Origin of the sequence: Telluria sp. B2 (assembly GCF_051789535.1) — a bacterium.
In the GTDB taxonomy this organism is placed as follows: domain Bacteria; phylum Pseudomonadota; class Gammaproteobacteria; order Burkholderiales; family Burkholderiaceae_D; genus Telluria.
Window position 1 is genome coordinate 5,388,644 of sequence record NZ_CP196525.1, and the last position, 57,671, is coordinate 5,446,314.

General features: G+C 63.8%; 43 protein-coding genes, 2 tRNA genes, 7 rRNA genes and 1 riboswitch (1 of these 53 cut by a window edge). Of the genes, 26 read left to right on the top strand and 26 right to left on the bottom strand.

Annotated features, from left to right (window positions below; genetic code table 11):
* Together ACSUZJ_RS23760 and ACSUZJ_RS23765 are read right to left on the bottom strand one after the other, a co-directional pair.
* On the bottom strand, positions 1-158 hold the start of the coding sequence (locus ACSUZJ_RS23760; protein WP_499412124.1) for a DUF3482 domain-containing protein. It extends 1,351 nt beyond the left edge of the window; only the first 158 of its 1,509 coding nucleotides appear in the window; it begins with the start codon at positions 156-158; the stop codon falls past the left edge of the window.
* A 26-nt stretch (positions 159-184) separates the two neighbouring features.
* Positions 185-1,735 carry a DUF2868 domain-containing protein gene (locus ACSUZJ_RS23765; RefSeq protein WP_499412125.1) on the bottom strand — a complete coding sequence of 517 codons (1,551 nt, stop codon included), beginning with the start codon at positions 1,733-1,735 and terminating at the stop codon, positions 185-187.
* 483 nt (positions 1,736-2,218) lie between these two features.
* Here ACSUZJ_RS23765 and ACSUZJ_RS23770 point away from each other — a divergent pair, with 483 nt between their 5' ends.
* The 3 genes from ACSUZJ_RS23770 to ACSUZJ_RS23780 are packed head-to-tail and all read left to right on the top strand — an operon-like array spanning position 2,219 to position 5,856.
* Positions 2,219-4,225, top strand: coding sequence for a sigma-54-dependent Fis family transcriptional regulator (locus tag ACSUZJ_RS23770; protein ID WP_499412126.1), 2,007 nt, complete (start codon positions 2,219-2,221; stop codon positions 4,223-4,225).
* A 27-nt stretch (positions 4,226-4,252) separates the two neighbouring features.
* A complete protein-coding gene (locus ACSUZJ_RS23775) occupies positions 4,253-4,840 on the top strand; it encodes a cytochrome b (protein WP_499412128.1) in 588 nt (195 codons plus the stop codon).
* A 53-nt stretch (positions 4,841-4,893) separates the two neighbouring features.
* A complete protein-coding gene (locus ACSUZJ_RS23780; protein WP_499412129.1) occupies positions 4,894-5,856 on the top strand; it encodes a beta-propeller fold lactonase family protein in 963 nt (320 codons plus the stop codon).
* On the opposite strand, the gene ACSUZJ_RS23785 is transcribed toward ACSUZJ_RS23780, so the two are convergent.
* From ACSUZJ_RS23785 to ACSUZJ_RS23820, 8 genes are all read right to left on the bottom strand, one after another.
* The gene (locus ACSUZJ_RS23785) at positions 5,849-6,853 is read right to left on the bottom strand and encodes an ATP-grasp domain-containing protein (RefSeq protein WP_499412130.1); all 1,005 of its coding nucleotides are present in this window, start codon (positions 6,851-6,853) and stop codon (positions 5,849-5,851) included. The two genes, ACSUZJ_RS23780 and ACSUZJ_RS23785, sit on opposite strands and share 8 nt — an antisense overlap.
* A 44-nt stretch (positions 6,854-6,897) precedes the next feature.
* Positions 6,898-7,704 carry a hypothetical protein gene (locus ACSUZJ_RS23790; protein ID WP_499412131.1) on the bottom strand — a complete coding sequence of 269 codons (807 nt, stop codon included), beginning with the start codon at positions 7,702-7,704 and terminating at the stop codon, positions 6,898-6,900.
* A complete protein-coding gene (locus ACSUZJ_RS23795) occupies positions 7,701-8,588 on the bottom strand; it encodes a quinoprotein dehydrogenase-associated putative ABC transporter substrate-binding protein (RefSeq protein WP_499412133.1) in 888 nt (295 codons plus the stop codon). The genes ACSUZJ_RS23790 and ACSUZJ_RS23795 overlap by 4 nt, the downstream gene beginning before the upstream one ends.
* Positions 8,585-9,004 carry a c-type cytochrome gene (locus ACSUZJ_RS23800; RefSeq protein ID WP_499412134.1) on the bottom strand — a complete coding sequence of 140 codons (420 nt, stop codon included), beginning with the start codon at positions 9,002-9,004 and terminating at the stop codon, positions 8,585-8,587. Before ACSUZJ_RS23800 ends, ACSUZJ_RS23795 begins: the two co-directional genes overlap by 4 nt.
* 92 nt (positions 9,005-9,096) lie before the next feature.
* The gene (locus ACSUZJ_RS23805) at positions 9,097-10,839 is read right to left on the bottom strand and encodes a methanol/ethanol family PQQ-dependent dehydrogenase (protein WP_499416655.1); all 1,743 of its coding nucleotides are present in this window, start codon (positions 10,837-10,839) and stop codon (positions 9,097-9,099) included.
* A 291-nt stretch (positions 10,840-11,130) separates the two neighbouring features.
* Complete coding sequence (locus tag ACSUZJ_RS23810; protein WP_499412135.1) at positions 11,131-11,487, bottom strand: hypothetical protein; 357 nt, start codon at positions 11,485-11,487, stop codon at positions 11,131-11,133.
* Between the two features lie 92 nt (positions 11,488-11,579).
* Complete coding sequence (gene gfa / locus ACSUZJ_RS23815) at positions 11,580-12,164, bottom strand: S-(hydroxymethyl)glutathione synthase (RefSeq protein ID WP_499412137.1); 585 nt, start codon at positions 12,162-12,164, stop codon at positions 11,580-11,582.
* Between the two features lie 41 nt (positions 12,165-12,205).
* Positions 12,206-13,312, bottom strand: coding sequence for an S-(hydroxymethyl)glutathione dehydrogenase/class III alcohol dehydrogenase (locus tag ACSUZJ_RS23820; RefSeq protein ID WP_499412138.1), 1,107 nt, complete (start codon positions 13,310-13,312; stop codon positions 12,206-12,208).
* A gap of 301 nt (positions 13,313-13,613) precedes the next feature.
* Between ACSUZJ_RS23820 and ACSUZJ_RS23825 the strand changes: the two genes are divergently transcribed.
* On the top strand, positions 13,614-15,755 hold the full coding sequence (locus ACSUZJ_RS23825; RefSeq protein ID WP_499412139.1) for a TonB-dependent receptor family protein: 2,142 nt from the start codon (positions 13,614-13,616) through the stop codon (positions 15,753-15,755).
* 12 nt (positions 15,756-15,767) lie between these two features.
* Here ACSUZJ_RS23825 and ACSUZJ_RS23830 read toward each other — a convergent pair whose 3' ends face one another.
* The 4 genes from ACSUZJ_RS23830 to ACSUZJ_RS23845 form a co-directional block, all read right to left on the bottom strand.
* Positions 15,768-18,044 carry a TonB-dependent receptor gene (locus ACSUZJ_RS23830; RefSeq protein WP_499412140.1) on the bottom strand — a complete coding sequence of 759 codons (2,277 nt, stop codon included), beginning with the start codon at positions 18,042-18,044 and terminating at the stop codon, positions 15,768-15,770.
* A gap of 415 nt (positions 18,045-18,459) precedes the next feature.
* Positions 18,460-18,572, bottom strand: a 5S ribosomal RNA gene (gene rrf / locus ACSUZJ_RS23835).
* A 119-nt stretch (positions 18,573-18,691) separates the two neighbouring features.
* A 23S ribosomal RNA gene (locus ACSUZJ_RS23840) occupies positions 18,692-21,567 on the bottom strand.
* 274 nt (positions 21,568-21,841) lie between these two features.
* Positions 21,842-23,372 (bottom strand): 16S ribosomal RNA (locus ACSUZJ_RS23845).
* Together the 16S, 23S and 5S rRNA genes form the textbook arrangement of a ribosomal RNA operon.
* A gap of 458 nt (positions 23,373-23,830) precedes the next feature.
* On the opposite strand from ACSUZJ_RS23845, the gene cobT reads away from it, so the two are divergent.
* From cobT to ACSUZJ_RS23910, 13 genes are all read left to right on the top strand, one after another.
* Positions 23,831-24,865, top strand: coding sequence for a nicotinate-nucleotide--dimethylbenzimidazole phosphoribosyltransferase (cobT, locus tag ACSUZJ_RS23850; RefSeq protein ID WP_499412142.1), 1,035 nt, complete (start codon positions 23,831-23,833; stop codon positions 24,863-24,865).
* 1 nt (position 24,866) lies between these two features.
* Positions 24,867-25,646, top strand: coding sequence for an adenosylcobinamide-GDP ribazoletransferase (locus tag ACSUZJ_RS23855; protein WP_499412143.1), 780 nt, complete (start codon positions 24,867-24,869; stop codon positions 25,644-25,646).
* Positions 25,643-26,194 carry a histidine phosphatase family protein gene (locus ACSUZJ_RS23860; protein ID WP_499412144.1) on the top strand — a complete coding sequence of 184 codons (552 nt, stop codon included), beginning with the start codon at positions 25,643-25,645 and terminating at the stop codon, positions 26,192-26,194. The genes ACSUZJ_RS23855 and ACSUZJ_RS23860 overlap by 4 nt, the downstream gene beginning before the upstream one ends.
* A 31-nt stretch (positions 26,195-26,225) precedes the next feature.
* Positions 26,226-26,443, top strand: a riboswitch (cobalamin riboswitch).
* Between the two features lie 67 nt (positions 26,444-26,510).
* The gene (locus ACSUZJ_RS23865; RefSeq protein WP_499412146.1) at positions 26,511-28,382 is read left to right on the top strand and encodes a TonB-dependent receptor domain-containing protein; all 1,872 of its coding nucleotides are present in this window, start codon (positions 26,511-26,513) and stop codon (positions 28,380-28,382) included.
* 10 nt (positions 28,383-28,392) lie between these two features.
* Positions 28,393-29,421 (top strand): FecCD family ABC transporter permease, encoded by a 1,029-nt coding sequence (locus ACSUZJ_RS23870; RefSeq protein WP_499412147.1) that lies wholly within the window; start codon positions 28,393-28,395, stop codon positions 29,419-29,421.
* Between the two features lie 33 nt (positions 29,422-29,454).
* Entirely contained in the window at positions 29,455-30,078 is a 624-nt protein-coding gene (gene cobO / locus ACSUZJ_RS23875) for a cob(I)yrinic acid a,c-diamide adenosyltransferase (RefSeq protein ID WP_499412148.1), read from the top strand.
* A 20-nt stretch (positions 30,079-30,098) separates the two neighbouring features.
* The gene (locus tag ACSUZJ_RS23880) at positions 30,099-31,376 is read left to right on the top strand and encodes a cobyrinic acid a,c-diamide synthase CobB (RefSeq protein WP_499412149.1); all 1,278 of its coding nucleotides are present in this window, start codon (positions 30,099-30,101) and stop codon (positions 31,374-31,376) included.
* The gene (gene cobU / locus ACSUZJ_RS23885) at positions 31,373-31,933 is read left to right on the top strand and encodes a bifunctional adenosylcobinamide kinase/adenosylcobinamide-phosphate guanylyltransferase (protein WP_499412151.1); all 561 of its coding nucleotides are present in this window, start codon (positions 31,373-31,375) and stop codon (positions 31,931-31,933) included. The genes ACSUZJ_RS23880 and cobU overlap by 4 nt, the downstream gene beginning before the upstream one ends.
* Positions 31,927-32,871: a CobD/CbiB family cobalamin biosynthesis protein gene (locus ACSUZJ_RS23890; protein ID WP_499412152.1), complete on the top strand. Its 945-nt coding sequence runs from the start codon at positions 31,927-31,929 to the stop codon at positions 32,869-32,871. Before cobU ends, ACSUZJ_RS23890 begins: the two co-directional genes overlap by 7 nt.
* Positions 32,864-33,844 (top strand): threonine-phosphate decarboxylase CobD, encoded by a 981-nt coding sequence (gene cobD, locus ACSUZJ_RS23895; protein WP_499412154.1) that lies wholly within the window; start codon positions 32,864-32,866, stop codon positions 33,842-33,844. The genes ACSUZJ_RS23890 and cobD overlap by 8 nt, the downstream gene beginning before the upstream one ends.
* On the top strand, positions 33,841-34,719 hold the full coding sequence (locus tag ACSUZJ_RS23900) for a cobalamin-binding protein (RefSeq protein ID WP_499412155.1): 879 nt from the start codon (positions 33,841-33,843) through the stop codon (positions 34,717-34,719). The genes cobD and ACSUZJ_RS23900 overlap by 4 nt, the downstream gene beginning before the upstream one ends.
* Positions 34,716-36,176 (top strand): cobyric acid synthase, encoded by a 1,461-nt coding sequence (locus ACSUZJ_RS23905; protein WP_499412156.1) that lies wholly within the window; start codon positions 34,716-34,718, stop codon positions 36,174-36,176. The genes ACSUZJ_RS23900 and ACSUZJ_RS23905 overlap by 4 nt, the downstream gene beginning before the upstream one ends.
* 94 nt (positions 36,177-36,270) lie before the next feature.
* Entirely contained in the window at positions 36,271-36,687 is a 417-nt protein-coding gene (locus ACSUZJ_RS23910; protein WP_499412157.1) for a DUF2061 domain-containing protein, read from the top strand.
* A 108-nt stretch (positions 36,688-36,795) separates the two neighbouring features.
* On the opposite strand, the gene ACSUZJ_RS23915 is transcribed toward ACSUZJ_RS23910, so the two are convergent.
* The 12 genes from ACSUZJ_RS23915 to rrf (ACSUZJ_RS23970) all read right to left on the bottom strand — a co-directional run bounded on the left by ACSUZJ_RS23915 (position 36,796) and on the right by rrf (ACSUZJ_RS23970) (position 48,746).
* Positions 36,796-37,104, bottom strand: coding sequence for a hypothetical protein (locus ACSUZJ_RS23915; protein WP_499412159.1), 309 nt, complete (start codon positions 37,102-37,104; stop codon positions 36,796-36,798).
* A 71-nt stretch (positions 37,105-37,175) separates the two neighbouring features.
* Positions 37,176-38,207, bottom strand: a complete 1,032-nt coding sequence (locus tag ACSUZJ_RS23920) for a chemotaxis protein CheB (RefSeq protein WP_499412160.1) — start codon at positions 38,205-38,207, stop codon at positions 37,176-37,178.
* A 289-nt stretch (positions 38,208-38,496) separates the two neighbouring features.
* Positions 38,497-38,609, bottom strand: a 5S ribosomal RNA gene (gene rrf / locus ACSUZJ_RS23925).
* 117 nt (positions 38,610-38,726) lie between these two features.
* Positions 38,727-41,618: ribosomal RNA gene (locus ACSUZJ_RS23930) — 23S ribosomal RNA — on the bottom strand.
* Between the two features lie 243 nt (positions 41,619-41,861).
* Positions 41,862-41,937, bottom strand: a tRNA-Ala gene (locus tag ACSUZJ_RS23935).
* Positions 41,938-41,941: 4 nt separating this feature from the next.
* Positions 41,942-42,018, bottom strand: a tRNA-Ile gene (locus tag ACSUZJ_RS23940).
* Positions 42,019-42,098: 80 nt separating this feature from the next.
* Positions 42,099-43,629 (bottom strand): 16S ribosomal RNA (locus tag ACSUZJ_RS23945).
* Positions 43,630-44,237: 608 nt separating this feature from the next.
* Positions 44,238-46,652, bottom strand: a complete 2,415-nt coding sequence (locus ACSUZJ_RS23950; RefSeq protein WP_499412162.1) for a penicillin acylase family protein — start codon at positions 46,650-46,652, stop codon at positions 44,238-44,240.
* 174 nt (positions 46,653-46,826) lie between these two features.
* Positions 46,827-47,666, bottom strand: a complete 840-nt coding sequence (locus ACSUZJ_RS23955; protein ID WP_499412163.1) for a M48 family metallopeptidase — start codon at positions 47,664-47,666, stop codon at positions 46,827-46,829.
* Positions 47,663-48,139: a YbjQ family protein gene (locus ACSUZJ_RS23960; RefSeq protein WP_499412165.1), complete on the bottom strand. Its 477-nt coding sequence runs from the start codon at positions 48,137-48,139 to the stop codon at positions 47,663-47,665. The genes ACSUZJ_RS23955 and ACSUZJ_RS23960 overlap by 4 nt, the downstream gene beginning before the upstream one ends.
* Position 48,140: 1 nt before the next feature.
* Positions 48,141-48,455 (bottom strand): YbjQ family protein, encoded by a 315-nt coding sequence (locus tag ACSUZJ_RS23965; protein WP_499412166.1) that lies wholly within the window; start codon positions 48,453-48,455, stop codon positions 48,141-48,143.
* Between the two features lie 178 nt (positions 48,456-48,633).
* Positions 48,634-48,746: ribosomal RNA gene (gene rrf / locus ACSUZJ_RS23970) — 5S ribosomal RNA — on the bottom strand.
* Between the two features lie 146 nt (positions 48,747-48,892).
* Between rrf (ACSUZJ_RS23970) and ACSUZJ_RS23975 the strand changes: the two genes are divergently transcribed.
* The 9 genes from ACSUZJ_RS23975 to ACSUZJ_RS24015 all read left to right on the top strand — a co-directional run bounded on the left by ACSUZJ_RS23975 (position 48,893) and on the right by ACSUZJ_RS24015 (position 57,503).
* Entirely contained in the window at positions 48,893-50,383 is a 1,491-nt protein-coding gene (locus ACSUZJ_RS23975) for a B12-binding domain-containing radical SAM protein (protein WP_499412167.1), read from the top strand.
* Between the two features lie 122 nt (positions 50,384-50,505).
* Entirely contained in the window at positions 50,506-51,573 is a 1,068-nt protein-coding gene (locus tag ACSUZJ_RS23980; RefSeq protein WP_499412169.1) for an MlaE family ABC transporter permease, read from the top strand.
* Between the two features lie 29 nt (positions 51,574-51,602).
* Positions 51,603-52,457: an ABC transporter ATP-binding protein gene (locus ACSUZJ_RS23985; RefSeq protein ID WP_499412170.1), complete on the top strand. Its 855-nt coding sequence runs from the start codon at positions 51,603-51,605 to the stop codon at positions 52,455-52,457.
* A gap of 1 nt (position 52,458) precedes the next feature.
* Entirely contained in the window at positions 52,459-53,406 is a 948-nt protein-coding gene (locus ACSUZJ_RS23990) for an MlaD family protein (protein ID WP_499412171.1), read from the top strand.
* Positions 53,407-53,420: 14 nt separating this feature from the next.
* The gene (locus tag ACSUZJ_RS23995; protein ID WP_499412172.1) at positions 53,421-54,032 is read left to right on the top strand and encodes an ABC-type transport auxiliary lipoprotein family protein; all 612 of its coding nucleotides are present in this window, start codon (positions 53,421-53,423) and stop codon (positions 54,030-54,032) included.
* Complete coding sequence (locus ACSUZJ_RS24000; RefSeq protein WP_499412174.1) at positions 54,029-55,198, top strand: VanZ family protein; 1,170 nt, start codon at positions 54,029-54,031, stop codon at positions 55,196-55,198. The genes ACSUZJ_RS23995 and ACSUZJ_RS24000 overlap by 4 nt, the downstream gene beginning before the upstream one ends.
* Before the next feature lie 51 nt (positions 55,199-55,249).
* Entirely contained in the window at positions 55,250-55,576 is a 327-nt protein-coding gene (locus ACSUZJ_RS24005; protein WP_499412175.1) for a (2Fe-2S) ferredoxin domain-containing protein, read from the top strand.
* A 12-nt stretch (positions 55,577-55,588) separates the two neighbouring features.
* Positions 55,589-56,218: an alpha/beta hydrolase gene (locus ACSUZJ_RS24010; RefSeq protein WP_499412176.1), complete on the top strand. Its 630-nt coding sequence runs from the start codon at positions 55,589-55,591 to the stop codon at positions 56,216-56,218.
* A 139-nt stretch (positions 56,219-56,357) separates the two neighbouring features.
* On the top strand, positions 56,358-57,503 hold the full coding sequence (locus ACSUZJ_RS24015) for a D-alanyl-D-alanine carboxypeptidase family protein (protein WP_499412177.1): 1,146 nt from the start codon (positions 56,358-56,360) through the stop codon (positions 57,501-57,503).
* The last annotated feature ends 168 nt before the right edge of the window (positions 57,504-57,671 follow it).

Sequence of the window (57,671 nt, forward strand, 5' to 3'; positions counted from 1 at the left end):
CTGGTTTGCAGCGGATGGGCTTCCGCGAACGTCGTCACGTGGGCGGCGTCGCGCACTTCTCCCACGTCCACGCCGACCAGGGTGCGGGCCAGCGTGGTCTTGCCGTTGTTCGTGTGCGAGACCAGCGCGAACTGGATTTTCACGGGCGCGTCATTCATCGTAGACATCGTCATCGCAGTCATCGTCATCGCAGCTCCGGCAGGGCCAGGCCGGCGCCGAGCTCGATCGGGCGGCGCTCGGGCTGGAGCAGGTTGACCACCGTGGCGGCGGTGCCGTGGAAGCTGCAGAACTGGCGCCACAGGGCGATGCGCTCATTCACGCGCACATCGAGACCGGCCTGGCCGGCTCCGCGTTCGAGCATGCTTGACTCGTCGAGCAGCACGGCTACGCCGCGCTTGCTGTTGCGGCTGAGGTAGTCGAGGAAGGCGCCGTGGTTTTCCTTTTCCGGCGTAGCAGCCAGGTTGAACAGGGCTGCCGTCACCGTGACGCCGGCCTCGTCGAAGCCGGTCTCGCGCAATGCCTCCTTCGGCTCTTCGCCATACGGCACGGTGGGGCGCAGCAGCACGCGCGCCTGGGCGCCCAGGGCCATTGCCGCCACCGTCCACAGGCCGCGGTCGCGCGCTTCGTCGAGCGTGAAGCTGTAGGGCAGCACGCGCAGCACGGCCGGGGTGCCGGCGCCGATGCTGTCGGCGAGCTTGCGGAAATAGGGATGTTCGAGGTCGAGCGGGAAACGCCGCGCCAGGCGGCCCGCGCGCAGCGCGGCGAACAGGGCCAGCGCCAGCCGCGGCAGGATCACCAGCAGCAGGATCGTCGCGCCGTACAGGTGCACCCAGCGTTCGCCGGCGCCAGCCGCCACCGTACCGGATACCGCACCCGATAAGGTGCTCATGGCCGGAGCAGCCATCGTTCCCGCAGTCGTCGCGGCGCCGGCGCCGAAGCGCAGCGCTTCGATATCGGCCAGGGTAAAGCCCTGCAGGAAGGGGAAGACGGTCAACGCCGGCGTGAACAGCCAGGACAGCAGGGTGTGCACCTGGCGGGCATCGAGGAAAGTGCTTTCCCAGCCGGCGCCATATTGCGTCAGCAGGCCGCGCGCATACAGCGAAAGCACGGCGCCGAGCGCGAAGGCGGCGGCCGACAGGTGGACCGTGCGCGAGAGCCGCGCGCGCGTCAGCGGTTCGCTCAGTTGCGCCCACTCGGCCAGGAAACTGCCCAGGCCTGAGGCCAGCGGCGCCGGCAGCTTGCGCGGCGCGACCGCCTTGCCGACGCTCAGGCGGCGCAACAGGCCCTGCCCGGCCCAGCCGCCTTTGCGTCCCGGGAGCAGGGCCCATACCAGCAGCACGACGTACATGAGCAGGTTCCAGCCGACGATGAACAGGAGCGGCGCCGACAGCAGGTCGACGCGGTGCGGATCGGCGATGCGGTCGAGCAGCGCGCCGGCGAACAGCGCCAGCACGGGCAGCGCCGCCCAGAAACCGGGCAGGCCGAGGCCGCGCTTCTGGAAGGCGCCAAAGGCCGGCGTGCGTTCGGCCAGGCGCTTGAGGATCTGTTCCGAGCGCTGCTGCAGGAAAAGGTCTTGCGTCACCGCGCTCTTGCTGTCGGAGGCCTGCCAGGCCGCCAGTTCACGCGCGCTACGGCTGGCGTACTTGCGGTCGTCCTCGCTCAGCACCTGGTGGCCGGCATCGGCCGTTTCGATCGCGCGCACCAGCACGACGCGCCTTGCACCCTGTTCGTTCATGCGTCTCCCGGTTTACTTGATTGGCAACACCACACCTGCATTGTGCCGCAGATTGGCGCCGGGCCCCAGCACTGGCCACACGAGGCGGGTCGACGGTATAAAACTACGGCACACAATTGACTTCATACAAGCTCGGACCAAATGATCGCCACATGATCGCCAGGTAAGCGGTTTCCTGCATCACTACGGCAAACGTTCATGCGGCGTGCATGAACGCGTTCTCCTCTTCCAGCCGACACGGCGACGACTGCCGACTGCGTCCCAAGTTCCCGTTAATGACAGGCCTGCTGATCCCGGTCGCTAGTCCATCGCCTCAGGCCAGTTCTGCCCGATTGGGTGTTCAAAAAATTCACAAACCATTCGACAATTTGCGGACGGAAGGGTGTATTCTCCACAGCAGATGAGGTGTCACTCACATAAAAAGTCCAGAGAGCGACAGCGGCCGGCACCAGCACGACCCTAGTCGCGGACGTAGGAGACAACATGTCGAAGTTTGCCGTGGAGCACGTCAAGCGCGTCCATTCGGTCGTCCATGGCCGGATCGGAGACAACATCGGAACCGGAAACCGGATCACCCGATCCTGGATCCGCTGCCTCAACGAATACCAGCTCGACCCCGGCACCTGCGCCGAACCCGAAGTGGTGGCGCCCGCCGAACTGCAGGAGCGCCAGGAGCGCCTCGCCGACGTCCAGGCCGTCGCCAAGGTCGAGATGGCGAACCTCTACCAGCAACTGGCCGGTTCCGGCTACGCGATCATGCTGACCGACCGCGAGGGCGTGCTGCTGAACTACTTCGGCGACCCCGCCTTCACCCATGCCGCATCCCGGACCGGGCTGATGCAGGGCGCCGTCTGGAGCGAGCGCGTGCAGGGCACCAACGGCATGGGCACCTGCCTGGTCGAGCGCCGTCCGCTCACCGTCCACCAGGACGAACACTACCTGTCGCGCAATATCGGCCTGTCCTGCGCGGCGGCGCCGATCTTCGACCATGACGGCGAACTGGTCGGCGTGCTCGACGCCTCCGGCGAATCGCGCCTGGCCCAGCAGCACACACTGGCCCTGGTCAGCATGTCGGTCCAGATGATCGAGAACCGGGTATTCCTGCACCAGTTCCGCCACGATTTCATCCTGCGCTTCCACAACCGGCCCGAGTTCGTCGGGACCCTGAGCGAAGGCGCGATCGCGCTGAGCGTCACCGGCACGGTACTGGCGGCCAGTCGCGCGGCCCTGTCCCTGCTCGGCTACCGCAGTCCGTCCGAGATCGTCGGCCGCGATATCTCCGAGCTGTTCAACCTCACCTTCTCCGGGCTTGTGGACAGCAGCATGCGACGCGCCTACCACCCGGTGCCGATCTTCGAGGTGCGCAGCAACGCGCGTTTCTTCGCCGTGATGTACCAGCCGGTCGCGGCCAGCGCGGCGCGCCGTCCCCAGCGCGGCGCGGGGGCATTGCCGGCGCCGCAGCCGGCCAGCGCACTCGACGCATTGCACTTCGGCGACCCGGCGATGAGCGACATCGTCGCGACCGCCAAGCGGGTCATGGAGCGCAACGTGGCGATCGTGCTGCTGGGTGAAACCGGCACCGGCAAGGAGCGCCTGGCGCGGGCGATCCACGCCTCCGGCAGCCGCGCCAACAAGCCTTTCGTGGCGATCAATTGCGCCTCGATACCCGAATCGCTGGTCGAGAGCGAACTGTTCGGCTATCGCTCGGGCGCGTTCACCGGCGCCAGCAAGGACGGCCAGCGCGGCAAGCTGCTGCAGGCGAACGGCGGCACCCTGTTCCTCGACGAGATCGGCGACATGCCGGTGGCCCTGCAGGCCAGGCTGCTGCGCGTGCTCGAGGAACGCGAGGTGGTGCCCCTCGGCGGCGAAGCCCCCGTCAAGCTCGACATCCGCCTGATCAGCGCCACCCACTGCGACCTGCCGGCAAAAATCGAGCGCGGGGAGTTTCGCGAGGATTTGTACTATCGGCTGCAGGGCGTCACGCTCAGCCTGCCGCCGCTGCGCCAGCGCGAAGACCGCCGCGCGCTGATCCTCCACCTGGTGGCCGAGGAAAGCGAGGGCGAGCCGTCGGTCGAGCTCGACGACGGCCTGCTCGAGCTGCTCGAGCGGCAGCGCTGGCCTGGCAATATCCGCCAGCTGCGCCACCTGCTGCGCACCATGATCGCCCTGCGCGAAGCGGACCGCCTGACCCTGCGCGACCTGCCGCCCGAGTACCGGCATGGCCTGGTGCTGGTGACGGCGTCCGCTCCGACGCCCGCTGCGGCATCGCAGACCGCCGCGGCCGAGGCGGACGATGGCGCCCCCGCGGGCGCGATCGAGGGCTTGAGCGCGCTCGAGAGCGCCGAACGCGAGGTCCTGCAGCAGACGCTCAAGCGCCACCAATGGAACATGAGCGGCGTCGCGCGCGAGCTCAACATCAGCCGCAATACGCTGTACCGCAAACTGCAGCGCCTGAATATCCAGCATCCCGAGAAGTCGCTGTTCCACTAGGCGCCGAGCGCGAGAAAAGGAAAGCGGATGGCCACGCCAGCACACTACACCGGCACCGCGATCGCCCTGCACTGGTTCATCGCGCTGCTGCTGCTCGGCCAGTTCGCCTTCGGACTGGCGCTGGAGGATATCCCGCGCGGCACGCCGGAACGCGGCTATTACGTCAATCTGCACAAGAGCATTGGCATCCTGATCGGGCTCCTGATCCTGCTGCGCCTGGCCTGGCGCCTCACCCACAAGCCGCCGCCGCTGCCCGACACCATGGCGCCCTGGCAGCGCCGCGCCGCCTGGTTCAGCCACGCAGCCCTGTACGCCTGCATGCTGGCGCTGCCGCTGTCGGGCTACCTCGCCTCCAACTTCAGCCGGCACGGCATCAAGTTCTTCAACACGGTCCGCTGGGCGCCCTGGGGGCCGGACGACAAGACCCTGTACGCCATCTTCAACGGCGCGCACCATCTGGCAGCCCTGCTGCTGGCCATCTTCGTCGCCGTGCACGTACTCGCCGTCGCCAAGCACATGCTGATTGATCGCGACCGCCTGCTGCTGCGGATGTGGCCGCGGCGCGGCGCGCCAGCCGACCAACCCCGTTCCAACTTGCCTGTGGAGACCCGATGACCGTCCTGCCTGTCCGCTTATCTGCCCGCTTACCTGTCCGCCTGGTTAACCGCTTGGTTGCCCGTTCATTTGCCCGCTCATTTGCCTGCGCCACCGTGGCGCTCGCCGCTGCATTACCCTCGGCCCTGCTTGCCGCGCCCTTCGCCTACGTGCCGAACGAAGGCTCGGGCACGATCTCGGTGATCGACACGGCGACCGACGAGGTCGTTGGCGAGATGCCCGGCGGCTCCAAGCCGCGCGGCCTGGCGGTGGGCAGCGACGGGCGCTGGCTGTATGTCAGCGACCAGCCGAACAACCGCCTGCAGCTGGTCGACCTCAAGGCACGCAAGGCTGGCGCCACCGTGGCGCTGGGCGAGTCGCCCGAAGGGGTGTCGATCTCCCCGGACGGTCGCTGGGTGGTCGCGGCCCTGGAGGGCAAGAACGAGATCGCGGTGATCGATACGCGCACCAATGCACTGGCGTTCGCCATCACCGTGCACGGCAAGAATCCCGAGCACGCCGTGTTCAGCCCGAACGGCCGCCTGCTGTTCGTCAGCGCCGAGGAAGGCGACGCCGTCGACATCATCGATTTTGCCAGCCGCAAGCAGGTGGCCCAGGTCGCGGTCGGCGCTCGTCCACGCGGCATCGGCTTCCTGCCGGACAGCAGCCGCGCCTATGTCGCCACCGAGCACGCGAACGAAGTCTTCGTGATCGACACCACAAGTTTTTCCATCGTCGCGCGCATCAAGGCCGGACTGCGCGCCAACGGCATCGCCGTCCACCCGAACGGCAAGCAGGTCTACGTGTCGAACGGCGGCGACGCCAACGTGTCGGTGATCGACACCGCCAGCAACAAGGTAGTGGCGACCGTGCCGGTCGGACAGCGTCCCTGGAACATGGCGCTCACGCCGGACGGCAAGAAGCTTTACGTCGCCAACGGCCGCTCCGGCAACGTGAGCGTGATCGACACGGCAAACCACACCAAGCTGCGCGACGTCGCCGTCGGCAAGCTGCCCTGGGGCGTGGTGGTCAAGTAGCCGCGCCCGGATCGAATCCGGCAACGTCGACGCTGACCGCACGGCGCCGCGTCGCCGGCGCCGGCATTGCGGCCGGGCTCCGAAGCAGGTCGATGACCATGCCGGCCGGATTGCAGCCGATCGAGGCGTGCAGGCCGGCGTAGGCCGCGGTCAGGCGCGGATTGACCTCGAGTACCACGGGGCCGCGCTCGGTCAGGATGATGTCCACGCCGACATAGCCCCACAAGGTAGGCAGCGCGGCCGCGACCCGCTGCGCCAGGCGCTCGAGTGCGCCGTCCGTGTCGTCCAGTCCGTTCACGGTGCAGCCGAGGAAGTGGAAGCGGTTGTCGTGGACCGCCATCCGCTCCAGGTTGCGGGCCAGTACCCGGGTCGCGCCATCGCAGCAGATCAGCGACAGGCTGCCCAGCTTGCCGGCAACGAAAGGCTGCAGCACATAGCCTTGCACCGCGCTGGTCCTGAGCCACGCCAGCGCCGCCGCACGGTCGCTGAACAGGCGCGCGTCGAGGCATCCGGCGCCGTCGTCCGGCTTGACGACCCAGGCGCCCTGCCCGTCCGGCAGGGAAGCGTGGGGCCGGTAAGTGGGGACGACCGGCACACCGCTGTCGGCCAGCGCGCGCGCCACCTTGAACTTGCTGGACGCGACGCGCACCGCTCCGGGGGCGCTGCCCAGTAAAATGCGCTTGCCGCGCAGGACGTGGCGCGACAGGCTTTCCAGCAGCCCCCCGGACTCCGGCGCCAGCGGCCATACTGCATCGGCCGCGCGCACACAGGCCGCGAAGCGCTCGCCGAAGGGCTGCGCCTCCAGCGCGGCGTCGAACCCTGATGCACCCGCCAGGCTCGCCATCGTGCACACGTCGACGCCGGGAACGGCGCCCAGGTCGGCCACCAGGGCATCCATCAGCATGGCGCCCTGCTGCCTGAACGTGCCTGGCAGGGCGCGCGCCATCGGCCCGCCGTCATTGGTGTAATCGAACGCAAACACTTTCAACGGCGCCATGTATGCCTCCGGCTGTTCCATATGCAGGCGTCGCGGCGCCGAGCTCAGCGCTTCGGATCGGCGACCTTGATCAGGGTGAGCGTTTCGTCGATGACGGGCAGCGCCGCGCCGGGCTTGCTCGTGCCGGGTGGCGCTGCCCCCTGTGCCGCCTGGGCCTGCGTGGCCGCCGCGGAAGCTGCGGTTCGCGCAACGACCGCCCCCGGCCGGCTCGCATTCGCCAGCGAGCTGCTCAGCTGGTACACGCCGCCCGGCACCCCCTCGCTGATCACGAAGGTATAGGTCTTGCGCACATAGTTCTCGAAACGCGCATGCAGGGGATCGTCGAGATAAGGCTGGATGCGCACCGCCTTGGCGTCGAGCGCCTTGCCCTGGTAGGTGATGCGCTGCGGCGTGACCTGCGCGCCTTGGGCCAGCGCCATCCGGATGCGCTTGCGGAAATACCCAGCCGAGCCACCGGTCAGGCGTTTCATCTCGGCGATGTCGCGTTCGAGGAAGCCGAGCAGTACCGGGTTGCCGTGCACGTCGTCGATCGCCGGCAGGTCGCGTTTGCGCTCGCCGGTGAGGAAATGCAGTTCCGCGTGGAGTTGCCCCTTGTCGCGCGAAACGTCGAGCTGGACATTGTCTGTGAACGCGGGCTCCACGTTGCTGACCTTGCGGAACTCGTAGACCAGGGTGGCCGGCGCCTTGATGCGCGCCAGGTGATCGGTCTCGAACAAGAGGACTTCGGCCGGCGAGACCGGCTGGGCACGGGCTGGGCCGAGCGCCAGCGCGGCGAGGACGGTCGCCCCGACGCACAGGCCGCGCGCACGCCGTGCCGGCGCCGGGCCGACAAGCACTGGAAAAAGCTTCATGGTTTCCTTTCCGCCTGGGGAGCCTGCGCCACGGTCCCCTGCAGTTCGAGCAGCGGCACGCCATACTGCGCGAGGATTGCGTGGATTTTCGCCTGGTTGGCTGCAATCAGGCCGTCGATACGCTGCCGGAACTGTTTATCGCTATGGCGCACCGCCATCGCGATCTCGAAATCGAGCTTCATGCCGGGCCGGGAGGCAAGCGGGATGGCGGCGATCGGCGCCGTGCGCGTATTCCTGGCGAAGTAACCGGCGATCGGTCCCCAGGCGAAGGCGACGTCGATCTTGCCGCTGGCCAGGTCCTTCTCGACCACCTGGCCGGGATACTGCTCGGCGTCGCCGGTCTGGCTCTGGTACCACTCGACCTGCTCCATCAGGCCGTTCTGCAGCAGCCATTCGGTGACCGGCGAACCGGTGAACACGCCGAAGCGCAGCTTCTTGCGGCGGGCGGGTTCCAGCGCCAGCAGGTCGTCCAGCGTGCGCACCTGGTCCAGGCCTTTTCCCTTCACATAAGCCATGGCATAGGTGGAGTGATAATAGGGCCGCGTGGTCGCCCCCAGCTCGAAGCCCTTGGGTACGCCGGTGACCAGGTCGCACTTGTAACGGTCCGTGTTTTCTTCCTTGGCGCGCAGGGTGTTACGGATGAAACCTATGCGCTGCGGGAACCAGGTGTGTTCCAGCTTCCAGCCCAGCTCCTGCGCCAGCAGCGCGGCGATCCTGTTCTCGAAGCCGGCTTCGGCGCGGTTCGACAGCGGCATGTTGTTCGGGTCCTGGCAGACCCGCAGCACCTTGTCGTCTCCGGGTGCGGGCGCGCCGTCCTGGGCCAGCGCCGGGCTGCCCAGGCAGGACAGGACGCAGGCGCCCGCCGCCAGCTGGCGCCATCTCATTTGCCGATCTCCTGCAGGCGGCCCGGCTCGATGGCGCCGTCGGAGCGGCCCTTCAGGTAGGCGTACAGGCTGTCGATGTTTTCGTTCACCATCTTGCTGGTATCGAAATTCGGCATGCCCTTCTCGATGCGTCCCTTCAGTACGGCCGCCTTGAATTCGTCCTTGCTGAGTACTTTCAGGCTGTTCACCAGCGAGGGACCGACCATGCCTTCCTGGGCGGCGCCATGGCAGCGCTCGCAGGCCATGGCGCGCCAGGTCTTCCAGCCGCTCAGGGTCTGGGCATCGACCTTGTTGCCGTCGACGACCTTGTAGGGGGGCGTATCCGCCGCGGCGGAGGGTACGGCCAGCAATCCGGGCAGCGCGGCCAGGGCCCAGCAGGCGGCCGCGATCCCTGCGTTCTTCGTGAGTCTGTTCATGATCATTCCTGACAATGCGGGAGGCGGCGCCGGCGCCCTGCCGGCGACCGTCTCCGGTTCACTTCATCCCAATGGTGTTGGCGGGTTGCGGATCAACGATCCGGCAGCGCGAACACGGTGAGTACGCCGCCCAGCTCGGTGTACTTGGCCAGGTCCTTGTAGCCGCCCACCGCACCCAGGCCCTCGGTGCCCTTGGTCAGGCCTGCCGCCAAGCCGATACCGGCCCAGCCGCCAATGCCGGACAGCACACCGATGTACTGCTTGCCCTTGTATTCCCAGGTATGGACATTGCCGATGATCCCCGACGGGGTCTTGAACTTCCACAGTTCCTTGCCGTTGTGGTCGACCGCCTTGATAAAGCCTTCCAGGGTGCCGTAGAACACGACATCGCCGGCAGTGGACAGGGCGCCGCTCCATACCGAGAACTTCTCGGGCTTGGACCAGACGATCTTGCCGGTGCCGGCATCCCAGGCGATGAAGTTGCCCAGGCCGCCGTGGCTGTTCGGGGCCGCATACATCGACAGCGTCGAGCCGACATAGGGCTGGCCGGCGGTGTACTCGATCTGGAACGGCTCGTAGTCCATGCAGACGTGGTTGGTCGGCACATAGAACAGGCCGGTCTTGCGCGAGTAGGTCGCTGGCTGCTGGTCCTTGGTGCCCAGCGCCGACGGGCAGATGCCCTTGGTATTGAAGTCGGGACCGTTCTTGTCGGTGCTGTAGGCGGCCACGACCTGCGGGCGGCCGCTCTTCATGTCGACGTGGGTGGCCCAGTTCACTTTCGGATCGAATTTTTCGGCGACCAGGAGTTCGCCGCTGACGCGGTCGAGCGTGTAGGCGAAGCCGTTGCGGTCGAAGTGCACCAGGGCCTTGCGCGGCTGGCCCTTGACCTTGATGTCGGCCAGGATCATCTCGTTCACGCCGTCATAGTCCCACTCGTCGTGCGGGGTCATCTGATAGACCCATTTCGCCATGCCGGTGTCGAGGTCGCGGGCGAAGATGGTCATCGACCACTTGTTGTCGCCCGGACGCTGGCGCGGGTTCCAGGTGCTCGGGTTGCCGGTGCCGTAGTAGACCAGGTTGGTTTCCGGGTCGTAGCTGTACCAGCCCCAGGTGGTGCCGCCGCCCAGCTTCCACTGGTCGCCCTGCCAGCTCTTGAGCGAGGAGTCCGGGCCGATCGGCGCCATCTTGCCGTCGGTCCAGGTCATGGTCTTGTTGGGGTCGACAATCAGCTCGTTGTCGGGGCCTGTGCTGTAGGCCTTCCACAAGATCTTGCCGGTGTTGATGTCGTGGGCGGTGACGCGTCCGCGCACGCCGAATTCGCCGCCGCTGATGCCGGTCAGGACTTTGTCCTTGAACACGTGTGGGGTATTGGTGGTGGTTTCGCCGATCTTCGGATCGCCGACCTTGTTCTTCCACAGTTCGGCGCCGGTCTTGGCGTCGAGCGCCACCAGGGTGGTGTCGTTCTGCTGCAGGAAGATCTTGCCGTTGGCATAGGCCACGCCGCGGTTGACCGTGTCGCAGCACATCACCGGGATCACGGTCGGGTCCTGCTTCGGCTCGTACTTCCAGCGGATGCTCTGGTCTTCCAGCGAGATCGCGAACACCTTGTTCGGGAAGGGGCTGTGGATGTACATGGTGTCGCCGATCACCAGCGGGCCGCCTTCATGGCCGCGCAGCACGCCGGTGGAGAAGGTCCAGGCCACCTGCAGGTTCTTGGCGTTCTTGCTGTTGATCTGCTTGAGTTCGCTGTAACGGTGGTTGGCGAAGTTCCCGGACTGCATCGCCCAGTTTTTCGGGTCCTTGGTCAGTTTTTCGACATCGGAGTCGGCGGCCATCGCCGGTGCGGCAGCCAGTGCCAGGCACGGCCACCAGCGGATGAGTCTCGTTAGCAATAACATGATGAAGTCTCCTATGGTTTTTTTGCGGTGCGACTGGTTGGCCCTGCCTCATCTCAGCGGGGATGCCCCACTTCTGTACAGCACTTAACGTGCCAGTAGCCGAATCGGGCGTATGCATGGCGGAACCGCACCGTGTACCCGTCCTCGCCACGTGACACATGTTCAGTTTCGTGACACTACCCACCCGCTCTGTGTCATCCGTGGCGCAGCCTGCGGCCGCGCCCGGCATTAACGTTGCGGCACACGACAGGCCTTGCTGGCGCTGGCCTGGACTTCCTTGTACTTGTTGGCCATCTCCTTGACCGGGACCGGATCGCGGAACAGCGCGCCGCGCTCGCCCGCGAGCGTCTGGTTGCGCAGCGCGGTGGACATCGTGACGTAGTCCTCGTAGGGCATGGCCTTGGCGATTTCGTCGATGACGCAGGAGCACTTGTAGAGGTATTCGTACTTGCCGTCGTGCTTTTGCATGCACTCCAGTACGTACTCCACCCGTCCGCTGGTCGGGAAATCATGGGCTTGCGCTGCCAGCGGGGCAGCCAGGGCTGCCGTCAGCAGCAAGTGCGGCAGCAAGTGCGTTTGCTTCATCTCTTCGTCTCCATTCACTTTTCACCGGGCGGCCGGTAACCGCGGCCTACGCGGTTACCGGCAATACCGGTCACGCTTCCTTCATGCTTCCTTCACGCTTCCTGCAGCACGCCGCGCGCCTTGGCCACGTGGGTCGAGATGGCGTCCATCAGGGCCGGCGACAGCGCGTCATAGGGCGGCAGGCCGAGCTCGACCAAGCGCGCGCGCACCGCCCCCATGTTTTTCGGATCGGCGCCGGACTCGATGATCGAAGACACGAAGGCGGCGAACTCGGGCGGCGCCCAGCCGTCCTCGTGCGACAGCTCGGTGTGCACGAAGTCCAGGCCATAGAAGGGGTGGGCGGTGTTCTCGATCCGGCCGAACATGTGCACGCCGCAGTCGCGGCAGGCGTAGCGCTGGATGGTGGCGGAGGAGTCGACCACGGCGAGCTTGTCGGCGTTGGCGGTCACCTTCAGGTTCTCGCGCGGGACCACCGCAACCTGGGAAAACAGCGCGCCGGCCGGCTTCCAGCACTTGGTGCAGCCGCATACGTGGTTGTGCGCGACCTGCCCCTTGATCTCCACCGTCACCGGATTGGTGCTGCACTGGCAGGTCAGTGTGCCGCCAGAAAAATTCGGCGCGGCCGGCTTGATGCCGTGATCGACGGCGGGATGGATATGGATTTCTTCGTTCATCATCGGTCTCCGTTTTGGATTGGTCTACACGTACAAAGGCTGGGTCAGTACAGCACCACCGAGCGGATCGACTGTCCGCTCTTCATCAGGTCAAACCCTTCGTTGATGCGCTCGAGCGGCAGGGTGTGGGTGATCAGGTCGTCGATGTTGATCTTGTTGTCCATGTACCAGTCGACGATCTTCGGCACGTCGGTGCGCCCGCGTGCGCCCCCGAAAGCCGAACCCTTCCACTCGCGGCCCGTCACCAGCTGGAACGGACGGGTCGAGATCTCTGCGCCGGCCTCGGCCACGCCGATGATGATCGACTGGCCCCAGCCCTTGTGGCAGCACTCCAGCGCCTGGCGCATGGTCTTGACGTTGCCGATGCACTCGAAGGAGTAGTCGGCGCCGCCGTCGGTGAGCTGGACGATGGCGTCGACCACGTTCTCAACCTGGCTCGGATTGACGAAGTGGGTCATGCCGAACCTGCGTGCCATCTCCTCGCGCGCCGGGTTCAGGTCGACACCGATGATCTTGTCGGCGCCGACCATCTTGGCCGCCTGGATCACGTTCAGGCCGATGCCACCCAGGCCGAACACGACGACGTTCGCGCCCGCCTCGACCTTGGCGGTGAACACGACCGCGCCGACGCCGGTGGTGACGCCGCAGCCGATGTAGCAGGCCTTGTCGAAGGGTGCATCCTCGCGGATCTTGGCCAGGGCAATTTCCGGCACGACGATGTAGTTCGAGAAGGTCGAGGTGCCCATGTAGTGGTAGATCGGCTTGCCGTCGAGCGAGAAGCGCGACGTCGCGTCAGGCATCAGGCCGCGGCCTTGCGTGGAGCGGATCGCCTGGCACAGGTTGGTCTTGCGGGACAGGCAGAATTTGCACTGGCGGCATTCCGGCGTGTACAAGGGGATCACATGGTCGTCGCGCTTGACCGTGGTGACGCCGGGGCCGGTCTCGAGCACGATACCGGCGCCTTCGTGGCCGAGGATGGCCGGGAAGATGCCCTCCGGGTCGGCGCCCGACAGGGTGTAGTAGTCGGTGTGGCAAATCCCGGTGGCCTTGATTTCCACCAGCACTTCGCCGGCGCGCGGCCCTTCGAGGTCGACGTCGGCGATGGACAGGGGTTCCCCTGCTTTCCAGGCAATGGCTGCTCTCGTTTTCATATTCTCTTCCGTATCGATAAGGTTTCGCGACGGTACGCACGCTGCTGCCAGTGCGCCCCCTGTCACAATGCTGTGTCAGCTGTTCATATCTGAGACAGGTGTTCCATGATTCGCGGTCAAGCTGCCCCGGCGACGGCGCCTGAGGCGCCCGGGGAAGCGAATCCGTGCTTCCCTGGATCACAGCAATGCAAGCGCCGTGCCACACCGATGGCCATGGCAGGCATATTGCTTGGATTGGAGGTGGGCCGATGCCAGAACCGGCCCCGGCAATCCAGAACAGAATCAGTCAACGGAGACATGCATGCAGCAACCATTTCCCTCCCGCCCCACCGTCATCGCTGCGCTGTTGGCGGCGGGCGGCGCTGCGTTTACGGCCAGCGGCAAGGCCCAGGCGGACGAGCTCGCCGCAGCTGCGCCGGTGCCGGTCGTCGTCGTTACCGGCAGCCGGATCGAGCAGGACAGCTTCGACTTCCCGGCCGCGGTCGACACCGTCGATGCGCAACGTATCGGCGCTGCCTGGATGCGCGTGAATGCGTCCGAGGCGCTGGCGGCGGTGCCTGGCCTGGTGGTCCTGAACCGCCAGAACTACGCGCAGGACCTGCAGATTTCCTCACGCGGCTTCGGCGCACGCTCGGCCTTCGGCGTGCGCGGCGTGCGCCTGATCGCCGACGGCATCCCGGCCTCGATGCCCGATGGCCAGGGCCAGGCCGCCACCTTCAATCTCGACCTGGCCGAGCGCATCGAGGTGCTGCGCGGGCCCTTTTCCGCGCTCTACGGCAATCACTCGGGCGGTGTGATCCAGCTGTTCACGCGCGACGGCCAGGGCCGCCCATCGGTCGAAACCACGGTCTCCGGCGGCAGCGACGGCACGCACAAGATCGATCTCAACGCGCAGGGCGAAACGAACGGCATCGGCTACGTCATCGATGCCTCACGCTTCGGGACCGACGGCTACCGCCACCACAGCGCGGCGCGGCGCGACCAGGGCTTTGCCAAGCTCAGCGTCAAGCCGGGCGCGACCAGCCGCCTGACCGTCACCGCCAGCACCCTGACGCAGGACGACACGCAAGATCCGCTCGGCGTGACCTGGGCCACCTTCCAGCGCGATCCGCGCGCCGGCGAAATCGATCCGACCGATACGCAGACGCCGAACCGCACGCTGGCCGAACGCTACAACACACGCAAGAGCATCGACCACCAGCAGGGCGGCGCCGTCTTCGAACAGCGCTTCGGTCCGGACCGGCTGCGCATCACGGCCTATGCCGGCAAGCGGCAGGTGGTCCAGTACCAGGCGTTCTCGCGCGGCTTCCAGGCGCCCTCTACCCATTCGGGCGGCGTGGTCGATTTCGACCGCGACTTCTACGGCGCCGACCTGCAGTGGCTGGCTGTGCGCCCGCTTGCCGGCGGCAAGCTCAGCACGACCCTGGGTCTCGAATACAACCGCTCGAAGGACGATCGCCAGGGCTTCGAGAACTTCGTCGGCGCCCAGCTTGGCGTGCGCGGGGCGCTGCGGCGCGACGAAACCGACAAGCTCTCCAGCCTCGATCCCTACCTGCAGACGCAATGGGAAGGCGGTCCCTGGGTGCTGACGGCGGGCCTGCGCCGCAGCAGCCTGAAAGTGGAAGTGGACGATCGTTTCCTCGCCAATGGCGACGACAGCGGCGGCGTCGACTACAGCAAGGTGACACCGGTGCTTGGCGTGCTGTACAAGGTGTCGCCGCACCTGAACCTGTATGCGAGCGCCGCGCGCGGCTTCGAGACGCCGACGCTGAACGAGCTGTTCTACTCGGGCGCGGGCCGTGGCTTCAATTTCAACCTGCAGCCGGCCACCAGCCGGCACGTCGAGGTCGGCGCCAAGGCGAAACTGGGAGAGAATACACGGGTCGAGGCGGCCCTGTTCCAGGTGCGAACCGACGACGAGATGGTGGTCGATACCTCGTCCGGCGGACGCACCAGCTATCGCAACGCCAGCGAAACCCTGCGCCGCGGCGCGGAGGTGTCGCTCGAAAGCGAACTGGGAGCCGGCTTCAGCGCCAGGGTGGCCATGACGGTGCTGCGGGCGACCTACGAAACGGGCTTCGGCAGTGTCGCTGCCGGCCGCCGGCTGCCGGGTGTGCCGCGCGCGAACATGTTCGGCGAGCTGGCATGGAAGGACGAGGGCGGGCGCTTCGGCGCGGCGCTGGAAACGATTGCGAGCAGCAAGATCTATGCGGAGGACAGCAATAACGAACGCCCGGCGCCGGGTTATGCAGTCGTCAACGCGCGCGTGCAGGCGCGCCAGACAGTCGACCGCTGGCGCTTCCGCCAGTACCTGCGGCTGAACAATGTGTTCGACCGCAGCTATGTCGGCTCGGTGATCGTGGGCGACGCCAACAGGCGCTATTACGAGGCCGCGCCGGGACGGCAGTGGATGATCGGCGTCAGTGCGCAGTACACCTTCTGAGGTCCGCGGCGCTCAGAAGGTGTAGCGCAGGCCGGCCATGATGGCGCGCGGGGCGCCCGGGGCGACAAAGCGCGCATGTTCGGCCTCGACTTCTCCCTCGTGCGGCCTGAGCTGGACGCCGTGCGGGAACAGGTCGGGACCGATGGCGCCAAAGGTTTCGTAGCGCCGGTCGAACAGGTTGCTCACGCGTGCGTACAGTTCCCAGCCGGGCGCTGGTCGGTAGCTGGCGCGCAGGCCGACCAGGACATGGCCACGCACGCGCCAGTCGCCGCGCTCGGGCGCCTCTCCCTCTTCGGGATCTTCGATCAGGCCATCCTCGTTGCCTTGCGTGCCCAGGCTGCTCGCGCCCTGCAGGTCGATGCCGAAGTCGAGCTGCGGATTCGCGCGCCAGTCCAGCGACAGTTTGCCGCTGTGGCGCGGCAGCCCGGCCAGGCGCGTCCCGCGCGCGACCTGCACGTTGCGCGCACCGGTGAACAGCTCGCCATCGGCGTCGTAGATCGCTTCCAGGTAGCTGTAGGCCAGGCGTATGCCGAAGGACCCGAAACGCCGGGTCAGCGTGGCGTCCAGCCCCTGGTGGCGGGTGCGTTCGAAATTCGAAAAATAGCCCTGGCGCGAAGGCGCGCTGAGGAAGAGGATGTCGTCACGGTTGACGGTGCGGTGCAGCGACACCGTGTAGCGGCCGCCCTGCCAATCGCCACGCACACCGGCTTCCATCGTGCGCGCGATGACCTGCTTGAGATAGGGGTCGGCCTGCAGGCCCACCGGTAGGCGGCAGGGATTCTCGGGGTCCGCGCAGCCGAGCTCGATCACGGTCGGCACCCGGTTGCCCTGTGCGATATTGGCGAACAGGGCGTGATCGGGGCTGAGTTGGTGGGTCAGGCCGAAGGAGGGGTTCAGGCGGGTATACGTAAAGCTTTCCGTCGGCTGCAGGCCACGCTCGTTGGTGAGTGTGTTGCGCACGCGCGCACGGTTCCAGCGCGCGCTCGCGGTCAGCTGGGTGGCAGGGGAAAGGGCGTGGCTGGCCGCCGCGTACAGGCCGAAAGCGCGCGAGCTTCCCGTCACCGCGGCATCGACTTCGCGTTCTTCGTCCGGGTCGCCGATCACTTCGCGCCCAGGGGTGATAAAGGCTTCCTGCTCGAACTGGGCATACTCGGAACTGCTGTAGTCGTAGCTCAGGCCAAAGTCGTAGCGGTCCGCGCCGCGGCGGGTGCTGAAGGCGACGCTCAGGCCTCTTCCTTTCTGGCGCGTGCTGGTCGTGTTCAGTACGCCGGGATGCAGCGCCGCCCCCTCCTCGCGGGTGAGACCGCACTCGTCCGGCTCGAGCGGGGCGCCGGCGGCATCGAAACCCTCCGCGCAGTCTTCGACGTAGTCGTCGTAGTCCTCGCTGAGGTCGCCATTCACGGTGTCGCGGCGGCTGTTGCGCACATAGGCGGTGGCGGTGATTTCGCTGTCGGGATTGAGGCGGTGGGTCAGGTTGAAGCTGCCCTGCCCCAGCCGGTTGCGCGTGGTATCCGGATGGGTATAGACGGCGCGGCGGTCGTCTTCGTATAAAGGATCCGGCAGCAGGCCGTTGCCGAGCAGGCGGCTGCGCCCGCCGAGCAGTGCCAGGCTCCAGTCGGTGTCGCCGTGCGAGCGGCCGACCTTGAGCAGGACGTTGCCGAGGCGGCCCGCCGAATAATCACGCCAGCCGCTGTCGTCGAACAGGGTGGCGCCGACAAAGCTGTGCCATCCAGTATTGTCGTGCCAGCCATAGGCGAAATCGGCCCGGCGCCGGCCTTGGTCGGTCACCGACAGTCCGGCTTCGCCACCCGGGTGGCTCAGGCCCGACTTGGTCGTGAAGGCGAGTGCGCCGCCCAGGGTATTCAGGCCATACAACGGGTTGGCGCCCGGGACCAGCAGGACGCTGCCGATCGCCGCCTCGGGCAGCATGTCCCAGTTGACCACGTCGCCAAACGCTTCGTTCACGCGCACGCCGTCCAGGTAGACCGAGATGCCCTGGGCGCTGCCGAGCACGGGCGAGGCGCGGAAGCCGCGGAAAGTCAGGTCGTTCTGGAAGGGGCTACCGGAAACCTCGTTCACGTTCACGCCGTTCAGGGTGCGCGCCATGAACTCGGCCAGGTTCTCGCCGGCGGCCTTCGGCAGGTCCTTGTCGCTGACGAGCTGGACCGGATAAGGCAGGAGCTTGCGTTCGATACCCAGGCCAGGCAAGGGCGCCATCCCGACCACCTCCACCCGCGCGATCTCTCCCTGGTCGAGTTCCGCTTCGGCGCTGGCACAAGTGGGCAGCAAGGCTGCTGCGATGATGCAGCCGAGCTTCTTGCGATGGAGAGGGCGATGCGTGGCTGGCTGTCCTGGCGGCCGAGTCGGGCTTTGCATTGTTGTCCTGTATGGAAGTGGGACCAATCCATAAGACGAGCAAGGGACATGCCAATGAGCGCAGGGCGATGGTTCCACCAACTTGTTCGGAAACTGAACAGCTGTGCCGGCACGGCTGACCGCCAACTGTTCAGTTATAGGACAGATGCACGACGGCTGGGAGAGTCGGCGTGACCGGCTTGGTAGGGTGGACACCTGTGTCCACGCCGTCTCACCGGTTGCTCGGCTTGCAGCCCGGAGAGAAACGGGCAGCGGAAACGACGGCCCAAAAGCAAAAAACCCCACCGAGATCACTCGGTGGGGTTTTTTGCTTACTGCTAATTAACTAGCCTGACGATAACCTACTTTCACACTGGTTGCAGCACTATCATCGGCGCAAAGTCGTTTCACGGTCCTGTTCGGGATGGGAAGGGGTGGGACCGACTTGCTATGGTCATCAGGCATGACTTGTACGAGTTTCGCTCACTCATGTGAGCGCCACTCTGAATCTGGAAGAAGTATTGGGTAGCAACTGTATCAACAAACAGCGCTGTATCCTGACCTGTACCTGCTAAGGTTATAGGGACAAGCCGTACGGGCAATTAGTACTGGTTAGCTTAATGCATTACTGCACTTCCACACCCAGCCTATCAACGTCCTGGTCTCGAACGACCCTTCAAGGAGCTCAAGGCTCCGGGAAATCTCATCTCAAGGCAAGTTTCCCGCTTAGATGCTTTCAGCGGTTATCTCTTCCGAACTTAGCTACCCGGCAATGCCACTGGCGTGACAACCGGTACACCAGAGGTTCGTCCACTCCGGTCCTCTCGTACTAGGAGCAGCCCCCTTCAAATTTCCAACGCCCACGGCAGATAGGGACCAAACTGTCTCACGACGTTTTAAACCCAGCTCACGTACCACTTTAAATGGCGAACAGCCATACCCTTGGGACCGGCTACAGCCCCAGGATGTGATGAGCCGACATCGAGGTGCCAAACTCCCCCGTCGATATGAACTCTTGGGAGGAATCAGCCTGTTATCCCCAGAGTACCTTTTATCCGTTGAGCGATGGCCCTTCCATACAGAACCACCGGATCACTATGTCCTACTTTCGTACCTGCTCGACTTGTCGGTCTCGCAGTTAAGCACGCTTATGCCATTGCACTATTAGCACGATGTCCGACCGTACCTAGCGTACCTTCGAACTCCTCCGTTACACTTTAGGAGGAGACCGCCCCAGTCAAACTGCCTACCATGCACTGTCCCCGATCCGGATAACGGACCAAGGTTAGAACCTCAAACAAACCAGGGTGGTATTTCAAGGATGGCTCCACGGGAACTGGCGTCCCCGCTTCAAAGCCTCCCACCTATCCTACACAGATTGGTTCAAAGTCCAATGCAAAGCTACAGTAAAGGTTCATGGGGTCTTTCCGTCTAGCCGCGGGTAGATTGCATCATCACAAACATTTCAACTTCGCTGAGTCTCGGGAGGAGACAGTGTGGCCATCGTTACGCCATTCGTGCAGGTCGGAACTTACCCGACAAGGAATTTCGCTACCTTAGGACCGTTATAGTTACGGCCGCCGTTTACTGGGACTTCAATCAAGAGCTTGCACCCCATCATTTAATCTTCCAGCACCGGGCAGGCGTCACACCCTATACGTCCACTTTCGTGTTTGCAGAGTGCTGTGTTTTTATTAAACAGTCGCAGCCACCAGTTTATTGCAACCCTTTCGCCCTCACACAGTAAAGTGATCAAGCTACCGGGGCGTACCTTTTCCCGAAGTTACGGTACCAATTTGCCGAGTTCCTTCTCCCGAGTTCTCTCAAGCGCCTTAGAATACTCATCTCGCCCACCTGTGTCGGTTTGCGGTACGGTCTCGTATGACTGAAGCTTAGAGGCTTTTCTTGGAACCACTTCCGATTGCTTCGTGGCGCATGGCCACCCGTCTCGACCCCTTGAATTCCGCGCCCGGATTTGCCTAAGCGCCTTCTATGAGTCAAGAACCAGCTATTCCAACAGCTGGACAACCTTCCGCGATCCGTCCCCCCATCGCATCATACGACGGTGCAGGAATATTAACCTGCTTCCCATCAGCTACGCATCTCTGCCTCGCCTTAGGGGCCGACTCACCCTGCTCCGATGAACGTTGAACAGGAAACCTTGGGCTTACGGCGTGCGGGCTTTTCACCCGCATTATCGCTACTCATGTCAGCATTCGCACTTCTGATACCTCCAGCATCCTTTACAAGACACCTTCGCAGGCTTACAGAACGCTCTCCTACCATATGTCATAAGACATATCCGCAGCTTCGGTGACTGGCTTAGCCCCGTTACATCTTCCGCGCAGGACGACTCGATCAGTGAGCTATTACGCTTTCTTTAAATGGTGGCTGCTTCTAAGCCAACATCCTGACTGTTTTAGCCTTCCCACTTCGTTTTCCACTTAGCCAATCTTTGGGACCTTAGCTGGCGGTCTGGGTTGTTTCCCTCTTGACGCCGGACGTTAGCACCCGACGTCTGTCTCCCAAGCTCGCACTCATCGGTATTCGGAGTTTGCAATGGTTTGGTAAGTCGCAATGACCCCCTAGCCATAACAGTGCTCTACCCCCGATGGTGATACTTGAGGCACTACCTAAATAGTTTTCGGAGAGAACCAGCTATTTCCAGGTTTGTTTAGCCTTTCACCCCTACCCACAGCTCATCCCCTAATTTTTCAACATTAGTGGGTTCGGACCTCCAGGGCGTGTTACCGCACCTTCATCCTGGCCATGGGTAGATCACCTGGTTTCGGGTCTACACCCAGCGACTGTCGCCCTGTTCGGACTCGATTTCTCTACGGCTCCCCTATTCGGTTAACCTCGCCACTGAATGTAAGTCGCTGACCCATTATACAAAAGGTACGCCGTCACGGATCAAGTCCGCTCCGACTGTTTGTATGCACACGGTTTCAGGATCTATTTCACTCCCCTCCCGGGGTTCTTTTCGCCTTTCCCTCACGGTACTGGTTCACTATCGGTCGATTACGAGTATTTAGCCTTGGAGGATGGTCCCCCCATGTTCAGACAGGATTTCTCGTGTCCCGCCCTACTTGTCGTACGCTTAGTACCACCGTCCGGATTTCGTGTACGGGGCTATCACCCGCTATGGCCAGAGTTTCCAATCTGTTCCACTATCCGATCGACTATCACGTACAGGCTCTTCCCATTTCGCTCGCCACTACTTTGGGAATCTCGGTTGATTTCTTTTCCTGCAGCTACTTAGATGTTTCAGTTCGCCGCGTTCGCTTTGCATGCCTATGTATTCAGCATGCAATGACCCAAAGGGCCGGGTTTCCCCATTCGGAAATCTGCGGATCAAAGTGTGTTTGCTCACTCCCCGCAGCTTATCGCAAGCTACTACGTCCTTCATCGCCTGTAATCGCCAAGGCATCCACCATGTGCACTTATTCGCTTGTCCCTATAACGTTAGCCCCTGCTGACAACAGGGAACGCTACAGGATCAAGAGTACAGCGTTATTGCATGTTTGTTGATACTTTGATTACTACCCTAAGTGTGCTCACTCATCATTCCTGATTCGCTTACACGCTTAAAAAAACTTTACTTCTTCCAGATTGTTAAAGAACGCAAACTACACTTAGCTCAAGCTTTCGCTTCAGCTAAATATAGTTCTGATCAACAGTCGATAAGCGTAGGCGCTTGATGCCGAGCGTTAGCTCCGGTGCTACTCTAGAAAGGAGGTGATCCAGCCGCACCTTCCGATACGGCTACCTTGTTACGACTTCACCCCAGTCACGAATCCTACCGTGGTAAGCGCCCTCCTTGCGGTTAAGCTACCTACTTCTGGTAAAACCCGCTCCCATGGTGTGACGGGCGGTGTGTACAAGACCCGGGAACGTATTCACCGCGGCATGCTGATCCGCGATTACTAGCGATTCCAACTTCACGCAGTCGAGTTGCAGACTGCGATCCGGACTACGATACACTTTCTGGGATTAGCTCCCCCTCGCGGGTTGGCGGCCCTCTGTATGTACCATTGTATGACGTGTGAAGCCCTACCCATAAGGGCCATGAGGACTTGACGTCATCCCCACCTTCCTCCGGTTTGTCACCGGCAGTCTCATTAGAGTGCTCTTGCGTAGCAACTAATGACAAGGGTTGCGCTCGTTGCGGGACTTAACCCAACATCTCACGACACGAGCTGACGACAGCCATGCAGCACCTGTGTTCAGGTTCCCTTTCGGGCACTCCCCGATCTCTCGAGGATTCCTGACATGTCAAGGGTAGGTAAGGTTTTTCGCGTTGCATCGAATTAATCCACATCATCCACCGCTTGTGCGGGTCCCCGTCAATTCCTTTGAGTTTTAATCTTGCGACCGTACTCCCCAGGCGGTCTACTTCACGCGTTAGCTGCGTTACCAAGTTAATTAAAACCCGACAACTAGTAGACATCGTTTAGGGCGTGGACTACCAGGGTATCTAATCCTGTTTGCTCCCCACGCTTTCGTGCATGAGCGTCAGTCTTGACCCAGGGGGCTGCCTTCGCCATCGGTGTTCCTCCACATCTCTACGCATTTCACTGCTACACGTGGAATTCTACCCCCCTCTGCCAGACTCCAGCCTTGCAGTCTCCAACGCAATTCCCAGGTTGAGCCCGGGGATTTCACGTCAGACTTACAAAACCGCCTGCGCACGCTTTACGCCCAGTAATTCCGATTAACGCTTGCACCCTACGTATTACCGCGGCTGCTGGCACGTAGTTAGCCGGTGCTTATTCTTCAGGTACCGTCATTAGCAAGAGATATTAGCTCCTACCGTTTCTTCCCTGACAAAAGAGCTTTACAACCCGAAGGCCTTCTTCACTCACGCGGCATTGCTGGATCAGGCTTGCGCCCATTGTCCAAAATTCCCCACTGCTGCCTCCCGTAGGAGTCTGGACCGTGTCTCAGTTCCAGTGTGGCTGGTCGTCCTCTCAGACCAGCTACTGATCGTCGCCTTGGTGAGCCTTTACCTCACCAACTAGCTAATCAGACATCGGCCGCTCCAAAAGCATGAGGTCTTGCGATCCCCCACTTTCTTCCGTAGAACGTATGCGGTATTAGCGTAACTTTCGCTACGTTATCCCCCACTTCTGGGTACGTTCCGATGTATTACTCACCCGTTCGCCACTCGCCACCAGACCGAAGCCCGTGCTGCCGTTCGACTTGCATGTGTAAAGCATGCCGCCAGCGTTCAATCTGAGCCAGGATCAAACTCTTCAGTTCAATCTCTGTTTGTTGACTCTTTCGAGTCATCCTGATTTCTCAGGAGTCGCTCACTCAAAATACTGACCGTCATCTCATTGCTGAGACAACGTTAATACTTTGTGCGAACATTTGATAATTTAAGTAATCAGCTGAACAAGTCAGCTGGCACCTTCATCAAACGCCCACACTTATCGACTGTTAATTGTTAAAGAACCGTTGTTCTGTACTACCTTGCTGCACTTGCGAATCGTTTTGTTCGTCAGCAGCAGAGAAGTGAGATTATGCAGTGTTTCGCGATGCTCGTCAACTTCTTTTTTACAACACCGCGTTGTATCGCGGCTCCCCCTGTTCCTTCAACTACTTGATTTCGTTGCCGTTTTCAGCGGGAACAGGACTATAGCAAAGCGGCGAGCGGGTTGCAAGGGTCTCTTCGTGTGCTATCGTTGCCGCCGCCTCTACTTTATAGAACAACAACGATGCGCCTTCCAGACCTGGCTCCCATCCGCAACGACGAACTGGCCGCCGCCCTCGCGGCCGCGATCGACAACAAGACGAAACCACTCGGCAGCCTGGGCCGCCTGGAAGGGTTGGCACGGCAGATCGGCCTGATCCAGGCCAGCGCCGCGCCGCGCATCGACCGCCCTGCCATATTGGTGTTCGCGGCAGACCACGGCATCGTCGCGGAAGGCGTGTCGGCCTACCCGCAGGAAGTGACCTGGCAGATGGTCGAGAACTTCCTGGCCGGCGGGGCGGCGATCAATGTCTTCGCGCGCCAGAACAACTGCGCGATCCAGGTCATCGATGCGGGCGTCAACCATGAGTTCGGCGAACGCGCGGGTCTCGTCGATCGCAAGGTGGCTTTCGGCACCCGTAACTTTGCAGTCGAGGCGGCGATGAGCACGGAAGAATGCGCGCTCGCCATGGAACGCGGCATGGCCCTGGCGCGTGACCTGCCGGGCAATGTCGTCGGTTTCGGCGAAATGGGCATCGGCAACACCACCGCGGCGGCGGCCCTGATGCACAAGCTGGCGGGAATCCCCGTGGCCGAGTGCGTCGGTGCCGGCACCGGCCTGTCGCCCGAGGGCATGCGTCACAAGCAGGCCGTGCTCGAAGCGGCGGTAGCGAAACACGCGGGTATCGACGATCCGCTGGCTGTATTGGCCACCTTCGGCGGCTTCGAGATCGCGATGATGGCCGGCGCCATGCTGCAGGCGGCCGCGCTGCGCAAGGTCCTGCTGATCGACGGCTTCATCGTGACCAGCGCCTTGCTGCTTGCCGCGCGCCTGCAGCCGGCGATCCTCGACTACTGCGTGTTCGCCCACTGCTCGGACGAACAAGGCCACCGCCTGATGCTGGAACACCTGGACGCCCGTCCGCTCCTGCAGCTCGACCTGCGCCTGGGCGAAGGCACCGGCAGCGCGCTCGCCCTGCCGCTGCTGCACGCGGCAGTGAACTTCCTGGCGGAGATGGCGACCTTCTCTTCCGCCCAGGTCAGCACCAGCGGCCAATAAGATGCAGCAATTGCGCCTGTTCTTCATTGCGCTGCAATTCTTCACGCGCCTGCCGATCCCGCGCTGGGTCGGCTTCCAGCCCGAGTGGCTGCACCATGCCTCGCGCTACTTCCCGCTGGTCGGCTGCGTGGTGGCGGCGGTGGCGGCAGCCGTGTACCTGCTGGCAGCCCTGGTGCTGCCCGCGCCGGTTGCGGCGGTGCTGTCGACCGCGGCCTCGATCTACGTCACCGGCGCCTTTCACGAGGACGGCTTTGCCGACACCTGCGATGGCCTCGGCGGCGGTATGACGCGCGAGCGCGTGCTCGAGATCATGAAAGACTCGCGCATCGGCGCCTATGGTGCGATCGGCATGGTCTGCATGCTGGGCGCGAAGTGTACGGCGCTGGCCATGCTGCCGCCAAGCAGCGCCATCGCCGCGCTGTTCCTCGCCCACCCGCTCTCCCGGCTGGCGGCCACCAGCCTCATCTGGCGCATGGACTACGCGCGTGCCGAAGGCAAGGCGAAGCCGATGGCCCAGCAGATGACGGGGGCGGAATTCGCCATCGCCACGCTCACGGCCTTCCTGCCGGGCGCGCTGCTGGTCGCAGGCGGCCAGCTCAGTGCCGCGGCGCTGTGCGCCTGTGTCGCCGCGGCCGCCCTGTCCGCGCTCTGGCTGGCCCGCAAGTTCCAGACCCGCCTTCAAGGCTACACCGGGGATTGCCTGGGCGCCGTCCAGCAGCTGGCGGAAGTGGCGGTCTACCTCGTCATCGTAGCCAGCCTCGGCCAGAGTGCACTGGCATGAACATGCGTCTGCTGCTGGTACGCCATCCGAGGCCGGATATCGATGCGCATCTCTGCTATGGGTGCAGCGACGTCGCGGTGGCACAGCAGGAGCTCCTGCGCGTACGCGACGCGCTCCTCGCTGCCGGCCTGCCCCGCACCCTGCCGACTTATGCCAGTCCGCTGTCCCGCTGCGCCGCCCTGGCCCGCGCCCTGGATCCGCCTCAGCTGCGCTTCGATGCACGCCTGGCCGAGATGGACTTTGGCGCCTGGGAGCTGCGCAGCTGGGACGCCATACCGCGTCTCGACATCGACGCCTGGGCCGAAGACCTCCTGCATTACCGCCCAGGCGGCGCCGAATCGGTCCTCGATGTCGCGCGCCGGGTCGCCGCCTTCCTCGACGACCTGCGCGGCGCCGGCCACCCCGAGGCCCTCGTCATCTGCCATGCCGGCACCATCCGCCTGCTGCGCGCCCTGTACAAAAAACAGCCGCTGGAAGACGCCGCGCTGGAAGCGGCGCGCACGCCACACCACATCCCCTACGGCGACATGCTTGTGCTGAAAGACTGACAACACGGCTGACGACGCCGCTGAAGTCACCGTATAATGGCGCCGTTTTGGTGCTCGCGCCTGTGTTCACAGGTGCAGTTAAACGGGAAACACGAAGCCCCTCGAGGCCAACGTGTGCTGCCCCCGCAACGGTAAGCAAGTGCCGCGTTCACGCGGCAAACCGTCTCCCCAGACCACTGTGCATTTGCATGGGAAGGTCGGACGGCCTCACTTGCCAGCCCGGATACCGGCCAAAAGGTGGAGCGATGTCGCAGATATCGCTCTGTTCAATCTGGCCTACGGGGACGTGGGCTGGTTGTCCAACCCAAGAACCGTCATGACTTTTCACGTTTCACGGCAAGCGGCCGCTTCGTCGCTCGCGCTCGCCATGGCTGCGCCTTTCGCGCACGCCGATTCCACACCCGCTTCCACGTCCATGGATACCGTCGTCGTCACCGCCGCGCGCATGCCGCAGCGGGCCGCCGACGTCATCGCCCAGACCACCGTCATCGACAGCGACGAGATCGCACGCTCCGGCGCCGGCTCGGTTGCCGACGTGCTGCAGCGCCAGCCCGGCATCGAGATCACGCGCAACGGCAGCGCCGGCGCCAGCACCAGCGTGTTCCTGCGCGGCGCCAACAGCAACCAGGTCGTGGTCCTGCTCGACGGCGTGCGCATCGGCTCGTCCACCAGCGGCACGGCGAGCTGGAATGCGATCCCGCTGGAAGCCATCGAGCGCATCGAAGTCGTCTACGGTCCCTTGAGCACCCTGTACGGCGCCGACGCCATCGGCGGCGTGGTCCAGATCTTCACGCGCAAGGGCGAGCCCGGCCTGAACGGCGGCGCCTCGCTCGGCCTTGGCAGCGAGGCCACGCGCCAGGCCAGCGCCCACATCGCGGACGCCACCGGCGGCGAGCACGCGTTCAGCTACGCCTTCGGCGCGGGGCATGAAGAGTCGGATGGCTTCTCGGCCACCAGGCCGGGCGCATTCGGCTACAACCCGGACGACGACGGCTACCGCCGCAGCAACGTCCACGGCCGCATCGCGCTGGCCATCGCGCCCGGCATCGGGGCCGGCGCCCAGTTCCTGCACAGCCGCCTGCGCGCCCAGTACGACAGCGGCGCCGGCAGCTACGACACCCACAACGAGCAGGACCTGAACACCGCCTCGGTCTTCGTCGCCGGCCAGCTTGCTTCGAACTGGCGCAGCGTCGTGCAACTGGCGCGCTCGCAGGACAAGCTGGGCAGCTTCACCAGCGCGGCCGCCAGCGGCGCCAGCCAGATCGACACCCAACAGGACGAACTGAGCTGGCAAAACACGATCCGCCTGGGCAGCGACACCCTGCAGCTGCTCTACGGCCACCGCAAGGAAGAGGTGACATCCAGCGCCACCCGGGCCCTGGGGCGCGAGCGCATCACGAATTCCTATGCCGCCACCTACGCGCTGCGCCGCGACCGCCACCTGGTCGACATCAGCGCGCGCCAGGACAGGTCAAGCTACGGCCCGAAAACAACCGGCGCCGCCGGTTATGGCTACGACTTCGGCAACGGCCTGCGCGCCACCGCCAGCATCGGCTCGAGCTTCCGCGCGCCGACCTTCAACGAGCTCTACTACCCCGGGTACGGCGTCGAGACCAACCAGCCCGAGCGCGGCCGCAACGCCGAACTGGGCCTGCGCTACGACAGCCGCGGCGTGCAGCTGGACGCCACCTGGTTCCGCAACCGCCTGAGCGACATGATCGTCTCGGCCACGCCCTGCCCCGACCAGCGCGACGGGCGCACCGGCAGCTGCGCCTACAACGTGGCCTCGGCCATGCTGGAAGGCGTGAACATCTCAAGCACAGCGCGCATCGGCGCGCTGCGCCTGCGCGGCAGCCTGGACTGGCAGGACCCGCAGGACAAGGGCAGCGGCAAGCGCCTGGCGCGCCGCGCCGCCAGGCATGCGAACTTCGGCGCCGAGTACAAGCTGGGCCAGCTCGAGACCGGCGCCGAATGGCTGGTGTCGGGCGAGCGCTACGACGACGCGGCCAACCTGCGCCGCCTCGGCGGTTACGGCCTGCTCAACCTGTACGCGACCTGGCAGCTCAACGAGGACTTTTCCTTGCTGGCGCGCGTAAACAATGCGGCGGACAAGCATTATGAGCTGGCCCGCAACTACGGCACGGGCGGACGCAGCTGGTTCGCCGGCCTGCGCTACGGCATCCGCTAAGCACCGCGCCATGCGCACGCTGCCCCTGTTCCCGCTGCGCCAGCGCGCCCTGCTCGTCACGGGCTCGCTGCTGCTGGTGGCGCTCGCCTGCCTGCTGTATGCCGGCATGACCGGCTCGATCCAGGTGTCAGCCAGCGAAGTGCCGGCGGCGCTGCGCCAGCTGTTCGAAGGCCGGCCGCAGTCGCTGGCCGCTTCGCTGCTGGAACTGCGCGCCGGACGCGCGCTGGTCGCCTTCGTGACCGGCGCCGCCCTGGCGCTGGCCGGTGTGCTGATGCAGGCGCTGCTGCGCAATCCGCTGGCCGACCCCTACATCCTCGGCATCTCGGCCGGCGCTTCGGTCGGCGCGCTCGCGGCGCTGCTGCTGATGGCGGCCCTGGCGACCGTCGAGCTGGCGGCGGTCGGCGGGGCGATCACGGTGTCGCTCCTGCTCTACCTGCTGGCGCGCCAGGACCTGCGCGGCGGCGCCGGCAGTGGCGGCGGCACCTCGACCCTGCTCTTGACCGGGGTCGTGATCTCCTCGCTGTGCGTGGCCCTGATCACCCTGATGCTGTCGATCGCGCCCGAAGGCCGCCTGCGCAGCATGGTGTTCTGGATGATCGGCGACCTTGCCGGCGCGCCGGTGCGCCTGCTGCCCTGGCTGGTGCTGGGCGGCGCTCTCTTCTACGCGCTGCGCCACGCGCGCGGCATGAACGTGATGGCACTGCATGCGGAAGCCGCGGTGACGCTGGGCGTGCACGTTGGCAGCCTGCGCCGCGGCCTGTTCTTCATCTCGGGCATATTGACTGCCAGCGCCGTCACCAGCGCCGGCTCGATCGGCTTCGTCGGCCTGATCGTGCCGCACGCCTGCCGCTTCGCCTTCGGGCCCGACCACCGGGTCCTGATCCCGAGCGCGGTACTGGCCGGCGGCAGCTTCCTGGTGCTGTGCGACACGCTCGCGCGCACGGTCGTGGCGCCCCAGCAGCTCCCGGTCGGCGCCGTTACCGCGATCATCGGCGCCCCTGTCTTCCTTTATCAACTGCACCGGCTGCGCCGCAGCTGAAACCCGCAGCTAAACCTATTCCGGAACTCTCCCATGAACGACATGACTCCCGAACAGACGGCCGCCCTCAACGAGCGCCACCGCGCGCGCATGGAGCGCAAGAAGGCCATCATCGACGCGCGCATCCAGGCCGCCGACAAGCAAATCGGCATCATCATCGTCAACACCGGCAACGGCAAGGGCAAGAGCTCGAGCGCCTTCGGCATGGCGGCGCGTGCGCTCGGGCACGGCATGCGCGTGGGCGTGGTCCAGTTCATCAAGGGCGCCAAGGCCACCGGCGAAGAGCTGTTCCTGCGCCGCTTCCCCGAGGTGAGCTTCCATGCCATGGGCGAGGGCTATACCTGGGAAACCCAGAACCGCGAGCGCGACATGGCCAAGGCGGGCGAGGCATGGCAGCAGGCCAAGCGCTTCCTGTCGGATCCGGCAATCGGGCTGGTGGTGCTGGACGAACTGAACATCGCCCTGAAATACCGCTACCTCGACGTCCACACGGTCATCGAGGACCTGCTGGACCGGCCGGCCATGCAGCACGTCGTCATCACCGGCCGCGGCGCGCCGCCGGAACTGGTGGCGGTGGCCGACACCGTCACCGAAATGAACGTGGTGAAGCATGCATTCGCCGCCGGCATCGCGGCGCAAGCGGGGACGGAATGGTGAGCGGCGCACAAGGTGCACGCATGCTCCTGGTAGCGGCGGTCGCATCAAGCCAGGGCAAGACCACCGTGACCGCGGCGCTGGCGCGCAGCCTGGCGCGTGCCGGCCAGCGCGTACGGGTCTTCAAGTGCGGTCCGGATTTCATCGACCCGATGCTACTCGAACGCGCCTGCGGGGCGCCGGTCCACACCCTCGATTTGTGGATGGTGGGGCCCGACGAATGCCGGCGCCGGCTGGGCGAGGCGGCGCGCGAGGCCGACTTCGTGCTGGTCGAAGGCGTGATGGGCCTGTACGACGGGACGCCCTCGGCGGCCGACCTGGCGCGCGAATTCGGCATGCCCGTGCTGGCCGTGATCGACGCCTCGGCCATGGCGCAGACCGCCGGCGCAGTGGCGCGCGGGCTGCGCGACTATGGCCCGGTGCAGTTGGCCGGCGTGGTCGCCAACCGCGTCGCCAGCGCCGGACACGCGCAGATGGTGGCAGGCTCGCTGCGCGACATCCCGCTGCTGGGCTCCCTGCAGCGCCAGGCCCAGCCGCTGCCCGAACGCCACCTCGGCCTGGTGCTGCCGGGAGAGCAACCCCAGATCGACGCTCACCTCGACGAACTCGCCGATGCGCTGCAGCTGGACGAAGCGGCGTGGGAGGCGCTGCCGCGGCTGGCGCCCGAAGCGCCGGAGGGCCCCGTCGTCGAACCGCTGCTGGCCGGGAAGACGATCGCGGTCGCGCGCGACGCCGCCTTCGCTTTCCTGTATCCGGCCAACCTCGACACCCTGCGCATCCTCGGTGCACGCCTGCATTTCTTCTCGCCGCTCGCGGACGAGCCGGTGCCCGACGGCGCCGACGCGGTCTACCTGCCGGGCGGCTATCCGGAACTGCATGCGCAGGCGCTGGCCCAGGCCGGCAACTGGCGCGCCTCGATCAACGCCGTGCACGCGGCGGATGTACCGATTCTCGCCGAATGCGGCGGCATGATGGCGCTCGCCGACGAACTCACCGATCCGGATGGGCGGCGCTGGCCGATGGCCGGATTGTTGCCCGGCGTGGTGCGCATGCAGGCGCGCCTGGCCGGCTTGGGTGCGCAGGCGCTCGATACGCCGGCCGGCCCCTTGCGCGGCCACACCTTCCACTATTCGCGCCTGGAGACCCCGCTGGTCCCGAGCCAGCATACGCTGCGCCATCCGAGCGGCACCCCGGGCGAAGCGGTATACCGGGCCGGTTCGCTGACGGCCTCCTACTTCCACGGCTATTTCGCCTCGAACCCGCAGGCGGTTGCCGGCCTGTTCACGCGGGCGGCGCCATGAGCGCCACCCTGATCATTGGCGGCGCCCGCTCCGGCAAGAGCGCCTTGGCCGAGCGCCTGGCGCACGAATCCGGCAAGGAAGTCGTGTACGTCGCGACCGCCCAGGCCGGCGACGGCGAAATGGGTGCACGTATCGTGCACCATCGCGCGCGCCGGCCCGCGCACTGGCGTACGGTTGAGGAGAGCCTGCTGCTGGCCAGCGTACTGCGCCACGAATGCCGGCCGGATCGCCTGGTGCTGGTCGACTGCCTGACTTTGTGGCTCACCAACCTGATGTTGTCGGGCGAGGAAGCATTGCCGGAGAACGGCGAACTGGTGCTGCCACCTGTTTTCGAGCGCGAGCGTGCCGCCGTTCTCGACCTGCTGGATGCGGGCCTGTCCGGCGAATTGATACTGGTCTCGAACGAAGTCGGCATGGGCATCGTGCCGCTGGGTGCGCTGACGCGCCACTTCGTGGATGAGGCGGGCCGCCTCAACCAGGAAGTTGCGGCGCGGGCCGAACGCGTGATCCTGGTCGCCGCCGGCCTGCCGCTGGTCATGAAGGGGACGCCGTGCTGAGCGGTTTGCAAGCCGCCGACCTGGCCCTGCTGCTGGCGGCGGGCGTCGCGCTCGATTGGCTGCTGGGCGAGGCGCGACGCTGGCATCCGCTGATCGGTTTCGGCCGGATTGCCGGTGCAATTGAAGCGCGCCTGAACGGCGGACGCCTGCGCGTGGCGGCCGGCGCCCTGGCCTGGATGCTGGCCGTGCTGCCCTTGGTCCTGCTTGCATGGTGGCTGGCAGGGGTCGCGGGCATTCTGGTGCACGTCCTGCTGCTGTACTTCTGCCTGGGCCTGCGCAGCCTGCGCGACCATACGATGCCGATCTTGGCGGCCCTGCGCGGCGGCGACCTGCCTGAAGCGCGCCGGCTCACCGGGCGCATCGTCAGCCGCGACACTGACCAGGCCAGCGCCTCGGACCTGGCCAGAGCCGGCGCCGAATCGCTGCTCGAGAACGGCAACGACGCGGTATTCGGCACCCTGTTCTGGTTCCTCGTCGCCGGCGGACCCGGTGCGCTGCTGTTCCGGCTGGCGAACACGCTCGACGCCATGTGGGGCTACCGCAACGCGCGCTTCGATCTGTTCGGCCGTGTCGCCGCCCGCATCGACGACGGTTTGAATTTCATCCCGGCGCGCCTGACCGCGCTCAGCTACGTGCTGCTGGCGCCGCGCGGCGGCCATGTCCGTGCCTGGCGGTGCTGGCGCGCCCAGGCGCCGGCATGGAGCAGCCCGAACGCCGGGCCCGTGATGGCCAGCGGCGCCGGCGCCCTTGGCATCGCACTGGGCGGCGCGGCAAGCTACGCCGGCGTGCTCGAGCAACGGCCCCCGCTCGGCCTTGGCCGCGCCGCGGCCCCGGTCGACATCCTGCGCGCCTGGCGCCTGGTGCTGGCCTCGGCCCTGCTTTGGGTGTGCGTGAGCTGCGTCCTTGCGCTGGCCTTGTATTGGAGCGAGCATGCTTGAACACGGCGGCAACCTGCGCGCAGCGCAGCAGCGCTACGGCCGAGACGACTGGATCGACCTGTCGACCGGGATCAACCCCTGGGGCTATCCGGCCCCGCCCGTGCCTGCGGACGCCTGGCACCGCCTGCCCGAACCGGATCCGGCCCTCGCCGCCGCGGCCTGCGCCTATTACGGCGCGCCGCTGCTGCTGCCGGTCGCCGGCACCCAGGCGGCGATCCAGGCGCTGCCGCGTTTGCGTGCACCCGCGCGCGTGACGGTGTCCGCGCCCTCGTATGCGGAGCACGCCGAGCACTGGGGCAGGCACGGGCACAGTCTGCTCCAGGCGCCCTACGAACGGCTCGACGAGGCGGTCGAGCGCAGCGACGTGGTCGTGCTGTGCAATCCGAACAATCCGACCGGGGCCGTGGTGCCGGCGCCGCAGTTGCGCGACTGGGCGGCGCGCCTTGCCCGGCGCGGCGGCTGGCTGGTGGTCGACGAGGCTTTCGGCGACACCGCGCCCGGCCTGAGCGTGGCCGGCGATTGCGCGCAGCCGGGACTGATCGTGCTGCGCTCGGTCGGCAAGTTCTTCGGCCTGGCCGGCCTGCGCCTGGGCTTCGTCGGCGCCCATCCAAGGCTGCTGGTCGCGTTGGCCGACCTGCTCGGCCCCTGGGCCGTCAGCGGTCCGGCGCAGGCGATCGCGCTGGCGGCGCTGCGCGACCGGGCCTGGCAGGAGGCAACCCTGGCACGTTTGCAGACGGCCGGCGAACGCATGCGCGCCTTGCTGCGCGAGCACGGCATCGATGCGAATGGCACGCCCCTGTTCCACTGGTGGCCGCAGGCGCAGCCCGAAGCATTTCACGAACACCTGGCCAGCCATGGCATCTGGTCCCGCCTGTTCACCGAGGCTGCGCGCGGCATCCGGCTGGGTCTACCCGCCAACGAAGACGAATGGCAGCGCCTTGCGCGCGCACTGGAAGAATGGAGCGAACGATGAAACGAGGGATCCTGCTGGCCTGCCTGCTTCTGGGCCAGACCCTGGGCCAGGCCGCGCACGCCGTCACGGTGAAGGACGACGCCGGCGCGAACGTTACCCTGGCGCGGCCCGCCCTGCGCGTGATCTCGATGGCGCCGCATGTGACCGAAATGCTGTTCGCGGCCGGCGGCGGGGAGCGCGTGGTGGGTGCGGTCGATTACAGCGATTATCCGGAAGCGGCCAGGCGCATCCCGCGCATCGGCTCGAATCGCGAAGTCGACATCGAGCGCATCATGGCCTTGAAACCCGATTTGATCGTGGCCTGGATGCACGGCAGTTCCGAACGCCAGATCGAGATGGTGCGCCAGCTCGGCGTACCCGTCTACCTGAGCGATCCGCAGACCCTGGAAGGCATTCCCGAGAGCCTGCTGCGCCTGGCCCAGCTGATGGGCACCGAGGCGACAGCGCGTCCGGTGGCGGCGGACCTACGCCAGCAACTGGCTGCCCTGCGCAGCCGCTACGCCGGCCGTTCGCCGGTGCGCGCCTTCTACCAGGTCTGGGACAAGCCCTTGTACACGCTGAACGGCAGGCACATCGTCACCGATGCGCTGCGCCTGTGCGGCGGCGAGAACATCTTCCACGAGCTGCCGGTGACGGCGCCGGTGGTCACGCTGGAAAGCGTGCTGCAACGCGATCCCGAAGCCATCTTCGGCACCGCCGAAAAGAACTACGGTGGCGTGAACCTGTGGCGCAAGTACCCGACATTGACGGCGGTGCGCAACGGGAACCTGTTCACGGTCGACGGCAACCTGCTCAACCGCGCAGGCCCGCGCATGATCGCCGGCGCGGCCGTGATGTGCGAAAAACTGGACGCAGCACGCCGCCACCGCAAATGAAGCCCTTCCCTTTCCAGACCTTGATGGTGCAGGGCACGACCTCGGATGCCGGCAAGAGCACGGTCGTGGCCGCGCTGTGCCGGCTGTTGAAACGCGAGGGCGTGCGCGTGGCGCCGTTCAAGCCGCAGAACATGGCCCTGAATAGCGCGGTGACCGCGGACGGCGGCGAGATCGGCCGCGCCCAGGCGCTGCAGGCGATCGCCGCCGGCATCGCGCCGCATACCGACATGAATCCGGTACTGCTGAAACCGTCGAGCGATACCGGCGCCCAGGTCATCATCCACGGGAAGGTGCGCGCCGAGATGAATGCGCGCGACTACCACCAGTACAAGACGGTGGCGATGGCGGCGGTGCTGGAGTCGCACCGCCGGCTGTCTGCACAATACGGATGCATCGTCGTCGAGGGCGCGGGCAGCCCGGCCGAAATCAACCTGCGCGACCGCGACATCGCCAACATGGGTTTTGCGGAGGCCGTCGACTGCCCGGTGATCCTGGTCGCCGACATCGACCGCGGCGGCGTGTTCGCGCACATCGTCGGCACGCTGGCCTGTTTATCAGACAGCGAGCGCGCGCGCATCCTCGGTTTCGTGATCAACCGTTTTCGGGGCGATATCGCCCTGCTGCAGCCGGGACTGGACTGGTTGGAACGCCAAACCGGCAAACCGGTGCTGGCGGTGCTGCCTTACCTGCACGGCCTGTATCTCGACGCCGAGGATGCGGTGCAGCCGGTGCAGAGCGGACGCGGCGCATTCAGGGTCGTGGTGCCGAGCCTGCCCCGCATGAGCAATCACACCGACTTCGACGCGCTGCGCGCGCATCCCGAAGTCGACCTGCGCTTCGTGCGCGAGGGCGAGGCGATTCCGGCTGCGGACCTGGTCATCCTTCCGGGCAGCAAGAATACGCGCGGCGACCTGGCCTGGCTGCGGGCGCAGGGCTGGCATGATGCGATTGCGCGCCACCTGCGCTATGGCGGCAAGCTGATCGGCGTGTGCGGCGGTTTCCAGATGCTGGGGACGCGGGTGAGCGATCCGCACGGCGTCGAAGGCAGTGGCGGCCAATCCGAGGGGCTGGGCCTGCTCGAGCTGGTGACGACGATGACGCGGCACAAGCGCCTGAGCCAGGTCAGCGGCGTCTGCGCTTTCGACGGCAGCGGCGTCCCTGCAGAGGGCTACGAGATCCACATGGGCGAATCGCAGGGCGCAGCGCGCGATCTGCCAGCGTTTCTGATCGATGGGCGGCCGGAAGGCGCCTGCTCGGAGGACGGGCAGATCCTCGGCACCTACCTGCATGGCCTGTTCGACCATCCGGATGCCTGCGCGGCGCTGCTGCGCTGGGCAGGTGCGCAAACAGTCCATCGGGTCGATACCACGGCCTTGCGCGAAGCCAGCCTGGAGCGGCTGGCCGACGCGGCCCGGCCGCTGTTCGACCGCTTGCGATCGTTACGGTCCCTTCGATAGAGTTATCCTATCGATTATTTCAAATCAATCAAATTTACTGCGTGGATGAGAATGACTATCATTTGATCCTGATTGTGAAAACCAGGAGCAGTAAATGATCATCGCAGCAAAACGACTCAGCCAGGTAGCGACCCACATGGGCATCGCTTATGCGCTTGCCTACGCGCTGACCGGCTCGGCGGTGTTCAGTGGCTTGGCGGTCCTGGTGGAGCCGGTAATCAATGTGCTGCTGCTGCCCTTCCACGAGGCGGCCTGGGCAAAGCGGCATGGCAAGGCGCGCGATGCCCGCGCCCGCTACATGTCGCTTGCACTCGAGAAGATCAGTCAGACCGGCCTGCATGCCGGCGTCGCCTTCGGCGTGATGTTCGTGGCGACCGGTTCCTGGGCGATGGGTGGTATCGCTGCGCTGCTCGAACCGATCTGCAATGTCATCGTGCTGCCGCTGCACGACCGCCTCTGGGACAGGCTCGAGCGTGCCGCACAGCCGGCAGGCCAGCTGCGCGCCGCCTGAATCCTGCGGCGCGCATCCCCTCTTCCAGCCATCACGCTGCTTTCCTAACATTCCTGACGCCCTGGCGCTGCGACTGGCGGCCCGGGGCGTCTGTCTTGCTGCAGCCGCTCAGTGGCGGCCGCGGCCGTGCCTCCAGCCACCTCCGCGATGTCCCCATCCGCCGCCACCTCCGCCCCAGCCGTGCGAACGCCACCCATGGTGATGGCCGCGATAGCTGTGGCGGTGCTCGTAGTAGCCGAAACCCAGGTCGAGAGAGACCGGCGGCCCGACGTAGGTCGGGTAGCCATAGGCCGGATAGGAATAATAAGGATCGTAGGCGGCATACGGTGGCGCATATACGGCGCATCCGCCGAGACCGCCGGCCAGGGCCAAGGCAAGGGCGAGGCGTCGTACTGCACGGATACTTCGAGTGTCCATGGCCGTCTCCAAACGCACACTAGCTTTATTCTAGTTCGCGGTCCGGTATTTTCAATGCGAAAGCGTCTGGTTCAGGACGAGCCAATGCGCATGCGCGACGCGATCAGGTCGCGCAACAGCTGCGCATGTTGCCCCGTTTGCTCGGCCTTGACGAGGTATTCATCCTTGAGCTCGCCTGGCTGCTGCTGGCCCCGATATGGACGCAGGGACTGATGCATCTGCCGAAATAATTGTTCCTGTTCGTGCAAGGCCCGTACGGCAGCCCACAATGCTTCCTCGACATTTCCGCATTGCAGTCCCTCGAGCACACTGGCGCTGAAAGCGTGACCTGTATGGCAGCGGTAGCGCAAGGGGCCGGGCTGGCGCATTTCCCAGATGGCGCCACCGCATTCTGGACAAGTCAAGGCGACTCGTGACCCGATCTGATCGAGCTCCTCCATGTCGGCACCTTCGTTGAACATCCGGTTTTCGACGGCAATCAATTTCTGAAGTTCCGCCTCCACACTTTCTGCAGGCGTCTCAAGGGGTGGTGCAGGGCGGCTCACCAGCTCGACCAGTGCCGGCGCAATCTCGTCCACGCTGCAGACGACATCCACGGACGCGTGCCGCAGGGCGCTGGACGGCATGTCCGGCACCTCCGCCGTGCCGGGATCCTGGACTACGGCCGTGCCACCGTAGGCCTTGACCGCCTGCAACCCGACCGTACCGTCATCGAGAAAACCGGACAACAACACTGCGATCACCCCGGCGCCATGCGTTGTGGCCGCCGAACGAAACAGAGGATCGATGGCGGGACGTGAATGGTTTTCCTTGGGGCCGCGCGACAGGCTGGCAAATGCACGCTCCTCGTTCCGCACGATCGTCAGGTGCAGATCCGGCGGCGCGATCAACACCTGCCCGGGAACGAGGGGCTCGCCTTGAACCGCGTGGCGCACGGGTAAGGCGGAGCAGCTTTGCAGCAGGCTGGGCAGTATGCTTTCCCTTGGCCCGATATGCGTGACGATCAGGACAGGTGCTGCGAAATCCGGCGGTAGACTACGCAGGATGACTTTCAAGGCATTGATGCTGCCGGCCGACCCGCCGAACACGACGATTTTGGGCATCGGAATCTATCAGGATGGAAGAAATAGCCAAGCTAACGCAGAACCCGGAAATTCTGCGCGCCAATGAGAAAGCACCTTGTAGGGTGGGGTCTCGACCCCACGCGTTCTGGCTGCTTGATTCTTCCGCGGCTTGGGGCCGTAGGGTGGACATTCGTCGTGCCGGCATGTAGCCGGCCCTACTGTCCACGCGGTCTCACCGGTTGATCGGCCTGCGGCCTGAAGAGAAAACCGGGCGTAGAAAAGCAAAAAACCCCACCGAGATCACTCGGTGGGGTTTTTCCTATAACTAGCCTGACGATAACCTACTTTCACACTGGTTGCAGCACTATCATCGGCGCAAAGTCGTTTCACGGTCCTGTTCGGGATGGGAAGGGGTGGGACCGACTTGCTATGGTCATCAGGCATGACTTGTACGAGTTTCGCTCACCCATGCGAGCGCCACTCTGAATCTGGAAGAAGTATTGGGTAGCCTGTATCAACAAACAGCGCTGTCTCTCGACCTATACCTGCTAAGGTTATAGGGACAAGCCGTACGGGCAATTAGTACTGGTTAGCTTAATGCATTACTGCACTTCCACACCCAGCCTATCAACGTCCTGGTCTCGAACGACCCTTCAAGGAGCTCAAGGCTCCGGGAAATCTCATCTCAAGGCAAGTTTCCCGCTTAGATGCTTTCAGCGGTTATCTCTTCCGAACTTAGCTACCCGGCAATGCCACTGGCGTGACAACCGGTACACCAGAGGTTCGTCCACTCCGGTCCTCTCGTACTAGGAGCAGCCCCCTTCAAATTTCCAACGCCCACGGCAGATAGGGACCAAACTGTCTCACGACGTTTTAAACCCAGCTCACGTACCACTTTAAATGGCGAACAGCCATACCCTTGGGACCGGCTACAGCCCCAGGATGTGATGAGCCGACATCGAGGTGCCAAACTCCCCCGTCGATATGAACTCTTGGGAGGAATCAGCCTGTTATCCCCAGAGTACCTTTTATCCGTTGAGCGATGGCCCTTCCATACAGAACCACCGGATCACTATGTCCTACTTTCGTACCTGCTCGACTTGTCGGTCTCGCAGTTAAGCACGCTTATGCCATTGCACTATTAGCACGATGTCCGACCGTACCTAGCGTACCTTCGAACTCCTCCGTTACACTTTAGGAGGAGACCGCCCCAGTCAAACTGCCTACCATGCACTGTCCCCGATCCGGATAACGGACCAAGGTTAGAACCTCAAACAAACCAGGGTGGTATTTCAAGGATGGCTCCACGGGAACTGGCGTCCCCGCTTCAAAGCCTCCCACCTATCCTACACAGATTGGTTCAAAGTCCAATGCAAAGCTACAGTAAAGGTTCATGGGGTCTTTCCGTCTAGCCGCGGGTAGATTGCATCATCACAAACATTTCAACTTCGCTGAGTCTCGGGAGGAGACAGTGTGGCCATCGTTACGCCATTCGTGCAGGTCGGAACTTACCCGACAAGGAATTTCGCTACCTTAGGACCGTTATAGTTACGGCCGCCGTTTACTGGGACTTCAATCAAGAGCTTGCACCCCATCATTTAATCTTCCAGCACCGGGCAGGCGTCACACCCTATACGTCCACTTTCGTGTTTGCAGAGTGCTGTGTTTTTATTAAACAGTCGCAGCCACCAGTTTATTGCAACCCTTTCGCCCTCACACAGTAAAGTGATCAAGCTACCGGGGCGTACCTTTTCCCGAAGTTACGGTACCAATTTGCCGAGTTCCTTCTCCCGAGTTCTCTCAAGCGCCTTAGAATACTCATCTCGCCCACCTGTGTCGGTTTGCGGTACGGTCTCGTATGACTGAAGCTTAGAGGCTTTTCTTGGAACCACTTCCGATTGCTTCGTGGCGCATGGCCACCCGTCTCGACCCCTTGAATTCCGCGCCCGGATTTGCCTAAGCGCCTTCTATGAGTCAAGAACCAGCTATTCCAACAGCTGGACAACCTTCCGCGATCCGTCCCCCCATCGCATCATACGACGGTGCAGGAATATTAACCTGCTTCCCATCAGCTACGCATCTCTGCCTCGCCTTAGGGGCCGACTCACCCTGCTCCGATGAACGTTGAACAGGAAACCTTGGGCTTACGGCGTGCGGGCTTTTCACCCGCATTATCGCTACTCATGTCAGCATTCGCACTTCTGATACCTCCAGCATCCTTTACAAGACACCTTCGCAGGCTTACAGAACGCTCTCCTACCATATAGATCAAGTGATAAATCACGAGAAATATATCCGCAGCTTCGGTGACTGGCTTAGCCCCGTTACATCTTCCGCGCAGGACGACTCGATCAGTGAGCTATTACGCTTTCTTTAAATGGTGGCTGCTTCTAAGCCAACATCCTGACTGTTTTAGCCTTCCCACTTCGTTTTCCACTTAGCCAATCTTTGGGACCTTAGCTGGCGGTCTGGGTTGTTTCCCTCTTGACGCCGGACGTTAGCACCCGACGTCTGTCTCCCAAGCTCGCACTCATCGGTATTCGGAGTTTGCAATGGTTTGGTAAGTCGCAATGACCCCCTAGCCATAACAGTGCTCTACCCCCGATGGTGATACTTGAGGCACTACCTAAATAGTTTTCGGAGAGAACCAGCTATTTCCAGGTTTGTTTAGCCTTTCACCCCTACCCACAGCTCATCCCCTAATTTTTCAACATTAGTGGGTTCGGACCTCCAGGGCGTGTTACCGCACCTTCATCCTGGCCATGGGTAGATCACCTGGTTTCGGGTCTACACCCAGCGACTGTCGCCCTGTTCGGACTCGATTTCTCTACGGCTCCCCTATTCGGTTAACCTCGCCACTGAATGTAAGTCGCTGACCCATTATACAAAAGGTACGCCGTCACGGATCAAGTCCGCTCCGACTGTTTGTATGCACACGGTTTCAGGATCTATTTCACTCCCCTCCCGGGGTTCTTTTCGCCTTTCCCTCACGGTACTGGTTCACTATCGGTCGATTACGAGTATTTAGCCTTGGAGGATGGTCCCCCCATGTTCAGACAGGATTTCTCGTGTCCCGCCCTACTTGTCGTACGCTTAGTACCACCGTCCGGATTTCGTGTACGGGGCTATCACCCGCTATGGCCAGAGTTTCCAATCTGTTCCACTATCCGATCGACTATCACGTACAGGCTCTTCCCATTTCGCTCGCCACTACTTTGGGAATCTCGGTTGATTTCTTTTCCTGCAGCTACTTAGATGTTTCAGTTCGCCGCGTTCGCTTTGCATGCCTATGTATTCAGCATGCAATGACCCAAAGGGCCGGGTTTCCCCATTCGGAAATCTGCGGATCAAAGTGTGTTTGCTCACTCCCCGCAGCTTATCGCAAGCTACTACGTCCTTCATCGCCTGTAATCGCCAAGGCATCCACCATGTGCACTTATTCGCTTGTCCCTATAACGTTAGCCCCTGCTGACAACAGGGAACGCTACAGGATCAAGAGTACAGCGTTATTGCATGTTTGTTGATACTTTGATTACTACCCTAAGTGTGCTCACTCATCATTTCTGATTCGCTTACACGCTTAAAAAAACTTTACTTCTTCCAGATTGTTAAAGAACGAAAAAACAGTGATCTCGAAAAGATCAAACCTAAACACACGCCGTTGCGCCGCTTACGTTTGTATTCTCAAGAAAGTGGTGGAGGATGACGGGATCGAACCGACGACCCCCTGCTTGCAAAGCAGGTGCTCTCCCAGCTGAGCTAATCCCCCTATGTGGTGGGTCTGGTTGGATTCGAACCAACGACCCCCGCGTTATCAACACGGTGCTCTAACCGACTGAGCTACAGACCCAAACTGTTCTCGTTATTTATTCAACAGTCGATAAGCGTAGGCGCTTGATGCCGAGACTTTCGTCTCCGGTGCTACTCTAGAAAGGAGGTGATCCAGCCGCACCTTCCGATACGGCTACCTTGTTACGACTTCACCCCAGTCACGAATCCTACCGTGGTAAGCGCCCTCCTTGCGGTTAAGCTACCTACTTCTGGTAAAACCCGCTCCCATGGTGTGACGGGCGGTGTGTACAAGACCCGGGAACGTATTCACCGCGGCATGCTGATCCGCGATTACTAGCGATTCCAACTTCACGCAGTCGAGTTGCAGACTGCGATCCGGACTACGATACACTTTCTGGGATTAGCTCCCCCTCGCGGGTTGGCGGCCCTCTGTATGTACCATTGTATGACGTGTGAAGCCCTACCCATAAGGGCCATGAGGACTTGACGTCATCCCCACCTTCCTCCGGTTTGTCACCGGCAGTCTCATTAGAGTGCTCTTGCGTAGCAACTAATGACAAGGGTTGCGCTCGTTGCGGGACTTAACCCAACATCTCACGACACGAGCTGACGACAGCCATGCAGCACCTGTGTTCAGGTTCCCTTTCGGGCACTCCCCGATCTCTCGAGGATTCCTGACATGTCAAGGGTAGGTAAGGTTTTTCGCGTTGCATCGAATTAATCCACATCATCCACCGCTTGTGCGGGTCCCCGTCAATTCCTTTGAGTTTTAATCTTGCGACCGTACTCCCCAGGCGGTCTACTTCACGCGTTAGCTGCGTTACCAAGTTAATTAAAACCCGACAACTAGTAGACATCGTTTAGGGCGTGGACTACCAGGGTATCTAATCCTGTTTGCTCCCCACGCTTTCGTGCATGAGCGTCAGTCTTGACCCAGGGGGCTGCCTTCGCCATCGGTGTTCCTCCACATCTCTACGCATTTCACTGCTACACGTGGAATTCTACCCCCCTCTGCCAGACTCCAGCCTTGCAGTCTCCAACGCAATTCCCAGGTTGAGCCCGGGGATTTCACGTCAGACTTACAAAACCGCCTGCGCACGCTTTACGCCCAGTAATTCCGATTAACGCTTGCACCCTACGTATTACCGCGGCTGCTGGCACGTAGTTAGCCGGTGCTTATTCTTCAGGTACCGTCATTAGCAAGAGATATTAGCTCCTACCGTTTCTTCCCTGACAAAAGAGCTTTACAACCCGAAGGCCTTCTTCACTCACGCGGCATTGCTGGATCAGGCTTGCGCCCATTGTCCAAAATTCCCCACTGCTGCCTCCCGTAGGAGTCTGGACCGTGTCTCAGTTCCAGTGTGGCTGGTCGTCCTCTCAGACCAGCTACTGATCGTCGCCTTGGTGAGCCTTTACCTCACCAACTAGCTAATCAGACATCGGCCGCTCCAAAAGCATGAGGTCTTGCGATCCCCCACTTTCTTCCGTAGAACGTATGCGGTATTAGCGTAACTTTCGCTACGTTATCCCCCACTTCTGGGTACGTTCCGATGTATTACTCACCCGTTCGCCACTCGCCACCAGGCCGAAGCCCGTGCTGCCGTTCGACTTGCATGTGTAAAGCATGCCGCCAGCGTTCAATCTGAGCCAGGATCAAACTCTTCAGTTCAATCTCTGTTTGTTGACTCTTTCGAGTCATCCGCTATCGCTAGCGGAGTCGCTCACTCAAAATACTGACCGTCATCCCATTGCTGAGACAACGTTTAATACTTTGTGCGAACATTTGATATTTTAAGTAATCAGCTGAACAAGTCAGCTGGCACCTTCATCAAACGCCCACACTTATCGACTGTTAATTGTTAAAGAACCGTTGTTCTGTACTGCCTTGCTGCGCTTGCGAATCGTTTTGTTCGTCAGCAGCAGAAGATGAGATTATGCGATGTTTTGCGATACTCGTCAACCCCTCGTTTGCTTCAGCTCAGTTTCCTGAGTTTGCTGTTGCTAGATCAACTACTTGATTTCGTTGAGGTTTGCAGCAGCGGTGAAGCGGGGGCGAACTATAGCAAAAGGGATGGCTGTTCGCAAGTGTCGCCTTAATGCAAGCGATGAGACCGCGTGGACACAGGTGTCCACCCTACGGGGGTAATGCAAGCAGTGACGCTATAAAGGTTTTCGCAGGTCTGCACGCCGTCAGACCGCGGGGGCTCAAGATCCCACCCTAGGTGTGCGACGGTTCGGTCTTGCCGAACCGTCGCACCTTATTACATATAGACTGCCTTACTCCTTCAGGGTCACCCGCGCATAGTTCGGGTCGGCCTTGATCTTTTCAGACGTGAACGGCAGCACCGGCCACTCCTTGCGGGAGTAGACCTGCACCTGGTCCGCATACCAGGGCGACGTCGGATCGACCGACTGGCCGTAGGTCAGCATGGCCTGCGCCACCGGGCCCTGGTCATCGAACGTCACGGTCTGGATATAGCTCTGACCCCAGTGCACGCCCTCGTAGCCGCCGGCGCCCAAGGGGTTGCGCATGGTCAGCGAGTTGTAGGAGCCGTCGATATTGCCGACGCCGCCATGCAGGGCAATCCGCACGCCGTTGCGCGGTTCCACCTGGTAGTCGCCGAGGCGGCCGTCGAGTGGGATGCCGAGCGACTGCAGCTTGGCGGCGGCATTCCTCAGTGCCGTGAGCATCGCGGGAATCGCCGCCGGCGCCACGCCGCTCGGGGTATGCACCGGGTCCGCAGGATTGAAGGGCACCGCCCATTTGTTGGGAATGCCGGCCGCCGAATTCCAGAACTCGCGGAACAGGACTGCGCCGCGGCTGTCGACGTTCACGCGGCGGTCCCAGGAGCCGAGCACGGTGCAGGCCTGGACCACCAGCGCGTCGCCGCTTGCGGCGCAGGCCGGCAGCAGCTCGGGCAGCACCAGCTCGGCCGAGTACAGGCGGTTGGCAAAGGCCAGCTCCTGGATGTCGGCGAGATTGAGCTTGCCTTTCTGCGCCACCATCTGCTCGAGCTGGAGGAAGCCGATCCGCGTGCGCAGGCTCTGCTCGACACCGACGCGGCCATACAGCGGCGAGAAGCCAAGCGGCGCCGGACCGGTCAGGAGCTGCTTTGGATTCGAGAGCCAATAGCTGTCGTTCGAATTGCCGACGTAGTCGGTGCGGATCATCCAGGGCGCCGTGGCCGGCGAGTAGATGCCGGCGGGCGCGCCCGGATCCTGGCCCCAGCCGCAGCTGCTGCGCGAACCGTCGAACAGCAGCGCGGCTTGCAGCAGCAGGCAGCCGTTCGCGAACTTGTCGGCGTTCATGTGCGGCACCACGCTGGCATCGGCATACAGGGCGTTGCCGTTGCGGTCGGCCGCGACCGTGTTCACCCAGGGCAGGCCCACCACCTTGTCGAGCGACGCTTTGATCGCCTGCACGCTGCCGGCGGTGCCGATGCCCAGCCACTGCTCCAGCATGCGGGTGTTGTTGCGGTTCGGGTCGGCCAGCACATAGGCCGCGCTCGAGGTCCAGGTCATGCCCGCTTCCGGCTTGACGATGACCGCGCCCTGCTTGCTGAAATAGAAGGTCTTGCTGCGCTTCTGCACCGAGCCGTCGGCCGTCAGCAGGTCGACCGTCACCGTCTTGTTCGTCATCTTCTGGCGTTCGCCATCGACCAGGTAGGTCGTGCCCGTGGCGTCACCCGGATCCAGCGCCAGCCGGAAGGTGGTGAAGTGAATGGCCGTGGTGACGGTATGGCTCCAGGCGATGTCCTTGTTGAAACCGATGACGATCGCGGGCACGCCGCCGATGATCACGCCCATCGCGTCATAGCGGCCCGGCACGGTCAAGTGCGCCTGGTAGAAGCGGTCAGTGGTGGTCCAGGGATAATGCGGATTACCCAGCAGCAGGCCGCGGCCGCTGCCTGATAAATCCTTGCCGACCGCCAGCGCATTGCTGCCGATGCCCTGCGTGTTGAGCTTGTCGAGGCGCGCCAGCATGAAGCCGGGGTCGAACTTGCGCGGCGCGGCCTTGGCCAGGCTCACCGGACTGCCTGGCGTGCGCCCGGCGGCGACGAATTCTTTCGAGAACACCTGGCCTGAGGCGTGCAGGGCCTTTTCCGCCATCACCAGGTACATGTCGTCGAGCGTGATCGGACGCACCCATTTGGCATTCGCGCAGGCGGCCGGGAGCTTGCCGGTGTAATCCTTCAGGTAGCGGTTATAGCCCTCGACATAGCCCTCGAGGATGTCGCGCGGTTCCTGGGCGCCGGCGGCATAGTTGGCGCGCAGCTGATCAAGGTCGAGATAGCCCTTGAAGAAGAAGTCGCTGTCCTCGTTCTTCAGGTCCATGAAGCCGCTGGCGGCGCCGTATTCGTCGGCAGTGCGCTTCGGTGCGCGCGCTTCGCCGCCGAAGAACAGCGAACGCTCGCCGCGCACCGTCAGCAGCGAGTCGGCGAACATGCAGATATTGTCCTGGGCATAGGCATAGGCCAGCCCGTAGCCGAGACTGCGGAAATCGTCGGCGCGCACATGCGGCACGCCATGCGTGGTGCGGGCCAGCTCGACATTGATGCGCGAGGCCGTTTCTGGCGGTGGCGGCGCGGCCTCGTCATCGTCGTCGCGGTGACAGGCGCCCAGGCTCAGGGCAAGGGAGAGTGCAAGGATGAGTCGGCGCGATACGGGAGCCGCGCTGTTGCTACGCTTCATATGGACGCTTTCTGCGGCTGCAGCCGCGTGACCGGATGGGTGGAAAGTGAACCTTCATGGAGCAGGCCTGCTCCAAATTGATGCGGAGATACAGTTTGCATGCTGGCATGACCATTACAAACTAGTCAAGTTGATGGGCTCGCTTCAGCGCGGCTGTCGTCGCACCTGTCGTTTTTATGGTGAGCCCGCACGCCTGGCCTGCTTCGGGAGGGCCAGCGGCGTCAGGGCGCCGGTTTTCATCCCGGCCTGCGCAGTCATGGCCTGCAGCGCCGCGATGCGCGCCTGCAGCGCTGGATGGGAAGCGAAATAATGCGAACCCGGCAGGGGGGCGCCCCCCTTTTTCGCGAGCGCCTCGAAGAACTCGGTGGCGCCGCCGGCGTGGCCATAGCGGCAGGCGAGCACTCGCAGCGCCAGCGCGTCGGCAGCCGACTCGCGCGCCTGCGAATACCTGGCTTCGCCCAATTGGAGCACCGGCGCCAGCACGCTCGCCAGGCTTGACGTGTCGCCGCTGACCAGGGCCGCCAGGCCGTACAGGACGATGCCCCGCCCCAGCGCGCGCAAATGGTCGCGATGGGCCAGGTGCGCCAGTTCATGCGCCAGCACGAAGGACAGGCCGTTCTCGGACCGCACCTGCCCGAGCAGGCCGGTAAACACGTAGATCGTCCCGCCGGGCACGACGAACGCGTTCGGCGTCGTCGAGCGGGTCAGGCGCACCGTTGCCGGACCCTGCAGGCCGGCGCAGCCGCGCAGGCTGTCGACCAGCGCCTGCAACTGCGCTTCGCGCGCGTCGTCTTTCAATGGAACGGCGGGCGTCTTTTCCGCAACGATGCGTGTGAGCGCGGCTTCGGTCGCGCTATCCATGCGGTCGACCACGGCATCGACCAGCAGGCCCAGCAGGAAAAAACCGAGCAGCGCCAGCGCCGCCAGCCCTGCCAGAATTTTCAGGAAATCCTTGAGTGGATGCTCCTGGCTGACGTTGTCGTTATGGCCGGGCAGCGACGGCTGGTATTTCATGCACCGGACGCCTCGGTGCGAGTGTCGGCGTAATACAGCGCGGTGGCGAAGGCGAAGACCTCGACGGAGCCGATACCGCCTTGGGTGTTCTTCGACAGGGCCGCCGTTTCCAGGCGCAGATTGACGATCTCGTGCGCCTCCGGGCAGCTTTCCTTCAGGCGCAGCACGGCTTCGCGCTTGGCGCGGTCGAGCAGGCTCTCATACGACTTGACCGGGCCGCCGACGACCGTGCGCAAAGCCGCGGCGGCGCGCTTGAAATAGTCGACCGAGACCACGACGCTGCCGCCGACCAGCTCGCAGCGCGCAACCTGCCCCGACAGCACCGGCTGCCTGCTTGCCGTGGCCGGCAGGTGCAGCAACGCCTTCTCGCGCGCGTGGATCGAATCGTAGTGCTGCTTTTCGATGATCCGCCCGCAGAAGAAGCCGAACACGATGGGCAGGCCCCAGAACAGGAGCAGGAAAAGGATTTCCATCTCAGGCGACCGTGACCGCGGTACCGTAGACATAGATCTCGGCGGCGCCCGCAGCCACCGAGGAAGTCGAAAAGCGCACGTTGACGATGGCATTCGCGCCCATCTGCCGGGCCTGTGCCTTCATGCGCTCGACCGCCTGCTCGCGCGATTCTTCCAGCAGCTCCGTGTAGCCGCGCAGTTCGCCGCCGACGATGTTCTTCAGGCCGGCCATGATGTCGCGGCCCACGTGCTTGGCGCGTACCGTGCTGCCGGAAACGACGCCGTGGCTGGCGGTGATCGTCTTGCCGGGAATGGTTTCGATATTGCTGAGGAACATGATCTGCTTTCATGAAAAATCGCCGAACATGCATTTTATGCATGATCATTTGATAGTTTCAATTCGGAAAGCATAAAGCCCCGGCGCTTGATGACGCGATGCGATCTATATCAACAGGCGAAAAAAAACCGCTCAAGATCTCTTGAGCGGTTTTCGTTTTGCTTCCTACATATAACTAGCCTGACGATAACCTACTTTCACACTGGTTGCAGCACTATCATCGGCGCAAAGTCGTTTCACGGTCCTGTTCGGGATGGGAAGGGGTGGGACCGACTTGCTATGGTCATCAGGCATAACTTGCTGGAAAACTGTTCCACAACTGGGCAACAGGCTTCCTGAATTCCGGGGCGTATTCTAACAGGCAACATCACACAACACCAGAGCCGGCAAGCGCCCCAGCGCGTAAAATGGCTGTTTTGCTTCATTTGCCGCCTGCCATGACCATCCTGCTGACCACCCTGAACGCCCGCTACGCCCATGCATCGCTGGGCCTGCGCTACCTGCTGGCGAACATGGGGCCGCTCCAGGCCGAGACCGAACTGCAGGAATTCGTCATCGGCGCCAAGACCACCGAGGTGGTCGAGCGCCTGCTGGCGCGCCGGCCGCGCATCGTCGGCTTCGGCGTCTACATCTGGAACGTCGAAGAGACGACAAAAATCGTCGCCATGCTCAAGCGCGTCGCGCCCGAGGTGACGATCGTGCTCGGCGGGCCCGAGGTCTCGTTCGAAACGAACGAGCAGGAAATCTGCCGCCTGGCCGATTACGTCGTCACCGGCTGGGGCGACGTGACCTTCCCCAAGCTGTGCGCCGAGATCCTGCACGGCCCCAAGCCACTCATGAAAGTGCATGCGGGCGTGCAGCCGCCGATGGCGGAGATCGCCCTGCCCTACTCTTTATATGGCGCGCAGGACATCGCGCACCGCACGATCTACGTGGAAGCCTCGCGCGGCTGCCCTTTCAAGTGCGAGTTCTGCCTGTCCTCGCTCGACAAGACCGCCTGGCCCTTCCCGCTGGACGACTTCCTGGCGCAGCTGGAAGACCTGTACCGCCGCGGCGCGCGCCTGTTCAAGTTCGTCGACCGCACCTTCAACCTGAACGTCAAGACCAGCCAGCGCATCATGCAGTTCTTCCTGGATAAGCTGGCGGCCAACCCGGACGATCCGGTCTACGCCCACTTCGAGCTGGTGCCCGACCACCTGCCGGAAGCGCTGAAGGAAACCATCGCCCAATTCCCGGCCGGCGCGCTGCAGTTCGAGATCGGCATCCAGAGCTTCAACCCGGAAGTGCAGGCCCTGGTCAGCCGCAAGCAGAACAACGAGAAGGCGGCCGACAACATCCGCTGGCTGTGCACGCAATCGCAGGCCCACCTGCACGTGGACCTGATCGCCGGCCTGCCGGGCGAGGACATCGCCAGCTTCGCGCGCGGCTTCGACCAGCTGGTCGGTCTCGGCGCGCACGAGATCCAGTTCGGCATCCTGAAGCGGCTGCGCGGCACGCCGATCATCCGCCACACCGGGCCATTCAAGATGGTCTACGATCCTTATCCACCCTATACGGTGCTGGCGACCAGCCTGATCGATTTCCCGGCCATGCAGCGCCTGGTGCGTTTCGCGCGCTACTGGGACCTGGTGGCCAATTCCGGCCGCTTCGCCAACACGGTCAAGGAACTGCTGGGCGCGCGTCCTTTTGAAAACTTCATGGCCTTCTCGGACTGGATATATACCAGGACCGACGCCACCCACCGCATCGCGCTCGACCGCCTGGCCAAACTGGTGGCCGAGTGGCTGGTCATGACCGGCCTGACGCAGGAAGGGGCAGCCGCCCTGCTGGCGAGCGATTACGCCGGCAATGTCGACGGCGCGCACAAGAAAGCGGCGGCCCAGCCGGTGGCGGCGCCGGCGCGTCAGGTACGCCATCTTGCGGCCTGAGCACTCTACAGGAGCGCCAATATGCAAAGCCGGCCAATTCCTTTTACACTGCAATAATGCAGATTGATAAACCGCCAATATTAACCATCCAGAAATCCGCCGGCGGCGCGGCGCAATCTGTCATGGTGAGCGGTGTCTGGCAGGTCAGCGTCCTCACCCAGTGCGGCCTGCTCAAGGGGATCAACCGCACGCTGGCCAGCCTGAAGAAACAGTCCGGGCTGGCATGGGACCTGACCGAAGTGGACAGCATCGACCACATCGGCGCCCAGATGTTCTGGAACGCCTGGGGCAAGAAGCGCCCCGCCCAGCTGCGTCTCGACCCGCGCCAGGAAGAACTGTTCAACCGTATCGAGAGCGCCAGCCAGAAAAGCCTGCCGCGCACCCGCGTGAGCGCGCTGAACTGGATCATCGTGCTGGGCCAGGGCCTGCTCACCTTCTTCGAACACCTGCATGGCTTCGTCGCCCTGATCGGGCGCCTGGTGCAGGACCTCGGGCGCTTCATCCGCCGCCCGAACACGGGTCCCTGGCGCGAGATCTCGGCCAACATCTATCACTCCGGCTTCCAGGCGCTGGGCATCACCGCCCTGGTGGGCTTCCTGATCGGCGTGGTGCTCTCTTACCTGTCGGCCCAGCAGCTGCGCATGTTCGGCGGCGATATCTACCTGGTCAACATCCTCGGCATGAGCGTGATCCGCGAGCTCGGGCCGCTGCTGGCGGCAATCCTGGTCGCCGGCCGTTCCGGTTCCTCGATCACGGCGCAATTGGGCGTGATGCGCGTGACCGAAGAACTCGACGCCATGCTGGTGATGGGCATCTCCCACGGCTACCGCCTGATCATGCCGAAGGTGATCGCGCTGGCCGTCTCGATGCCGCTGCTGGTGGTCTGGACCGACGCCATGGCCCTGATCGGCGGCATGGCCTCGGCCAAGCTGGAGCTGGGCCTGTCCTTCCGCTACTTCCTGCAAAAGCTGCCGGATGCGGTGCCGCTGGTGAACTACACGATCGGCCTGTTGAAAGGGATGACCTTCGGCGTGCTGATCGCCCTGGTGTCCTGCCACTTCGGCCTGCGCATCAAGCCGAACACCGAAAGCCTGGGACGCGGCACCACCACCTCGGTGGTCACGGCCATTACGGTGGTGATCCTGGCCGACGCCGTGTTCGCCATCATCTTCAGCGGGGTGGGCTTCTGATGCAGATGGAGAAAAAATCGGATGACAAGATGGACAGCACTGCGCGCCGCCAGCGCCTGAACCGCAGGCCGGAAGAGGACGTCGGCCCGCCGGTGGTCGAGATCCGCAACCTGTGGACCAAGTTCGGCAAGACCGTCGTGCACCAGGACCTGAACCTGGAAATCTACTCGGGCGAGATCCTCTCGATCGTCGGCGGGTCCGGCACCGGCAAGACCGTGCTGCTGCGCCAGATGCTGGGACTGGAACGCCCCACGCGCGGCTGCGTGCGCGTGTTCGGCGAGGACATCAGCGCGGCCGGTCCCGAGCAGCTGCAGCAGATGCGCAACCACTGGGGCATGCTGTTCCAGCAAGGTGCGCTATATTCGGCCCTGACGGTCTTCGACAACATCGCCCAGCCGATGCGCGAACTGCGCGCCCTGCCGGAAGACGTGATCCGCGACGCGGTGCTGCTCAAGATGGACATGGTGGGCCTGGGGGCGGAACACGCCAACAAGATGCCGTCCGACCTGTCGGGCGGGATGGTCAAGCGCGCCGCGCTGGCGCGCGCCCTGGCGCTGGAACCGCGCCTCCTGTTCCTGGACGAGCCGACCGCGGGGCTGGACCCCGACTTGTCGGATGCCTTCGTGGCCCTGATCCAGGCCCTGCACCGCGAACTGAAACTGACCGTGGTGATGGTGACCCACGACCTCGACACGCTGTTTGCGCTTTCCTCGCGCATCGCGGTCCTGGCCGAGAAGCACGTGCTGGCGCTCGGACCGTCGCGCGACGTGCTGCGGGTCGACCATCCCTTCATCAAACATTTCTTCCTCGGCCCGCGCGGCCGCCGGGCCCTCGAGGTGCTCGACGAACGCGACGAGGCGGCGGAGGACGAAGCGAAGGAGTGACATGGAAAACCGATCGTATGCCCTCATGACAGGCGTGTTCACGATCGCCCTGCTGGTGGCGACCGTGCTCGCGGGCCTCTGGCTCAACCGCGACAAGACCGAACTGACGCCCTACGAGATCGTCACCACCCAGTCGATTCCCGGCCTGAACCCGCAGGCCACGGTGCGCTACCGCGGCCTGGAGGTAGGGCGCGTCGACGAGATCGTGTTCGATCCCAAGGTCACCGGCCAGATCCTCATCAGGATGTCGGTCGAGGAAGGCTCGCCGATCACCACCACCACCTTCGCATCGCTCGGCTACCAGGGCGTGACGGGCATCGCCTTCATCCAGCTCGACGACGACCGCACCGGCTCGCCCCTGCTCAAGACCGACCCCGACCATGTGGGGCGCATCCCATTGCGCCCGGGCCTGCTCGACCAGCTGGAAAAGCGCGGCCTGGCCATCCTCGACCGCACCGAAGAAATCACCACGCGCATCAACAACCTGATGAGCGACGAGAACCAGAAGACCATCATCGGCGCCTTCGACAACATCAGCAAGGCCGCCGCCGCCTACGGCGAGATCCCGCAGCGCCTGGGCCCGACGATCGACAAGCTGCCGCGCCTGGCCGACAAGCTCGAAGGCAGCCTGGAATCCTTCGACACCTTTGCCGACAGCGCCACCGCCACGGTGAAGAACTATGACCGCCTGGCCACCGGCCTGCAGGCGCCGGACGGCCCACTGAACCGCCTGAACGACGCCATCGGTTCGCTGCAGGGCGTGACCTCCGACCTGGAAGCGGAAACCCTGCCGCACGTGGTGCGCATGACGGACGAGGCGCGCACGGCGCTGCGCTCGGTGCGCCGCACGGCGGACTCGCTCTCGGACCGCCCGCAGGGCATCCTGTTCGGCGCGCCGGACGCCCAACCCGGCCCCGGCGAACCGGGCTTCGTCGCCCCGACCAAATGAGGACCCCCACCACCATGACTTCGTCCCGCATCCTCGGCGCCGCCGCCCTTGCCCTGACCCTGGCCGGCTGCGGCACCAGCAGGCCTTCCGCCAACAACACCCAGTTCGACTTCGGCCCGCTCGGTGCGCCGGCCACCCAGGCGGCGCAGGCGCCGCTGGCGGCGATTGTCGTGATGGACGCGACCGGCTCGCCCGCGCTCGAGAACGAACGCATGATGTACCGCCTGAACTACGCCGATCCGCTGCAGGCGCGCACCTATGCCAACAGCCGCTGGAGCGCGAATCCCCTGATGCTGGTGACCCAGCGCGTCAAGGCGCGCCTGGCCCAGGCCGGCGTGAAGGTGCTGTCGGCAACCGACACCACCACCGGCGTGCCGATCATGCGCATCGAGGTCGACGAATTCACCCACGCCTTCTCCAGCGCCAGCCAGAGCGAGGGCCAGCTGGTGCTGCGCGCGTCCGTGTTCCGCGGCCATGTCCTGCTCGACCAGAAGACCTTCAGTCGCAGCGCCCCGGCGCCGAGCGCGGACGCCGCCGGCGGCGTGCGGGCGCTGGCGGCCAGCCTGGACGGCGCCAGCGCCGACATCCTCGCCTGGCTAGCCGGCATCGATACCCGAGCACGATGACAAAACAGGAAGTCAACGGGACAGCCGACCATGACTTGCCGGAAGCCGCCCCGCGCCGCGGTTCGCCCGTGGCGCGCGCGGCGCTGCTGGCCTACCTGCTCCTGATCGTCTACGCCAGCTGGTATCCCTTTACCGGCTGGCGCAGCAATGGCCTGCCGCTGCTGTCCTTCCTGAACCTGGTCAAGCAGCGCTACTGGACCGGCTTCGACGTGATGGTCAACATCGTCGGCTACGTGCCCCTGGGCGTGCTGCTGGTGCTGGCCCTGTACCCCTTCGTGCGCGGGATCTGGGCGGCGCTGCTGGCGACCATCCTCGGCATCCTGGTGTCGGGCACGATGGAGGCGGTGCAGAACTACCTGCCGAGCCGCGTGCCCTCGAACCTCGATTTGCTCACCAACTCGGCCGGCGCCTTCATCGGCGCCTGCATCGGACCGCTGCTGGCGCGCGGCCTGCTCCAGGAAGGCCGCCTGAACCGCCTGCGGCGGCGCTGGTTCGCCCCGCACGCGAGCCAGGGCCTGGTGCTCCTCGCCTTGTGGCCGCTGGCCCAGATCTACCCGCAGAGCTTCCTGTTCGGCCACGGCCAGGTGCTGCCGATGGTATCCGGCTGGCTGTCGAACCTGTTCGATGAAGACATCGACCTGGTCGCCATGCTGCGCCCGGGTCCGGCGATGAGCGTCGAGCAGTACTGGCTGTCCGAGACCATCATCACCGCCTGCGGCATGACCGGCGCGGCCTTGACCCTGCTGTGCCTGCTGCGCCGGGGCGCGCCGCGCTACACCCTGGTGCTGCTGATGCTGGGCGCGGCCCTGGTCACCAAGACCCTGGCCAGTTCGCTGCTGTTCCGGCCCGACAATGCCTTCGTCTGGGTCACGCCCGGCGCCGAGGGCGGCTTCCTGATCGGCCTGATCATGCTGGCGGGTCTCGCCTTCGCGCCCCAGCTGGCGCAGCGCCGGCTGGCCGTGGTCACGCTCGTGCTGAGCCTGATCGTGGTGAACACGATTCCGGCCAACCCCTATTTCACTTCCACCCTGCAGGGCTGGGTGCAGGGTAAATTCCTGAACTTCAATGGCGCGGCCCAGTTCCTCTCGATGAGCTGGCCGTTTCTTGCACTCTGGTTCCTGCTGCTTCCCTCGCACAAGCTGAATCGGCATGAGGGACGGCACTGACCCGGAACGCGTATCATTGCGCATGGCCATCCTGCATTGAACGAGACCGATATGAACGACGAAAAACCCTTCTACGAACACCACGTCTTCTTCTGCATGAACGTGCGCGAAGGCGAGAATTGCCGCCAGAGCTGCGGCAAGGCCGGCGCCGAGGTTGCGCAGAAGCATGCCAAGAAGCGTATCAAGCAGCTCGGCCTGAATCAGCCGGGCAAGGTCCGCATCAACCAGGCCGGCTGCCTCGAGCGCTGCGAAGAGGGCCCGGTCGTGGTGATCTACCCGCAGGGAACCTGGTACACCTATGTCGACACCGCCGACATCGACGACATCATCGACACCCACATCCTCAAAGGCGAGGTCGTCGAGCGCCTGAAGATCTGACCCTGTATTTACATGAACAAGTTTTCGAAAAAGTTTTACCTGACCGGCCACGCCGGCAAGATGGAATGCCTGCTCGACCTGCCGGAAGAGGCGCCGCGCGGCATCGCGCTGGTGGCCCATCCGCATCCGCTGTACGGCGGCACGATGGAAAACAAGGTCACGCAGACGCTGGCGCGCACTTTTGTTACGCTCGGCTATGCGACCGCGCGCTTCAACTTCCGCGGCGTCGGCGAGTCCGAGGGCGAGCACGACCGCGGCCACGGCGAAGTCGACGACATGCAGGTCATGCTGGACCACATGCAGGAACAGTATCCGGGCCTGCCGGTCGCGCTGTCGGGTTTCTCTTTCGGCACCTTCGTGCAGGCGCAGCTGCAGGCGCGCCTCGCGGCCGAGGGCAAGTCGGTCGAGCGCATGGTGCTGGTCGGCACCGCTGCCGGCAAGTGGCCGATGCCGGCGGTGCCCGAAGACACCATCCTGATCCACGGCGAGCAGGACGACACCATCACGCTGCAAATGGTGTTCGACTGGGCGCGGCCCCTGGAAATCCCGGTGATCGTGATCCCCGGCGCCGACCACTTCTTCCACCGCCGCCTCAATCCGATCAAGAACCTCGTCATCCAGATGTGGCGCCGCGACAATTAAGCTTGTATTAAGGCTGCGTGAAGACTGTACTGTTGGCGGCGGCACTGGCCTATAATTAGGCTCTTCTTTTTTCTCCGGGCAATGTCTTGACAGGCATTGCCTGCGCTTCACCACCCCACTGACTTAGACTTTAGCTCCCATGAAAAAACTGATTGCGGCCGTGGCCGCCAGCCTGCTGATGGTATCGGCCAGTGCGCAAACCGTGCCCGCGCCCCAGATCGCGGCGAAATCGTGGCTGTTGCTCGACGCCACCAGCGGCCAGGTCATCGCGGCCCAGGACCCGAACCTGCGTATCGAGCCGGCATCGCTGACCAAGATCATGACGGCCTACGTCACCTTCCAGGCGATCCGCGACAAGAAGCTGACCCTGAACCAGATGGTCAATGTGTCGACCCGCGCCTGGAAAGTCGATTCGAGCAGCTCGAAGATGTTCATCGATCCGGCCACCCCGGTCAGCATCAGCGACCTGCTGCATGGCCTGATGGTGCAGTCTGGTAACGATGCCGCCGTCGCGCTGGCCGAAGCGGTCGCCGGCGACGAAGGCACCTTCGTCACGCTGATGAACCGCGAAGCCCAGCGCCTGGGCCTGAAGAACACGAAGTTCGCCAACCCGCACGGCCTGCCGAGCCCGGACAACTACTCGACCGCGCAGGACCTGGCCACCCTGGCCACCCACGTGATCCGCGACTTCCCCGAGTTCTACAAGATCGACTCGGTCAAGCAGTTCACCTACAACAAGATCACCCAGCAGAACCGCAACCGCCTGCTGTGGCTGGACCCGACGGTGGACGGCATGAAGACCGGCCACACCGACGCCTCGGGCTACAGCATGATCGCCTCGGCCCGCCGCCCGAACGGCAACAGCGGCGAACGCCGCCTGATCTCGGTGCTGTCCGGCGCCAGCTCGGATGGCGCGCGTACCCAGGAAAGCCAGAAGCTCCTGAACTGGGGCTTCCAGAACTTCGACACCGTCAAGCTGTATTCGAAGGGCCAGGCCGTGGCCACGCCGGAAGTGTGGAAGGGTTCGCAGTCGAACGTGAAGATCGGCTTCACCAACGACGTCCTGGTGACGGTGCCGAAGGGCGTCGCCGGCAAGCTCAAGCCTGTGCTCGAGCGCAAGGACCCGCTGGTCGCCCCGCTGCCGAAGAACGGCCGCGTCGGCACCCTGAAGATGATGGTCGACGGCAAGCCGCTGCTGGTGCTGCCGGTCGTGGCGCTGGAAGAAGTGTCGGAAGCCTCGGTTTTCGGCCGCGCCTGGGACTCGATGCGCCTCTGGATGAAGTAAGCGCTTAGTTTGCTTGCATAGGTGCTTCCTGCAACGCCCGCCCGGTTCGCCCGGCGGGCGTTTTGTTTTCTACGACCGAGGACAGGGCTGCTGCCCCGTAGGGTGGACGGCTCCACCAGGTGCTTGCTCGTTGTCAGCGTTTGCGCCGTCCACGCGTTCAACGAACGG

Coding starts and splice junctions, on each gene's coding strand:
- ACSUZJ_RS23765 (WP_499412125.1), bottom strand. CDS start 1,735: ATGAACGAACAGGGTGCAAGGCGCGTCGTGCTGGTGCGCGCGATCGAA.
- ACSUZJ_RS23770 (WP_499412126.1), top strand. CDS start 2,219: ATGTCGAAGTTTGCCGTGGAGCACGTCAAGCGCGTCCATTCGGTCGTC.
- ACSUZJ_RS23775 (WP_499412128.1), top strand. CDS start 4,253: ATGGCCACGCCAGCACACTACACCGGCACCGCGATCGCCCTGCACTGG.
- ACSUZJ_RS23785 (WP_499412130.1), bottom strand. CDS start 6,853: ATGGCGCCGTTGAAAGTGTTTGCGTTCGATTACACCAATGACGGCGGG.
- ACSUZJ_RS23790 (WP_499412131.1), bottom strand. CDS start 7,704: ATGAAGCTTTTTCCAGTGCTTGTCGGCCCGGCGCCGGCACGGCGTGCG.
- ACSUZJ_RS23795 (WP_499412133.1), bottom strand. CDS start 8,588: ATGAGATGGCGCCAGCTGGCGGCGGGCGCCTGCGTCCTGTCCTGCCTG.
- ACSUZJ_RS23800 (WP_499412134.1), bottom strand. CDS start 9,004: ATGAACAGACTCACGAAGAACGCAGGGATCGCGGCCGCCTGCTGGGCC.
- ACSUZJ_RS23805 (WP_499416655.1), bottom strand. CDS start 10,839: ATGGCCGCCGACTCCGATGTCGAAAAACTGACCAAGGACCCGAAAAAC.
- ACSUZJ_RS23810 (WP_499412135.1), bottom strand. CDS start 11,487: ATGAAGCAAACGCACTTGCTGCCGCACTTGCTGCTGACGGCAGCCCTG.
- gfa (WP_499412137.1), bottom strand. CDS start 12,164: ATGATGAACGAAGAAATCCATATCCATCCCGCCGTCGATCACGGCATC.
- ACSUZJ_RS23820 (WP_499412138.1), bottom strand. CDS start 13,312: ATGAAAACGAGAGCAGCCATTGCCTGGAAAGCAGGGGAACCCCTGTCC.
- ACSUZJ_RS23825 (WP_499412139.1), top strand. CDS start 13,614: ATGCAGCAACCATTTCCCTCCCGCCCCACCGTCATCGCTGCGCTGTTG.
- cobT (WP_499412142.1), top strand. CDS start 23,831: ATGCGCCTTCCAGACCTGGCTCCCATCCGCAACGACGAACTGGCCGCC.
- ACSUZJ_RS23855 (WP_499412143.1), top strand. CDS start 24,867: ATGCAGCAATTGCGCCTGTTCTTCATTGCGCTGCAATTCTTCACGCGC.
- ACSUZJ_RS23860 (WP_499412144.1), top strand. CDS start 25,643: ATGAACATGCGTCTGCTGCTGGTACGCCATCCGAGGCCGGATATCGAT.
- ACSUZJ_RS23865 (WP_499412146.1), top strand. CDS start 26,511: ATGACTTTTCACGTTTCACGGCAAGCGGCCGCTTCGTCGCTCGCGCTC.
- ACSUZJ_RS23870 (WP_499412147.1), top strand. CDS start 28,393: ATGCGCACGCTGCCCCTGTTCCCGCTGCGCCAGCGCGCCCTGCTCGTC.
- cobO (WP_499412148.1), top strand. CDS start 29,455: ATGAACGACATGACTCCCGAACAGACGGCCGCCCTCAACGAGCGCCAC.
- ACSUZJ_RS23880 (WP_499412149.1), top strand. CDS start 30,099: ATGCTCCTGGTAGCGGCGGTCGCATCAAGCCAGGGCAAGACCACCGTG.
- cobU (WP_499412151.1), top strand. CDS start 31,373: ATGAGCGCCACCCTGATCATTGGCGGCGCCCGCTCCGGCAAGAGCGCC.
- cobD (WP_499412154.1), top strand. CDS start 32,864: ATGCTTGAACACGGCGGCAACCTGCGCGCAGCGCAGCAGCGCTACGGC.
- ACSUZJ_RS23900 (WP_499412155.1), top strand. CDS start 33,841: ATGAAACGAGGGATCCTGCTGGCCTGCCTGCTTCTGGGCCAGACCCTG.
- ACSUZJ_RS23905 (WP_499412156.1), top strand. CDS start 34,716: ATGAAGCCCTTCCCTTTCCAGACCTTGATGGTGCAGGGCACGACCTCG.
- ACSUZJ_RS23910 (WP_499412157.1), top strand. CDS start 36,271: ATGATCATCGCAGCAAAACGACTCAGCCAGGTAGCGACCCACATGGGC.
- ACSUZJ_RS23915 (WP_499412159.1), bottom strand. CDS start 37,104: ATGGACACTCGAAGTATCCGTGCAGTACGACGCCTCGCCCTTGCCTTG.
- ACSUZJ_RS23920 (WP_499412160.1), bottom strand. CDS start 38,207: ATGCCCAAAATCGTCGTGTTCGGCGGGTCGGCCGGCAGCATCAATGCC.
- ACSUZJ_RS23950 (WP_499412162.1), bottom strand. CDS start 46,652: ATGAAGCGTAGCAACAGCGCGGCTCCCGTATCGCGCCGACTCATCCTT.
- ACSUZJ_RS23955 (WP_499412163.1), bottom strand. CDS start 47,666: ATGAAATACCAGCCGTCGCTGCCCGGCCATAACGACAACGTCAGCCAG.
- ACSUZJ_RS23960 (WP_499412165.1), bottom strand. CDS start 48,139: ATGGAAATCCTTTTCCTGCTCCTGTTCTGGGGCCTGCCCATCGTGTTC.
- ACSUZJ_RS23965 (WP_499412166.1), bottom strand. CDS start 48,455: ATGTTCCTCAGCAATATCGAAACCATTCCCGGCAAGACGATCACCGCC.
- ACSUZJ_RS23975 (WP_499412167.1), top strand. CDS start 48,893: ATGACCATCCTGCTGACCACCCTGAACGCCCGCTACGCCCATGCATCG.
- ACSUZJ_RS23980 (WP_499412169.1), top strand. CDS start 50,506: ATGGTGAGCGGTGTCTGGCAGGTCAGCGTCCTCACCCAGTGCGGCCTG.
- ACSUZJ_RS23985 (WP_499412170.1), top strand. CDS start 51,603: ATGGACAGCACTGCGCGCCGCCAGCGCCTGAACCGCAGGCCGGAAGAG.
- ACSUZJ_RS23990 (WP_499412171.1), top strand. CDS start 52,459: ATGGAAAACCGATCGTATGCCCTCATGACAGGCGTGTTCACGATCGCC.
- ACSUZJ_RS23995 (WP_499412172.1), top strand. CDS start 53,421: ATGACTTCGTCCCGCATCCTCGGCGCCGCCGCCCTTGCCCTGACCCTG.
- ACSUZJ_RS24000 (WP_499412174.1), top strand. CDS start 54,029: ATGACAAAACAGGAAGTCAACGGGACAGCCGACCATGACTTGCCGGAA.
- ACSUZJ_RS24005 (WP_499412175.1), top strand. CDS start 55,250: ATGAACGACGAAAAACCCTTCTACGAACACCACGTCTTCTTCTGCATG.
- ACSUZJ_RS24010 (WP_499412176.1), top strand. CDS start 55,589: ATGAACAAGTTTTCGAAAAAGTTTTACCTGACCGGCCACGCCGGCAAG.
- ACSUZJ_RS24015 (WP_499412177.1), top strand. CDS start 56,358: ATGAAAAAACTGATTGCGGCCGTGGCCGCCAGCCTGCTGATGGTATCG.